This is a genomic window from Symbioplanes lichenis (assembly GCF_030709675.1).
Lineage (GTDB): Bacteria > Actinomycetota > Actinomycetes > Mycobacteriales > Micromonosporaceae > Actinoplanes > Actinoplanes lichenis.
Genome location: NZ_JAUZQD010000030.1, coordinates 1 through 50,981 on the forward strand (window position 1 = coordinate 1; position 50,981 = coordinate 50,981).

General features: G+C 71.7%; 45 protein-coding genes. 22 read left to right on the top strand and 23 right to left on the bottom strand.

Features of this window, described 5'->3' with window-relative positions:
* The 3 genes from RAN62_RS40305 to RAN62_RS40315 form a co-directional block, all read right to left on the bottom strand.
* A partial coding sequence (locus RAN62_RS40305) for a DUF5990 family protein (protein WP_305790174.1) occupies positions 1–450 on the bottom strand: 450 nt, incomplete at its 3' end.
* Positions 451–628: 178 nt separating this feature from the next.
* Positions 629–1,582: a universal stress protein gene (locus RAN62_RS40310; RefSeq protein ID WP_305790175.1), complete on the bottom strand. Its 954-nt coding sequence runs from the start codon at positions 1,580–1,582 to the stop codon at positions 629–631.
* Positions 1,583–1,776: 194 nt separating this feature from the next.
* A complete protein-coding gene (locus RAN62_RS40315; RefSeq protein WP_305790176.1) occupies positions 1,777–3,240 on the bottom strand; it encodes an amino acid permease in 1,464 nt (487 codons plus the stop codon).
* 238 nt (positions 3,241–3,478) lie between these two features.
* Here RAN62_RS40315 and RAN62_RS40320 point away from each other — a divergent pair, with 238 nt between their 5' ends.
* Genes RAN62_RS40320 through RAN62_RS40330 form a run of 3 tightly spaced genes read left to right on the top strand, consistent with a single transcriptional unit; the run spans position 3,479 to position 5,707 of the window.
* Positions 3,479–3,829: an STAS domain-containing protein gene (locus tag RAN62_RS40320; protein WP_305790177.1), complete on the top strand. Its 351-nt coding sequence runs from the start codon at positions 3,479–3,481 to the stop codon at positions 3,827–3,829.
* A complete protein-coding gene (locus RAN62_RS40325) occupies positions 3,826–4,470 on the top strand; it encodes an alpha/beta hydrolase (protein WP_305790178.1) in 645 nt (214 codons plus the stop codon). The genes RAN62_RS40320 and RAN62_RS40325 overlap by 4 nt, the downstream gene beginning before the upstream one ends.
* A gap of 1 nt (position 4,471) precedes the next feature.
* The gene (locus RAN62_RS40330) at positions 4,472–5,707 is read left to right on the top strand and encodes an ATP-grasp domain-containing protein (RefSeq protein WP_305790179.1); all 1,236 of its coding nucleotides are present in this window, start codon (positions 4,472–4,474) and stop codon (positions 5,705–5,707) included.
* Between the two features lie 52 nt (positions 5,708–5,759).
* Here the strand turns inward: RAN62_RS40330 and RAN62_RS40335 are convergent, their stop codons facing one another.
* Genes RAN62_RS40335 through RAN62_RS40345 form a run of 3 tightly spaced genes read right to left on the bottom strand, consistent with a single transcriptional unit; the run spans position 5,760 to position 7,129 of the window.
* Entirely contained in the window at positions 5,760–6,323 is a 564-nt protein-coding gene (locus RAN62_RS40335; protein WP_305790180.1) for a hypothetical protein, read from the bottom strand.
* A gap of 3 nt (positions 6,324–6,326) precedes the next feature.
* The gene (locus tag RAN62_RS40340; protein WP_305790181.1) at positions 6,327–6,527 is read right to left on the bottom strand and encodes a hypothetical protein; all 201 of its coding nucleotides are present in this window, start codon (positions 6,525–6,527) and stop codon (positions 6,327–6,329) included.
* On the bottom strand, positions 6,524–7,129 hold the full coding sequence (locus RAN62_RS40345; protein WP_305790182.1) for a hypothetical protein: 606 nt from the start codon (positions 7,127–7,129) through the stop codon (positions 6,524–6,526). The genes RAN62_RS40340 and RAN62_RS40345 overlap by 4 nt, the downstream gene beginning before the upstream one ends.
* A 182-nt stretch (positions 7,130–7,311) precedes the next feature.
* Here RAN62_RS40345 and RAN62_RS40350 point away from each other — a divergent pair, with 182 nt between their 5' ends.
* Positions 7,312–7,773 carry a hypothetical protein gene (locus tag RAN62_RS40350; protein WP_305790183.1) on the top strand — a complete coding sequence of 154 codons (462 nt, stop codon included), beginning with the start codon at positions 7,312–7,314 and terminating at the stop codon, positions 7,771–7,773.
* A 32-nt stretch (positions 7,774–7,805) separates the two neighbouring features.
* Positions 7,806–8,231, top strand: a complete 426-nt coding sequence (locus tag RAN62_RS40355) for a hypothetical protein (RefSeq protein WP_305790184.1) — start codon at positions 7,806–7,808, stop codon at positions 8,229–8,231.
* A gap of 593 nt (positions 8,232–8,824) precedes the next feature.
* On the opposite strand, the gene RAN62_RS40360 is transcribed toward RAN62_RS40355, so the two are convergent.
* The 3 genes from RAN62_RS40360 to RAN62_RS40370 all read right to left on the bottom strand — a co-directional run bounded on the left by RAN62_RS40360 (position 8,825) and on the right by RAN62_RS40370 (position 12,217).
* Positions 8,825–9,811, bottom strand: a complete 987-nt coding sequence (locus tag RAN62_RS40360; RefSeq protein WP_305790185.1) for a serine/threonine-protein kinase — start codon at positions 9,809–9,811, stop codon at positions 8,825–8,827.
* Positions 9,812–10,132: 321 nt separating this feature from the next.
* Entirely contained in the window at positions 10,133–11,044 is a 912-nt protein-coding gene (locus tag RAN62_RS40365; RefSeq protein ID WP_305790186.1) for a hypothetical protein, read from the bottom strand.
* 237 nt (positions 11,045–11,281) lie between these two features.
* Positions 11,282–12,217: a sulfotransferase domain-containing protein gene (locus tag RAN62_RS40370; protein ID WP_305790187.1), complete on the bottom strand. Its 936-nt coding sequence runs from the start codon at positions 12,215–12,217 to the stop codon at positions 11,282–11,284.
* Positions 12,218–12,590: 373 nt separating this feature from the next.
* Between RAN62_RS40370 and RAN62_RS40375 the strand changes: the two genes are divergently transcribed.
* Positions 12,591–15,644, top strand: a complete 3,054-nt coding sequence (locus tag RAN62_RS40375; RefSeq protein ID WP_305790188.1) for a COR domain-containing protein — start codon at positions 12,591–12,593, stop codon at positions 15,642–15,644.
* Positions 15,645–15,762: 118 nt separating this feature from the next.
* On the opposite strand, the gene RAN62_RS40380 is transcribed toward RAN62_RS40375, so the two are convergent.
* A complete protein-coding gene (locus RAN62_RS40380) occupies positions 15,763–15,921 on the bottom strand; it encodes a hypothetical protein (protein ID WP_305790189.1) in 159 nt (52 codons plus the stop codon).
* A 549-nt stretch (positions 15,922–16,470) separates the two neighbouring features.
* Between RAN62_RS40380 and RAN62_RS40385 the strand changes: the two genes are divergently transcribed.
* The 7 genes from RAN62_RS40385 to RAN62_RS40415 all read left to right on the top strand — a co-directional run bounded on the left by RAN62_RS40385 (position 16,471) and on the right by RAN62_RS40415 (position 25,432).
* Positions 16,471–17,403, top strand: coding sequence for a glycosyltransferase family 2 protein (locus RAN62_RS40385; protein ID WP_369077251.1), 933 nt, complete (start codon positions 16,471–16,473; stop codon positions 17,401–17,403).
* Between the two features lie 153 nt (positions 17,404–17,556).
* Entirely contained in the window at positions 17,557–18,522 is a 966-nt protein-coding gene (locus tag RAN62_RS40390; RefSeq protein WP_305790191.1) for a glycosyltransferase family 2 protein, read from the top strand.
* 82 nt (positions 18,523–18,604) lie between these two features.
* Positions 18,605–19,930, top strand: coding sequence for a glycosyltransferase family 2 protein (locus RAN62_RS40395; RefSeq protein ID WP_305790192.1), 1,326 nt, complete (start codon positions 18,605–18,607; stop codon positions 19,928–19,930).
* Positions 19,931–20,037: 107 nt separating this feature from the next.
* Entirely contained in the window at positions 20,038–22,593 is a 2,556-nt protein-coding gene (locus tag RAN62_RS40400; RefSeq protein ID WP_305790193.1) for a hypothetical protein, read from the top strand.
* The gene (locus RAN62_RS40405; RefSeq protein WP_305790194.1) at positions 22,590–23,480 is read left to right on the top strand and encodes a hypothetical protein; all 891 of its coding nucleotides are present in this window, start codon (positions 22,590–22,592) and stop codon (positions 23,478–23,480) included. Before RAN62_RS40400 ends, RAN62_RS40405 begins: the two co-directional genes overlap by 4 nt.
* A 61-nt stretch (positions 23,481–23,541) precedes the next feature.
* Positions 23,542–24,417 carry a phosphotransferase gene (locus RAN62_RS40410; RefSeq protein ID WP_305790195.1) on the top strand — a complete coding sequence of 292 codons (876 nt, stop codon included), beginning with the start codon at positions 23,542–23,544 and terminating at the stop codon, positions 24,415–24,417.
* A 127-nt stretch (positions 24,418–24,544) separates the two neighbouring features.
* Complete coding sequence (locus RAN62_RS40415; RefSeq protein WP_305790196.1) at positions 24,545–25,432, top strand: bifunctional 5,10-methylenetetrahydrofolate dehydrogenase/5,10-methenyltetrahydrofolate cyclohydrolase; 888 nt, start codon at positions 24,545–24,547, stop codon at positions 25,430–25,432.
* Here RAN62_RS40415 and RAN62_RS40420 read toward each other — a convergent pair.
* Both RAN62_RS40420 and RAN62_RS40425 read right to left on the bottom strand, forming a co-directional pair.
* Positions 25,422–26,462 (bottom strand): glycoside hydrolase family 26 protein, encoded by a 1,041-nt coding sequence (locus RAN62_RS40420; RefSeq protein ID WP_305790197.1) that lies wholly within the window; start codon positions 26,460–26,462, stop codon positions 25,422–25,424. The genes RAN62_RS40415 and RAN62_RS40420 overlap by 11 nt on opposite strands.
* A complete protein-coding gene (locus RAN62_RS40425; protein ID WP_305790198.1) occupies positions 26,459–27,253 on the bottom strand; it encodes a polysaccharide deacetylase family protein in 795 nt (264 codons plus the stop codon). The genes RAN62_RS40420 and RAN62_RS40425 overlap by 4 nt, the downstream gene beginning before the upstream one ends.
* 325 nt (positions 27,254–27,578) lie before the next feature.
* Here RAN62_RS40425 and RAN62_RS40430 point away from each other — a divergent pair, with 325 nt between their 5' ends.
* Positions 27,579–27,839 (top strand): hypothetical protein, encoded by a 261-nt coding sequence (locus RAN62_RS40430; protein WP_305790199.1) that lies wholly within the window; start codon positions 27,579–27,581, stop codon positions 27,837–27,839.
* Positions 27,840–27,904: 65 nt separating this feature from the next.
* On the top strand, positions 27,905–28,561 hold the full coding sequence (locus RAN62_RS40435) for a hypothetical protein (RefSeq protein ID WP_305790200.1): 657 nt from the start codon (positions 27,905–27,907) through the stop codon (positions 28,559–28,561).
* A gap of 246 nt (positions 28,562–28,807) precedes the next feature.
* Here the strand turns inward: RAN62_RS40435 and RAN62_RS40440 are convergent, their stop codons facing one another.
* Complete coding sequence (locus RAN62_RS40440) at positions 28,808–29,944, bottom strand: ScyD/ScyE family protein (protein ID WP_305790201.1); 1,137 nt, start codon at positions 29,942–29,944, stop codon at positions 28,808–28,810.
* A 187-nt stretch (positions 29,945–30,131) separates the two neighbouring features.
* On the opposite strand from RAN62_RS40440, the gene RAN62_RS40445 reads away from it, so the two are divergent.
* Positions 30,132–30,791: a nucleoside/nucleotide kinase family protein gene (locus RAN62_RS40445; protein ID WP_305790202.1), complete on the top strand. Its 660-nt coding sequence runs from the start codon at positions 30,132–30,134 to the stop codon at positions 30,789–30,791.
* Between the two features lie 23 nt (positions 30,792–30,814).
* On the opposite strand, the gene RAN62_RS40450 is transcribed toward RAN62_RS40445, so the two are convergent.
* Positions 30,815–31,435: a hypothetical protein gene (locus RAN62_RS40450; RefSeq protein ID WP_305790203.1), complete on the bottom strand. Its 621-nt coding sequence runs from the start codon at positions 31,433–31,435 to the stop codon at positions 30,815–30,817.
* A 94-nt stretch (positions 31,436–31,529) separates the two neighbouring features.
* Here RAN62_RS40450 and RAN62_RS40455 point away from each other — a divergent pair, with 94 nt between their 5' ends.
* Entirely contained in the window at positions 31,530–32,717 is a 1,188-nt protein-coding gene (locus RAN62_RS40455; protein WP_305790204.1) for a metallophosphoesterase, read from the top strand.
* A 204-nt stretch (positions 32,718–32,921) separates the two neighbouring features.
* Entirely contained in the window at positions 32,922–33,683 is a 762-nt protein-coding gene (locus RAN62_RS40460) for a class I SAM-dependent methyltransferase (RefSeq protein WP_305790205.1), read from the top strand.
* Positions 33,684–33,943: 260 nt separating this feature from the next.
* Here RAN62_RS40460 and RAN62_RS40465 read toward each other — a convergent pair whose 3' ends face one another.
* The 7 genes from RAN62_RS40465 to RAN62_RS40495 all read right to left on the bottom strand — a co-directional run bounded on the left by RAN62_RS40465 (position 33,944) and on the right by RAN62_RS40495 (position 41,068).
* Positions 33,944–34,234 (bottom strand): DUF1905 domain-containing protein, encoded by a 291-nt coding sequence (locus tag RAN62_RS40465; RefSeq protein WP_305790206.1) that lies wholly within the window; start codon positions 34,232–34,234, stop codon positions 33,944–33,946.
* Entirely contained in the window at positions 34,212–34,826 is a 615-nt protein-coding gene (locus tag RAN62_RS40470) for an acetoacetate decarboxylase family protein (protein ID WP_305790207.1), read from the bottom strand. The genes RAN62_RS40465 and RAN62_RS40470 overlap by 23 nt, the downstream gene beginning before the upstream one ends.
* Before the next feature lie 164 nt (positions 34,827–34,990).
* On the bottom strand, positions 34,991–35,968 hold the full coding sequence (locus RAN62_RS40475) for an ABC transporter ATP-binding protein (RefSeq protein WP_305790218.1): 978 nt from the start codon (positions 35,966–35,968) through the stop codon (positions 34,991–34,993).
* 47 nt (positions 35,969–36,015) lie between these two features.
* Positions 36,016–37,080 carry an ABC transporter ATP-binding protein gene (locus tag RAN62_RS40480; RefSeq protein WP_305790208.1) on the bottom strand — a complete coding sequence of 355 codons (1,065 nt, stop codon included), beginning with the start codon at positions 37,078–37,080 and terminating at the stop codon, positions 36,016–36,018.
* Positions 37,081–37,091: 11 nt separating this feature from the next.
* On the bottom strand, positions 37,092–38,069 hold the full coding sequence (locus RAN62_RS40485; protein WP_305790209.1) for an ABC transporter permease: 978 nt from the start codon (positions 38,067–38,069) through the stop codon (positions 37,092–37,094).
* A gap of 76 nt (positions 38,070–38,145) precedes the next feature.
* Complete coding sequence (locus RAN62_RS40490) at positions 38,146–39,885, bottom strand: ABC transporter substrate-binding protein (RefSeq protein ID WP_305790210.1); 1,740 nt, start codon at positions 39,883–39,885, stop codon at positions 38,146–38,148.
* Positions 39,886–40,036: 151 nt separating this feature from the next.
* On the bottom strand, positions 40,037–41,068 hold the full coding sequence (locus RAN62_RS40495; protein ID WP_305790211.1) for an ABC transporter permease: 1,032 nt from the start codon (positions 41,066–41,068) through the stop codon (positions 40,037–40,039).
* 570 nt (positions 41,069–41,638) lie between these two features.
* Here RAN62_RS40495 and RAN62_RS40500 point away from each other — a divergent pair.
* Positions 41,639–45,127, top strand: coding sequence for an ATP-binding cassette domain-containing protein (locus RAN62_RS40500; RefSeq protein ID WP_305790212.1), 3,489 nt, complete (start codon positions 41,639–41,641; stop codon positions 45,125–45,127).
* 206 nt (positions 45,128–45,333) lie between these two features.
* Here RAN62_RS40500 and RAN62_RS40505 read toward each other — a convergent pair whose 3' ends face one another.
* A complete protein-coding gene (locus RAN62_RS40505; protein WP_305790213.1) occupies positions 45,334–46,233 on the bottom strand; it encodes a S1C family serine protease in 900 nt (299 codons plus the stop codon).
* 113 nt (positions 46,234–46,346) lie between these two features.
* Here RAN62_RS40505 and RAN62_RS40510 point away from each other — a divergent pair, with 113 nt between their 5' ends.
* Positions 46,347–46,886: a DUF732 domain-containing protein gene (locus tag RAN62_RS40510; protein ID WP_305790214.1), complete on the top strand. Its 540-nt coding sequence runs from the start codon at positions 46,347–46,349 to the stop codon at positions 46,884–46,886.
* A gap of 6 nt (positions 46,887–46,892) precedes the next feature.
* On the opposite strand, the gene RAN62_RS40515 is transcribed toward RAN62_RS40510, so the two are convergent.
* Positions 46,893–48,923 carry a serine/threonine-protein kinase gene (locus tag RAN62_RS40515; protein WP_305790215.1) on the bottom strand — a complete coding sequence of 677 codons (2,031 nt, stop codon included), beginning with the start codon at positions 48,921–48,923 and terminating at the stop codon, positions 46,893–46,895.
* A gap of 58 nt (positions 48,924–48,981) precedes the next feature.
* Between RAN62_RS40515 and RAN62_RS40520 the strand changes: the two genes are divergently transcribed.
* Together RAN62_RS40520 and RAN62_RS40525 are read left to right on the top strand one after the other, a co-directional pair.
* On the top strand, positions 48,982–49,941 hold the full coding sequence (locus tag RAN62_RS40520; RefSeq protein WP_305790216.1) for a DUF1152 domain-containing protein: 960 nt from the start codon (positions 48,982–48,984) through the stop codon (positions 49,939–49,941).
* A 229-nt stretch (positions 49,942–50,170) separates the two neighbouring features.
* On the top strand, positions 50,171–50,611 hold the full coding sequence (locus RAN62_RS40525; RefSeq protein ID WP_305790217.1) for a hypothetical protein: 441 nt from the start codon (positions 50,171–50,173) through the stop codon (positions 50,609–50,611).
* The last annotated feature ends 370 nt before the right edge of the window (positions 50,612–50,981 follow it).

Here is a 50,981-nt window from a genome sequence, read left to right on the forward strand (position 1 = left end):
GCCACCGCCAAATGCACCGTCGCCAGCAGCACCCTCCGCGGACGCACCGGAAGGGCTGACAGAGCCGGCAGGCAAGGCAGGACCAGCAGGACCGGCAGGACCGCCGAGACCAGCAGGACCGCCAGGACCAGCAGGACCAGCAGAACCAGCAGGACCAGCAGGACCAGGCGAGTCTCCGGGCACGCCCCAGCTCAGATAGAGAAACCGCGCGCCCGGGCGGCCGTGGACCCAGGGGCCGCCCACGTCGAGGAGGCCGTCGATCTCGCGGCTGGTGACCTCGATCGCCCAGACCGCCGCCTCGGCGTCGACCGGGATCAGGCCGGCGATGGCGACCTGGCGGCCCGGGCCGGTGCGCTGCACGCCGACGTGCACGCCTCGGAGGCGCAGGGTGTGGGCCTCGCCACCGCTGCGCCGCCCGGGCAGGTCGCTGCCCTCGATCCGGATCCGCACGTCCCGAACTCTAGGCCGACCCTCCGACAGAAACGCGACCAGGCGACGGCCAGACCGACACGGAGGCCGCCGCAAAGGACCGTCACGACGGGCCACCGAGAAGGACCATCACGACGGGCCACCGAGAAGGAGCCGTCACGAAGGCCCGCCACGGAGGCCCGCCACGAAGACCGCGCGATCATCCGCTGCGCGGCACCACCACCACGGGACGGCGGGCGCGCCGGACCAACCGGGCCGACACGCCGCCGAGCAGGACGCGGCGGGCGGGTCCATAACCCCTCGACCCGCAGACCAGGACGTCCACGTCGTCGAGCTCGGCCAGCTGGTCGACCACGTCCCCCGTACGGATCTCCCAGTCGGCCGGGGCGGCCGTGACGGTGGCCGCCGCCTGGGTGAGGGCCTGTTCGTAGGTTTCCCTCGCCGTCTCCAGGAACGCTCGCTCGGCGTCCTGGCCGACCAGGAACGGCAGTGTCGAGTCGGCGTCGGCGACCACCGTGACCAGGCGGACGGGGGTCTTGGTGCGGGCGGCGAGCGCGTGGGCGGTGGCGAGGGCGGCGCGGCCATCGAGCGTGTCGACGTAGGCGACGCCGATGCGGCTGAGGGTGCCGGGCGGGCGTTCCATGCCGGTGGGGGCGACGGCTACCGGGCACACACTGCCCGCCAGCAGGCGATCCGCCGTGCTGCCGGCGAAGAGGCGGCTGCGCGGGCCGGAGCGGCCCGAGCCCACCACGATGAGGGCGGCGGCGAGCTCTTCGGCGAGGTCGTGCAGGCCGTGGGCGGCCGAGCTGGAGGCGACGGTACGGTACTCCGCCGCACCCTCGACCACGGCGCGAGCCCCGTCGAGCACCTGCCGTGCCGCCTCGTGCCGGGCGGCCACCCATTCGGCGTCGACGCGGCCCGACCCGAGCGCCGCGGGCGCCGGGTGGACGACGGCCACGACGAGGGGCGCCCCGAGCACCTCGGCCGCCCAGGTGCCGAGGGCGAGGGCGTCGCGGGCCGAGTCGCCCCCGTCGACCCCGACGATGACCGGCCCCCGGCCCACGCCCGGCGACGAAGAAGCCGACGAAGCCACGCCCGGCGACGAAGAAGCCGACGAAGCCACGCCCGGCGACGAAGAGACGGACGAAGCCACGCCCGGCGACGAAGAGACGGACGAAGCCACGCCCGGCGACGAAGAAGCCGACGAAGCCACGCCCGGCGACGAAGAAGCCGACGAAGCCACGCCCGGCGAGGAAGAGGCCGACGAAGCCACGCCCGACGAGGAAGAGGCCGACGAGGACGGGGAGGAAGACGGTGACGAGGAACCGCCACCCGGGGACAAGGCTGTCATGACTGGTGCCCTTCGTCACGGGCCCACCCCGGCGTCCCCGAGCCGGCCTCGGTCCGCAGGCGCGAGTTCTTGTACCCGTACAGGAGATAGATGGCCAGACCCAGCACGAGCCAGACGCCGAACCGGATCCACGTGTCCAGCGGGAGGTCGCTCATCAGATAGACCGCGAACGCCACGCCGAGGATGGGCAGCACCGGCGACCACGGCACGCGGTAGGGCCGGGGCATGTCGGGGCGGGTCCGGCGCAGCACGATCACGCCGATGTTGACCAGCACGAAGGCGAAGAGCGTGCCGATGTTGACCAGTTTGACGATCTCCGACAGCGGGACCAGGGCGGCGAGGATCGCGATGAGCACGCCGAGGCCGATGGTGAGCCGGGCGGGCGTACCGTAGCGCTGGTTGACCGTGGCGAGGCGCTGCGGGAGCAGGCCGTCGCGGCACATGGCGAAGAAGATGCGCGTCTGGCCGTACATGATGACCAGGACGACGCTCGTGATGGCGACCACCGCGCCGAAGGACAGGATGCCCGCCGCCCAGGTGATGCCCGCGCCCTCGTCGAGGGCCGCGGCGAGCGGGGCGTCGCTGTCCTTCATCTGGTCGGGGCTGGCGATGCCCAGGGCGCCCACGGCGGTGAGCACGTAGAAGAGCGTGCAGATCAGCAGCGAGCCGATGATAGCGAGCGGCAGGTCCTTGGCCGGGTTGCGCGCCTCCTCGCTGCCGGTGGAGACCGCGTCGAAGCCGATGTACGCGAAGAAGATGATCGCCGCGGCCGAGGTCACCCCGTCGACGCCGCTCGGGGCGAACGGCTGGAAGTTGCCGGTGCCGAAGTTGAACAGGGCCACCACGATGAAGAACGTCAGCACGAGCAGCTTGACGGCGACCATGATCAGGTTGACCCGGGCACTCTCGGACACGCCACGGACGAGCAGGGCCGTGATCGCGAGCACGATGAACACGGCGGGCAGGTTGAAGATGCCGCCGTCCTCGGGCGACGTGGCGATCGCGTCGGGCAGCGAGACCCCGAACGCGGCGTCGAGGAACGCGTTGAGGTTGCCACCCCAGCCGACCGCGATGCCGGCGACGCTGACGCCGTACTCGAGGATGAGGTCCCACCCGATGATCCAGGCGACCAGTTCGCCGAGCGTGGCGTAGGTGTAGGTGTAGGCGCTGCCCGACACCGGGATGCTGGAGGCCAGCTCGGCGTAGGACAGCGCGGAGAAGGCGCAGGCCACCGCGGCCAGCACGAAGGACAGGATCACCGCGGGACCGGCCACGCCGGCGCCCTCGCCGATGACCACGAAGATGCCGGTGCCGATGATCGCACCGACGCCCATCGCGGTCAGGTGCAGCGAGCCGACGGCCTTCTTGAGGCCGTGCCCCTCCTCGGCGGTCTCGGTGATCAACGAGCGGACGTCACGGACGGCGAAGATCCCCGGCCGGCGGCCGGAACTTGTGGTCATGCCACCACCCCCCTCGGCTGACACCGTGACCGGCGTCGATCTGTACGGGCATCCCCCGCGGGCGAGATCGGCAGCATGGTGCAACTTCGGGCGCCGGAGTTGCCGCCCCGGGTGACACCGGATAGAGCGGTGCCCTGCGAGCCCGCCGGGGCACGTTGTACGGTGAGGGCACGGGTCGAGCGGACCGGGGGGCGCCGCGGGACCCGCCGCATCGAGCGCGACGGATGGGCGGAATGCCATGGGCGAGGCCGTGATGACGACCCGGCGCCAGGCCGACGGCACCATCGTCGTCGATGTGCGCGGCATGCTCGACGCCGCGACGGTCGACGCCCTGCGCACGGCCCTGATCACCACCCTGCACGGCGAGCGGCCGGCGATGATGGTGGTCGACCTGACCTTCGTCACGTTCATGGATTCGATGGGCGTCGGCGCCCTGGTCGCGGGCTACAACGCCGCCCGCGAGACCGGCACCCGCTTCGTGCTGCGCAACCCCAGCGAGTTCGTGCACCACCAGCTGCGCATCACCGGCCTCGCGGAGATGTTCGGCCTGCCGCCGGCGCCGACCGGCCCCCAGTCCTACCTCCCGTGACCTGGCACGACCTGGACCTGCCGCGGGGCATCACCGGGCGGGCCTGGTCGCCCCGCTCACCCGCCGGGGTGGTCCTGCTGGTGCACGACGGCGCCGAGTACGAACACCGCACGCGCCTCACGTCGGCGGCGCCCGGCTGCCACGTGGTCCTCCTCGACGCGCGGGACCGTCTCACGCAATATTCGGCCGATCCCGCGTACGCCCGGCAGTTGTCCCGCATCGTGCGCGACCTGGGCCGGGGCGCGCCCGTCGTCGGGGTGGGCGCCAGCCTCGGCGCGCTGGCCCTGCTTCACGCGCAGTGCCGGTTCCCGGTCTTCGACGGGCTGTTCCTCCAGTCGGGCAGCTTCTTCCGCCCGGCGCTGGATCGGCAGGAGTCGGACTTCCGACACTGGCTCCGCATCGTCCGGTTCACCGGTCGCGTCGCCCGGGGAAGTCTGGGCCCCGGCGTGCCGATCACGCTCACATGCGGCACCGTGGAGGAGAACCTCGCCAACAATCGCGACATGGCGCGCGCGTTGCTGGCCCAGGGCTGCCCGGTCACCTTCGCGGAGGTGCCCGGCGGCCACGACTGGGACTCGTGGCGTGCGGCTCTCGACCCGCACCTGACCGCCCTGCTGCGGAGGGTGCACCAGGAGGACTGAGATGGCGGACGTCGGGCACACCATCGGGCTGCTGCTGGGCACGGAGGAGGACTGGCCGCGCGCGTACGAGGCGTTGCTGCGCCGGGTCGGGGCGATCACCGACCCCGCCGGGCGTACCCATCGGCTGCGCAGTGTCCGCGTCACCATCGAGCCCTTCCACCTGCGGGACCGGCCCCGGCACGACCTGGTCATCGACCGGCTGGCCCACTGGTACTACCACCCGCGCGAGTGGCTCAAGAAGATCGCGCTGATGGACGACGTCTACCTGCTCAACAGCCCCTTCACCTTCCAGTCGATGGAGAAGCACGCCGCCTACTGCGCGATGCTGCGGCTGGGGCTGAAGGTGCCCGAGACGGTGCTGGTCCCGTACAAGAACCCGCTCGACAACGCCCGCTGGGCCTACACCTCCGCGCGCTACAACCAGCCCTTCGACCTGTCCGCGGTGGCGGCCTCGATCGGCTACCCGCTCTACATGAAGCCCTACGACGGCGGCGCCTGGGTCGGCGTCTCCCGCATCCGCGACGAGCAGGAGCTGCACGCCGCCTACGACGCCTCCGGCGAGCGCCTCATGCACCTGCAGGCCGCCGTCGAGGACTACGACGTCTTCGCCCGCTCGCTGACCATCGGCCCCGAGACGATGGTCATGAAGTTCCGCCCCGAGCTCCCGATGCACGAGCGCTACGCGGTCGACCACGGCTTCCTCTCCCCCGCCGTCGGCGACGAGGTCGTGACGATCTCCCGGGTGGTCAACGCCTTCTTCCGCTGGGAGTTCAACAGCTGCGAAAGCCTGATCAAGGGTACGGACGTCCACCCCATCGACTACGCCAACGCCTGCCCCGACGTGGCCGTCACCTCCCTCCACTACTACTTCCCGTGGGCCATGACCGCCCTCCTCCGCTGGACCGTCTACTGCGTCGTCACCGGCCGGCGCGCCCGCATGGACACCGACTCGTCCGCCTGGTTCGCCGTCGCGGACGACCCCGATCTGCCGTACGAGGAGAAGCTGGCCCTCTACCGCAAGCTCGCCGACGATTATCTGGACACCGAGCGCTACACCGAGTTCTGCGAGAAGCACCTGTCACATGTCCCGGAGATGGTCCACAAATGGGTCTCCTCCCCGGAGTTCCGCTCTTTGCTCACCGAGACGGTCCGCGCGATGTACCCGCCGCACGAGCACGAACGCTTCCTCGGCCACTTCGGCGGCCTGATCGACGCCTGGCTCCGCGACAACGCCTGAGAACACGGTGCCCGGGATCTTCCCCGAAACCGGGCACCGGCGTGCTCCCGTCTCATCCTGCGAGCGGCCCCAGCAACCCGTTCTTCTCGACGTGGCGTTGGCCGGCGAACGTGATCGTCGCCTTACCGTCCCGGACATGGACGAGCGCCTTCTCGTCGAGCCCGTTCAGCGTCCGGGCCAGATTGGCCTTCATCGGGGTCGGCACCCAGACTCGCAGCTCCGAAAGGGCGACAGCGGCCGGCGCCCGCGAATAGAGCAGCACGAGAACGTGATTGCTGGCCCGCAGGTCGCTGCGGAGCACCTTGGGGATGCCGTCGAATTCCTGGATCGCCGGCACGGCCCGGGTGACCAGTCCGTCGATGAGCGCCTGCCCTTCCTCCACGGTGACGCGCCCGCTGAGCCGGACGAACTCCGCGACGACCCAGTCGAGCACACCGACGACCAACGCGGCGTCCTGCAGGCTCGGATCGATACCGTCCGCCAGATGGGCGACGTCACGATTGTTCCGGATGTCGTAGACGACGCGCAGCGCTCGCGGCAGGTACATCCGGACCGACGGCGGGAAGTCGCTTCGGGAAAGGCCTTCCATGGCGTGTTCGGTCTTCTTGGTGTCCAAGGTTCAGCCGATCGGCGTGAATGATCCCTGGGCGAATTGCTGCAGCATCCGATAGGCGGCCTCGCAGAAGCGGCCTCCCTCGATCTCACTCAAGCGGTGGCCGCCGAGGTAGAAATTGCGCTTGGCCTCGGAATAGGCGCCCAGCAGCTCCTTCACCAAACCTGCGTCCCAGGTTCCGGTCAGCACCTCGTCGACGTTCTTCACGACTCGTCCTCGTCCGTGCGCGTACCGCGTCGCGATCCCGAGGTCGATTTCCTCGCCTTGAAGGGATTCTGCTTGCGTGCCGCCTCGACGGCGTCTCGGTCGGGCAAGGCGTCGACTACCGCCTCACCACGGCTCGTGAGCTGCTTCGCGCCGTTGGAGGCCGCGACGATGTAGCCGTTCGAGCGCTCGGTGTTGTCGACATCCCGGGGCATGTTCCCGAACTTGGGTTGAGCAGCCTCGGTGTTGAGAGCGGTGAGGTCCGCGCTCTTGAAGAACTTGGACCCCCGGTAGGTCGTCAGGTAGTAGCCGAGGCAAGCGATCTTCTCCGCTTGATTCTGCGGGCGCTTCTGAGTCATGAAATCCCTCGGATCAGCCGGAGGAACAACGGGATCGCCGGCCCCCGGAGCTGCGACCTCGGACTGGGCCGGTGCCTGTTCCACCTCGAGCGCCTCGCAGAGCCACCTGATCGCGCTGCGGCGACTTTCTTGACCGAGCTTCTCCAAGACGTCGTAGAAGACCTGCATAGCTTGGAGCTCTTGCAACCTGTCGGTCGGCCGGGTCGTGGGCTCCTCGGCGGGCTCCTCGATGAGTTCCGTGGTCAACTCAACCTCCTTGCAAAGATGATCTTCACTGCTTGACGGTTTGCCGAGCAGCGGTTCAACTTCACTGGAGGCATGTCGCGCATCTGTCGCGCTCATCGTGTGAGCTGGTCGCCAGCGCCCGATTCAAGGGATACACGCACCTGACCGTCTCGCGAGCGACCGCTCGAAGCTAGGAGTTGGCAATGGCCAGAGAGTGCACCCATCAAGCACAGGCTGCCGGAGCTTACCTCTTGCAACTCCTCAGGGATGACGTCCGATACAGAGCACGGTGGCGCTGCGGCACCGACCGTCATGGCCACGGCGACGTCAACCAGGCCGCCGTGGCCGGAGTGATCCAGGAGTATCTGTGGGATGCGGGCGAACGATCGGAGACGGATACCGCGCTGCGCAGACGACTCAAAGACCGGGTCTCCCGAGCCCTCACGGGAGCTTCCCTTTCGGCCGAGACACTGCGCTGGTTCGTCAAGGCCTTCACTATGACTGATCACGACGCGGCGGCACTCTGGGCATTGCTGGAAGGCCGGGAAGCCGCCACAGAGGGCGTCTCTCACACGTTGTCACGTCACAGGGAAATGGTGTCGAGGCAGCGCCATCGCACGGTCACCTCGTCGAACGGTATCTGGTCGACCCCGACGGCTCCTTGAGGGAGAGACGTACACATCACACGATTCGGGCGGTGGAGGACGGGGTCGACGTATACATCTTCAATCATGAGCCGTATGCCGTGGAGATCGATGTCGAATACGGCGGCAACGTGGGCAGAACCCATCGGTACGGCGGCGGACTCACCGCGGTGGAGATTGAACTGACTGCCCCGTTGCGTAGTGGTGAGATCACGTCCTTCGAATACCGGACTGTCTTCCAGGAAGACACGACCACCGACGAAGTACGGAGGGCGGCGTTCGCGAGAGCCGAGCATGTCGACCTCGCGGTGCAGTTTGCGGGTTCCCGGCGGCCGCGCAAAGCCCGGTGGTGCGTCTGGGACGACCACTTGGCCGAACGGACACTCCGCGAATTCCCGATCAGTGTCCAGGGTTCTTACATCAGGCGGCACCTGCCCTTCATCGAGCAGACGGTCGTCGGATTCCGCTGGATCTGGTGATGTGCGGAAGCTTCGCGGCGAAAACGCGTTGCCGCCCAGTGGGCGGGCGGGGTCGGGCCTCAGGGGTGAGTGGCGCCGGCTTACGATCACCCTCGATGGCTAGCGGTTGTCGATATCGTGTTGCCGGCTCCGACCTCGATGCAGGGTCCGGAAATGGCACTCAAGCGGATGGACCATGTCGTCATCCTGGTCGAGGACCTGGACGCGGTCGTCGAGCTGGGCCTGGAACTCGAAGGCCGCTTACCGGCCGAGGGCACCTGGGTGGAGAGCGTCATCGGCGTGCGCGGCGTCCGGCAGGAGGCGCCATGCTGCGCACATCCGACAGGCACGGCCGGCTCGAGCTGGTGGAGTTCCATGCGCCGGAGCCCGTACGCCCGGAGCCCGCCCCGCCAACACCCTGGGCATCCGCCGCATCATGTCGCCGTCGACGACGTGCTTTCCCGCCTGCGTTCCCACGGGGCCGAGCTGGTCGGCGAGGTCGCCCGCTACGAGAACGTCTACCGCCTCTGCTGCTTCCGCAGCCCCGAAGGGATCATCACCAACCTCGCTGAGGAGCTGACCGCCCCGGCGCGTGAGGGCGGGCCGGAGCACGCTCAGGAGGCGCGGTGGCGGCCGCGCGGGGCGGGCTGCCACGAGGCGTCCGTGCGGGGCTCCGGCATCGCGACGCTGGTGGCGGCGTCGGCGGCTTGTTCGTCCCAGGGGGAGACGGTGGACGGGCGGGGCATGCGGGGGCCCAGGTCGGTCAGCGGCACGTAGACGCGGGCGTCGACCGCCTCGGCCAGGAGGAGGGCGGCGACCAGGGCGGTCGGGCGTTCGGCGGGGTCCTTGTCGAGGCAGCGGGAGACCAGGTCGAGGACCTCGGGGGCCAGGCCGTCGATGGCCGGGAGGGGGTCCGGGTTGCCGTAGCGCTGGGCCTTGACCAGGGCGGTGTGCGTGGCGACGGTCCAGGGGATGCGGCCGGAGAGGCAGTGGTAGAGCAGGACGCCCAGGGCGTACATGTCGGCGGCCGGGGTGGCGGGGGCGCCCTCGAAGCGTTCCGGGGCGACGTAGGCGGGGGTGCCCATGACCGGGCCGTCCGGGTCGGGGTCGACGCTGCCCGCGGCGGCGGCGATGCCGAAGTCGAGGACCTTGGCGCCGGACGGGGTGAGCATGATGTTGGACGGCTTGATGTCGCGGTGGACGACGTGCTGGGCGTGGGCGGCGGCGAGGGCCGCGGCGACCTCGGCGCAGACGCGGACGGCGATGCGCCAGTCGAGGGCGCCCGTCCGCAGGTGGGCGCTCAGGGTCTGCCCGTCGACGAGCTCCATGACGATGTACGGGACGTCGCGCCCCGGCTCGGGCGAGGTGCCGAAGTCGTGGACGCCGGCCACGTTGGGGTGGGCGAGCCGGGCGGCGGAGCGGGCCTCGGCCCGGACCAGGTCGACGCCCTCGGTCGCGCCGAGGGTGCCCTCGACGGCCGGCGCCATGATCTTGACGGCGACGGGGCGGTCGAGGACGCGGTCGTGGCCGCGCCAGACCTCGGCCATGCCGCCGATGCCGATGCGCTGCTCGAGCTGGTAACGCCCGCCCAGCATCCGCATCGGTGCTCCCCCGCTGATCGTCCGTCCCTGGTAACCGGCTTGCTACCCGGCCTCCGGGCAGCACAAACGCGGGGCACTCCGGCGGGTGGCGGGCCCGGATCGAACGTCACAGTCAGTGATGCCGCCGTGGCAACATGCCGGAAACACGCGGACGGAACAAACATGGCGGAACCCGTCCTTGTGGGAGGGTTCCGCCATGGCGGGCCGCGCCGCACGGCCGCCGGTTGATGCCGGCGACCGCCCGCGACCGGGCGTTATGGGCAAGACGCTAGGCGCCGTTGATCACCGTACGTCATCCGGGGCCGGGCCGGGTGACCCGGCTCATAGGACCTCGGTGCGCAGATCGTGGGCCCCGTCCGCCCGCGTGGCCTCGTAGTAGAGCCGCGTCCCGCCCGACGGCAGCGGCAGCACGCACAGGTAGCGCAGACCGTTCGGGGCGTGCGGGCTGCCGAGCGGCTCGCCCTCCTCCGCGGTCAGCTCGCCGAAGCTGCCGTCGGCCAGGCGGGCGCCCCGGGCCGTGCCCGTGCGCTCCTCCCAGTTCTCCCCGGCGGTCGCGCGGCCGTCGTACGACACGAGGATGGTGTCGCCGGTCACGGACACCGACGAGACGCGTACGCCGCGCGCGTCCCACTGCCCCGGACGGCCCGCGAGCGCCGTGCCGCGCCAGGTCCAGTGGATGCCGTCGGGGCTGGTCGCGTACTCGGTGGTCATGCGGTCCGCGTCGTCCCACGACTCGAGGGGGTGCACCGACGCCCAGAGGTGCCAGCCGTACTCGTCGTGGTGCAGCACGGGGTCCTTGACCCCGACCGTGTCGTCGCCCGCGAGCACGGTGACGGCGGGCGCCGTGGCGAGCTCCGCCGGGGTGGCCGCGTCGAGCATGTCGACGCGCCAGTGCTTGGTGCCCGGCGTGGCGGCGCTCACGTAGAGCCGCCACCGGCCCTCCGGCGTGCGGACGAGCGCCGGCCGCTCGAGGGACTCGGCGCCGAAGCGCTCCTTGTCGACCTCGGCGACGGTCTCGAAGGTCACCCCGTCGGCGGACCGGGCGATCACGTTGGCGATGCCGCGCCCCTCCCCGATCGGCAGGCGCAGCCGGTAGGCGAGGTAGAAGTGACCGTCCGCGACGACCGCCGACGGCGCGCCGGCCCAGGCTCCCGGCTCGTCACCGGGCGGCTCCACCACCACCGTCGACTCGTCCCAGCGGGGCAACGACAGCGTCTGAGTTCCGATGGACAAGGCGGCTCCATTCCGTGGCTACGGCGACACGACGAAGGGTAGCTTCCAACATCTATGGGGATGATAGGAATTCGCCCCCGCCGGCACCAGAAGACAACCACAAAGCAGATGTCGTAGCGGGGTGGTGGGTACAGACCGCCGCTCCCGCCGAGGTGCCCGGAGCGACTCCGCTGGCCGCTGGCGCGGCCAGAGCGCGGAGCCCCACCGGGCCACGTGCGTGATCCAAGCTCCCGAAGATCAAACCCGTTTGGCGTGCCGGTCCACGGAGAGCCAGTCGTCGTAGGTCTCCCCGGTCACGTCCTGCAGCAGGGCGATGTCGTCGGCGAAGAGCGGCAGCAGCGCCTCCCGCTCGGCCGGCGTGGTGACCGGGCGCGTGCCGTTCTTGCGGTGCAGGAGCGTGAGGAGCGGACCCCGGGCGGCGAGCCGCAACGGTACGGGGAACCGGTGCCCGAAGGTGCCGCCCGCCCGCAGCAGCCCCCGCAGCACCCGGTTGAGCCCGTTGTCCTCGACGACGTGCCGGTTGACGTTCTCCTTGGGGATCTCGCGGAGCACGCCGGTCTCCACGCCCAGGAAGTCGCACACCCGGTCCAGCGTGGCGGCGGGGGCGTCCTTCAGCTCGCGGTAGCGCAGCAGCAGCACCTGCTCGCGCGGGAAGACCTTGTAGAGATGCTGGACCTGCCGGCCGTAGAGCCCGAGGCTCACGTAGTGCCAGAAGTCGGCCCACCCCGCCGCCTTGCGCTGCTCCTCGGCCCGGCAGGCGGTGAGGAAGTCGGCCTCCGGCTCGAGCCCGGCGTTCCACAGGTGCGTCCAGTTGGAGTGAGCGCGGTCGACCGGGTCCCGGAGCAGGAGGATCAGCTTGGCGTCCGGGACGAGGGCGCGGATCCGGTCGTGGGAGCCGTGGTCGTACAGATAGAAGGGCGTCGCCTCGCCCCGCAGCGTGCCCACCGGCGCCGGATCGAAGAGGGCCTCGTAGTCGGCGCGCCGCCACACGTGCTCCTGATAGGTCTGCACGTCACCGGGCCCACCCGTCGCCGGCGGCCGGCCGTCGGTGAGGAAGAACTTCGGCTCCTTCACCGCCGGCAGGAACAGCCCGGGATGCCGGACCAGGGCGGCGTGCAGGGCGGTGGTCCCGGCCTTGGGCACACCGGCGATCAGGAAATCGGGAAGCGGCATGGTCTCTCCTCGATGTGCGGGCGGCACCCCATGAAGTGACACTTACCCTACAGATCAAGTAGGCAATCCCGCCTCGGGGCCGACACGGGGGCCGGCCACGAAACCGTGCGGCCCGGACCACCGGGCGCACTGGGTCCACCAGCACGCGCGCGGACCGCTACACCGGCACGGGATGTCTCGCTCCTCCCAAGAACTACGTGCACGAACTCGGAACAGACGAACGCCGAGACCGCTTATTCGACCGAGAAGCATCACGCGTCCTGTCATCGATCCGACAGGCGATGGCTCGCCATAGATTGGATCAACGCGGTACGCATACGGTTTCGGCATGGGAGGACCCAGCCGGAGGCCGAGGTTCAGAAGATTCATCATCATGCGGAAGCCGACCGGCGGGAGAACCAGCGGGGACGACAGGGACTGGCAACGGATACCTGACGGCTCGACGGTCCTGCCGGGAGCCGCGCAATGGTCGCCTGTCCGGCCGCCCGGAGTATTCAGCCTGGATGACATAGAGCGAGCCCGCCGCGACGGGTACCTGCGCTTCTCAGGGTCAGGACTCACATCGCTCCCGGCTGAGATCAGCCAGCTCGGTGACCTCGGGCGACTCTACCTCGTACACAACGAGCTCGTGGTGCTACCGCCCGGCATAGGTCACCTGGTGAACCTGACCGAGCTGGATGTCAGGAGCAACCGACTGAATACTTTGCCCGCTGAGATCGGAAGGCTGAGTTCGCTCGAGGAACTGTATCTGGACGACAATGCGATAACCACCCTCCCCGTCGAGATAGGGGACCTCGGCGAGCTGCGCAACCTCGACCTCGAAGGTAATAAACTCAGGAAGCTGCCGCCCGCTCTCTTCAAGTTGCGCAAGCTCGAACAGCTGGATCTCCGCAACAACGGTCTCACCGAACTGCCCGGCGAGATCGGCCGTCTCACCAATCTCCGACGGCTCTATCTGAGCCACAACGCCCTCAGCGAGATCCCGCCGGAGATCGGCCAGCTGACCAGGCTGGAGAAGCTGGAACTGGACCACAACCACATCTCCGCCCTGCCTCGCGAAATTATTCAGATTCTCACTCGGCCGATCACGTTCACGATGGAGAACAACCCTCTGCAGGAGCCCTATCCCGATCTCATAGCTCGCGGGTGGACAGCCGTGTCCGCGTACCTGAAAAGCCTGGAGGACGCGATCCCCCAGTACGAGGCCAAGGTCCTGGTCGTCGGCGAGGGCAACGTCGGCAAGACGTCACTCATCGCGTCTCTTCGCTCCGAGTCGTTCGTCGCGAATCGCGACACCACACACGGTCTGGAGATCCAGCCGCTCACCCTCCAGCATCCCGACCTCGAGGTGAAGATCACCGTTCGCACCTGGGATTTCGGTGGCCAGGAGGTCTATCGGATCACCCACCCCTTCTTCTTCAGCCGCCGCGCTCTCTACATCGTCGTGTGGAATCCCCGGGACGGGCAGGAGCAGAACGAGGTCGAGGCGTGGCTGCAGCGCATCCGCCTTCGCGTCGGGCTGGAAGCCCGAGCCGTCATCGTCTCGACACACGGCGACGAGCGCCATGCCGAGATCGACTACGAGCACCTCAAGCGGACCTTCCCCGGCATGCTCGCCGGCCATTTCACGATAGATAATCGGTCGGGTCGCGGCATTGATTCGCTTCGAGAGGCCATGGCCCGGGAGTCGGCAGCACTCCCGCAGATGGGCAGGATGCTCAGCCCGCGCTGGATATCGGCGCGTGACGAAATCCTGTCCCAGTACCGCGAGCGTCCCCAGATATCCTTCGACCAGTTCGTCGAGACCTGCAGGTACCACGGCCTGGACACCGACGAGATCTCGACCCTGAGCGAGCTCATGCACGATCTCGGCCACATCATCCACTACGGGGACTACGAGGGACTACGCGACATCGTGGTCCTCAATCCCGAGTGGCTGACCAAAGCCATCGGCTTCGTCCTGGAGGACGGACCGACCCGATCCTCGGCAGGCGTCCTGGCTCATCGGCGGCTGTACGAAATATGGAACGAAAAGATGCCTGAGGGCTACGAGACGCGGCACTACCCGTACTTCCTGAGACTCATGGAGCAGTTCGACATCTGCTACCGGCTGAGCGAGGGGCCGGATCCGCTCAGCTTGGTGGCGCAATTGGTGCCGCATGCACGACCGCGCCTGCCATGGTCATTCGACACTCCGTTGTTTCCCGGCCTGCGACGCATCCGCGTGGTTTGCAAGCTGAACGAGCCCGCGCTGGGACTGGTCTCCTGGCTCACCGTGCGACACCACCCCTCCTCCGTGGGCATGCACTGGCGCCGTGGAGTCTTCCTCCGGAATCCCATCTCCGCCTACGCTTCCGAGGCCCTCATCGAGCTGGACTCCGATCGCCGGCTGCTGATCGAGGTCAGGGCCCCGTCGCCCGACATGTTCTTCAATGTCATCATCGACAGCGTTCAACTTCTTCTTCATCTACGCTGGCCGGGACTCCACTACAGCCTGGTGATTCCGTGCCCCACTGCCGGGTGCACGGGTGAGTTCCCGCTCGACAATCTCCTGCGGAGACGACGGAACCAGCGCAGCAGGCGCGACTGCATGGAGTGTGACGGCGAATTCGACATCGCGGAGCTGCTCACCGGCTTCTCAGCAGTCGAGCCTGAACTTCACAGTGCCATCAACCGTCTTGTCTACCGCATCGACGACATGTCCCAAGCGGTAGAGAAGATCGAGGCCGGCGTTGACCGCATCGAGGTGCTCGCCACCGAAAGCACGCATTTCTTGCGCAGGGTGATCAAAACACTCTCCACGGAGGTCACCGACTGCCCCAGGATTTTCACGCTCGCTCCCCCGCCGCGCGCCTCGGTGCTCGACCGGCTACGCCTCACCACCGACCTCGTCCTTCTCACGCTCTGGTGCGAGCACCCGGGCGAGTGGCACCCGTGGCACGAGGCGTCCTACGAGTTACGGCAGGAGAAGGAGTGGCTGGGACACATCTCTCCCTACATCGACTTCCTCCTCAAGGCCCTGCGGCTCGTCGTACCGGTGACGGCGGCCGTTGCAGGCGTGGTGCTGCCCAAGCCGGACCTCGATGACATCAACGCGGAACTTCAACTCATGAAAGTCGTGGCCGAGCGGTTGCCCGCGCAAGTCGACCGGCCGGAACGCGAAAGCGAGGTCACCGAGAACAACTTGACCATGGCGGAGGGTGCCGCCTTACGGGCGTTTCGCGCTCTGCTGTTCCGGCAGGACCCGAGCCAGCACTTCGGGGGCCTCCGAAGGGTGCAGGCACCTTCCGGCGAATTCCTGTGGGTCTGCCCACGCCACTACCAAGAGTATGACCCCGGCTTACCGACGGTCTTGGATCTTCGGCCGATGAGCGGAAACCACGATCTTCACGGCCCACCCGAACTGAGCCCCGGCTCGTCGCACTGATCGAGCTTCGTCGCCGGCCGCCGCCCTGCGCACCAGCAGCCCGGCGCCGTCGAAACATTTGCCGGCCGAGCCGAAGACCTCCCAGCGCCGGACCGGGCAATGACGGTAGATGCGTCCGTCAGCCGAGGAGGCGGCGCCACCAGGTGCGGCGGCGGAAGCGGGGGCAGCCGGCCGCGCCGCAGAAGGTGCACTCGCTGCCGGCGCGGTAGTGGTCGTGGGCCTGGCGCTCGTGGCCGCAGACACAGAGGGCTTCCGGGGCGGTCACGGGATCACGCACCGTGCCGATGCGGACGCGGGGCGGGCCGGGCGCCGGGGGCTGTCATGCCCACAGCCTAGGCACAGGCGGCGACCAGGCCCGGCAACGCGCCGATACAACCGTCCTGCAACCAAGCGTTATACGCACGGTTACGTCACGGCAGGTGAGCGGGAACACTCGGGAAAATCGGAAATCGGTATTTCCCGGAATTGCGTGCCCGTCGTCGCCCGCCTTTCCGGAAAGCGCGGGAACGGGCGTTTCACGCCTCGCCGTGCCTGGATGTCCATTACTGGCTGTGATTGGTGGGGCGGATGGTCAACAAGATCACCCGTGAGCATAAGTGCTGCTCATCCGTCTGGTCAGGAGCGACCGTGGGGTGACGAGCACCTCGGTCCTTTGGTTAGTTGACGCTACGTAGCGTGTAGCTACAGTTGTCGGCAGAGCCCGGCAATTCGATGATTCCGCTCCCGGAAATCGATGGAAGCAGCCACCGAAGGGAACGACATGCAGCTCCCCCCGTCCTCTGGTAACACAGCGAGTAATCACAGTTTGTCACCGACTGTGAGCGTGGTGATCCCGACCCTGAACGAGGAGCGCAATCTCCCGCACGTGTTCGCGAAGCTCCCGGCCGGCATCGACGAGGTGATCCTCGTGGACGGCGGCTCGACCGACCGGACCGTCGCGGTCGCCCGCGAGCTGCGCCCCGACGTCGTGGTCGTGCACCAGACCCGCACGGGCAAGGGCAATGCCCTGGCCTGCGGCTTCGCCGCCTGCACGAGCGACATCATCGTGATGATCGACGCCGACGGGTCCACCGACCCGGGCGAGATCCCGCTCTTCGTGGCCCAGCTGACCGACGGCGCCGACTTCGTCAAGGGCTCGCGCTTCTCGCACGGCGGGCACAGCCACGACATCACCAAGCTGCGCAAGCTCGGCAACGACGGGCTCAACCTGGTCGTCAACGTGCTCTTCGGAACCCGGTTCACCGACCTCTGCTACGGCTACAACGCCTTCTGGGCGCGGGTCGTGCCGACGCTGGACCTGCCGGACGTCGCGCTGCCGCGCCCGACCGACGGCTCCAAGCTCTGGGGCGACGGCTTCGAGATCGAGACGATGATCAACATCCGGGCCGCCGCCGACGGCATGCGGGTCGGCGAGGTCGGCAGCGTCGAGCACGCCCGCATCCACGGGCAGAGCAACCTCAACACCTTCCGGGACGGCTTCCGCGTGCTGCGGACGATCTTCAGCGAGTACGGCCGGATGCGCCGGATGCGCCGCACCGGCGCCAACCGCGGCGGCGTGATCGTGCACCAGCGCCCCGGCGCGGGCAACACCCCGCCCGCGCACGCCCTCAACCGGGTCGTCAACCGCGCCCCGGCCGCGGGCAGCGCCGCCGACACCGACCCGCGCATGCACATCGCCAACGTCAACCGCGGCAGCCTCCGCCGCGACGACCAGCGCTCGGCCCGCCCCCGTCACTCGCGCGTGACCAGCGAGGACTGAGCCACCCGGCCGGCTCTGCCACCGGAGGCGCCTGCGCCGGCGGGACGACCGCCGCGACCGCCCGCGCCACCGCGGGGCCCGACAGCCCCGCCGACCAGGTCCGCCCCTCCCGCTCCCCGCGGACCGCACCGCACGCCCGCCCGAGAGGTACCCGTGGAATCCACCCCCCGCCCCGCCGTCAGCATCGTCATCCCGTGCCACACCGAGCGCCGCTGGGCGTCGATCGTCCGGACCGTCGCCGCGGCCAAGTCGCAGACCGTCGCCCCGGCCGAGATCGTGCTCGTCGTCGATCACAACCCGGCCCTGTTCCGCCGGGCCCGCCGCGACCTGGCCGGCGTGACGGTCCTGGAGAACCTGTACGCCCAGGGCGTCTCCGGCAACCGCAACACCGGCGCCTTCCACACGTCGACGTCGCTGATCGCGTTTCTCGACGACGACGTGACGATGGGCCCGGAGTGGCTGGCGACGATGCTGACCGCCTTCGCCGATCCGCGGGTGGTGGGCGCCGGCAACGCGATCGACCCCGAGTGGGAACGCGGGGCGCCCCGCTGGATGCCCGAGGAGTTCCTCTGGGCGGTCGGCGGCTCCTACCGCGGCATGCCCACGACCATGGCGCCGGTCCGCAACGTGTGGTCGGCCGGCATGGTGGTGCGGCGCAAGCCGTTCCTGGCGGTCGGCGGCTTCCGGACCGGGTTCGGCAAGCTCGGCAAGCAGAACCGCCCCGAAGACACCGAGCTGTGCCTGCGGATGAGCGCCCACGACGGCGGCCACTGGATGTACGTGCCCGAGGCCCGCCTGCGCCACGACGTGCCCGCCGCGAGCTCGACCTTCCCGTGGTTCGTGCGCCGCTGCTACGCCGAGGGCCGGGGCAAGGTCGCCATGGCCGGGCTGCTCGACGGCTCGAAGAGTCTCGGCTCGGAGCAGAGCTACCTGAAGTCGCTGCCCCGCGCGGTCGCCCGCAATCTCGGTCTCGCCGCCCGGGGCCGCGGCGTGGACCACGTACTCAAAGCGGGGGGTGTGCTTGTGGGGGTTGCCGCCGCCGGCTGGGGTGGCGCCGTCGAGACCGTCGCCGCCCGCCGCGCCCCCCGTCCCGTGATCAGCGCGGAGGTGGCCCGATGACCGCCGGAGAAATCCGTCCCGCCGTCAGCGCGGACGTGGCCTGCCGCACTCTGCGCCCGATCGCAAACGTGGAGGTGGCCCGATGACCGCCGTCGACGAACCGCTGACCGCGCCCGCGCTCGAGCAGAGCCGCCCGGCCGTCGTCCTCGACCTCGACCTGGCCCAGCCGCTTCCCGCGGTGCCCGCCATCGGCACGGACGGCCGGCGGATCGAGCGCGCGTGGGCCCTGGTCCGCCTGTTCACCGAGCCGCTGGGCACGGTGCTGGTGCCCGTACCCGAGCATGGTCTTGCCCCCGCTGACCTGCGGCGCGCGATCGAGAGCGAGCTGGCGGACGAGCTGGCGTCGCGCGGCCTCGCCGGCGTGCCCGAAACCGGCGTCACGCCCGCGACCGAGCCCGCGTTCCTGGCCCGGCGCCGCGAGGTGCTCGCCGACGCGCCGCCGATCACCGTCGTGGTCTGCACCCGTGAGCGGCCCGGCGCCCTCGCGCGGTGCCTCGACAGCCTGCTCGCGCAGGAGTACCCCGACTTCCGGGTGCTGGTCGTGGACAACGCGCCGGCCACCGACGCGACCGCCGAGGTGGTGCGCTCGGCCGCCCGCCGGGGCCCGGTGGACTACCTGGTGGAGCGCAAGGCCGGGCTGTCCTTCGCCCGCAACGCCGCGCAGGCCGCCGCGCCGGGCGAGATCCTCGCCTGGATCGACGACGACGAGTACGCGGACCCGCACTGGCTGGCCGAGATCGCCCGCGCCTTCGCCGACCACCCCGAGGCGGACGTCGTCTCCGGCGTCATCGTCCCGGCGGAGCTGGAGACGCAGGCGCAGCTGTGGTTCGAGCAGTTCGGCGGGCACAGCAAGGGCCGCGGCTTCCGCCCGGACACGTTCAGCCCGGCGACCGCCCACGTGCAGAGCCCGCTCTACCCGCTGCCGCCCTTCGGCACCGGGGCCAACATGACCTTCCGCCCGGGCGTCATCGAGCGCATCGGCGGCTGGGACAACGCGCTCGGCGCCGGCACCCCGGCCATGGGCTCGGAGGACACGCTCGCGTTCACCAAGGTGCTCGTCGACGGCGGCACGATCGTCTACCAGCCGACCGCGGTCACGCACCACTACCACCGGCGCGACCTCGCGGGCCTGCGCAAGCAGATGATCGGGTACGGGGCCGGGCTGACCGCCGCGTACACGAGCCTGCTGCTCGGCCGGCCCGCGCTGCTCTGGCCGCTGCTCAAGCTCGTGCCCGGCGCGTTGCGGGATCTCACCGGCCAGGACAGCCTGCGCGTGTCGACGCTGCAGGACGACTTCCCGCGTGAGCTGCTCGGCGCCAACAAGCGGGGCATGCTGGCCGGACCCCGGCTCTACCTCAAGGGTCGCCGCGCCGCCCGGGCCAAGCTTCGCGCCGAGGCGCGCCGCTGATCGTGCGGTTCACCGGACAATCACCCGAGAAGCGGGGCATTCTCGGAGCATATGGTGCAGACGACGGGCATCCGGGCGGCCGCGGCGACGAGCGGGGCGGCGGCCGCATGCTGAACTCGTCCGACCCGTCCGCGACCCCGGGCGGCCAGTCAGCGACGCCGGGCGGCCAGTCAGCGACGCCGGGCGGCCGGTCCGCGACGCCGGACGACCCGGAGAAGACCGCGGTCATCCCGGCGCCCGACGCGACCGCCGTCCTGCGCCCGGCCGTCGAAGACCCGGACAAAACGGTCGCGCTCCCGGAGCCGGCCGCCGCCGAGCCGACCACCGTCGCCGCAGCAGCGAAGCCGCCCGCCGCCGTCGGGCCGACGGCCGCGAAGCCGCCCGCCGCCGTGAAGCCGACGGCCGCGGAGCCGCCCGCCGCCACCGCGAAGCCGGCCGCCGCCGAGCCGACCGCCGAGGAGACCCAGGTCATCCGCCTCCCCACCGGCACCACGAGCCGCATGGACACATCCACCAAGGCGGACGAGACGCAGGTCATCCGCCCGTCCGTGCCCGCCGCCGACGAGACCCAGATCATCCCGGCACCGAAGCCGAAGCCACAGCCCGCCGCCGACGAGACGCAAGTCCTGCCCGCGCCGGCGGCGAAGCCCAAGCCCAAGCCGAAGCCGTCCGCCGACGAGACCCAGATCATCACCGCGCCGGCGACGAGCCCCGCGGTCACCGCGATCATCCCGGTCGTCCCCGGCGCCCAGGAACCCACGGCCACCCCGGCGGAAACCACCCCGGCCCCGGTCAAGGACCCCGCCCGCCCCCCGCGCCCGGCCCGCCGCCGCCCGCCGCTCGAGTTCGGCCACGCCCCCGTCGTCCTGGTCATGTCGGCGCTCGGCGTGCTCATGGTGGCGCTGGCCTACGCCGGGGGACGCATCGGCACCGGCAACGCGACCATCGCGTACTGGATCGGTCAGGTCGTGGTCTTCACCCCGGTCGTCGTCCGGCTGCTCAGCCGGCGCATGGCCGGGGCCGCGGAGTCGTTCCTGCTGGTCATGGGGCTGGGCCTGAACCAGTATCTGCTCAAGTGGTTCTACAGCCCGGAGCAGTTCCGCTTCCCCGACGAGCTGCAGCACTGGCTGGGCACGACGATCATCCTGGAGAGCGGGAAGCTCTTCCAGCCCAACCCGGCCCTGCCGCCGGCCGTGCACTTCCCCGGCCTGGCCGAGATGGGCGCGGCCGTCGCCGCGCTGACCGGGCTGCCGGTGGAGGCGGCGGGCATCGTCGTCGCCGGGGTGGCCCGGCTGGTCTTCGTGGCGACGCTCTTCGCTGTCGTGCTGCGGGCCAGCCGCTCGCCCGCGGTCGCCGGCGTCTGCTGCGCGATCTATGCCACCGCGCTGCACTATCTCTTCTTCAACTCGAGCTATCTCTACCAGACGGCCGCCCTGCCGTTCCTCATCCTCACCGTCTGGTCGACCCGGCGCTGGCGCAGCGGCGGCGGCCCGCAGTTCCTCGCCGTCGCCGTGGCCTCGATCATGGTGACGACGGTCAGCCACCACGTGACGGCGTTCGCGCTGGTGCTGACGCTGTTCCTCCTCGCCGCCGTGGAGCTCTTCCTGCAGAAGCCGCGCCGCTGGAGCGCCCTGGTCGTACCGGGAATCGCCGTGGCCGTGGTCGCCCTCTGGATCGGCACCGTGGCGACCGACGTGGTCAGCTATCTCGAGGCGCCGATCGACCAGGTCGCCGAGACCGTCCGCAACCTCGTCGCCGGCACCTCGGAGGCCTCCTCCACGACCGCGTCGGTGAGCATCGGGCAGCTGGCGTTGCAGGGCATCGGACTCATCGGGCTGTTCGTGCTCTATCTGGCACTGCTGCGGGACATGCTGCAACGCTCCGACCGGGACCCGTGGCGCTGGGCGGCGATCGCCGGCGGCGCGCTGTTCTTCGCGGGCAACGGCGTGCGCTTCCTCGGCCAGAACGGCCCGGAGATCGCCGGGCGCCTGTCCACCTTCACGTACGTGCCGATCTCCATCGTCGCGGCGATCGCGCTGGTCCGGGGCGTGCAGCTGATCCCGGCCAGGGACGCCGACGGCAAGCGGCACTGGCGGGCGGCGGCGCCGGCGATCGACTACGTGGCGCCGGGCAACTGGAACCTCTACAGCCGCGTCGCCGCCGGCTCGCTCATGATCACGATCCTGATGATCGGCGCGCGGGCGGGCGGCTGGCCCCCGATCGGGTCGATCCTGCCGGGCCCCTATCTGGCGGGTGCCTTCGAGCGCTCGGTCGACGTGTACGGAGTCAGCGCCGCCTACTGGGAGCGCGACACGCTCGGCCACGGCAACCGGGTGGGCGGCGACATCACGTCGGTCTCGCTGGCCTCCACGTACGGGCGGCAGGACCCCGTCCGCGAGGTCGGCACCCTCTACTACGCCACCACGTGGAGCCTCGAGGACGAGCAGCTCGTCAGCGACCTGCAGATCCAGTACCTGGTCGTGGACAAGCGCCTCGGCGAGCTCCTCCCTCAGGACGAGGCGTACTTCGAGAACGACCCGCACGCCGGCTCGATCACGTCGCCGCTGACCAGCACGCAGCTCGGCAAGTTCGACACGCTGCCCGAGGTGGACCGGCTCTACGACAACGGCACCGTCCGCGTCTACCGGATGGGGAACCTGTGAACCGCCTCCTGACCCGGGCCGTCGCCGGGGCCACGCTCGTGTCGGCGCTGCTCGTGCTCTTCACCCCGCGCCCGTTCGCGGCGGCGGGCGGCCTGCTGCTGGGCTTCCTGCTGCCGGGTGCGGCGCTGACCCAGGCCCTTTTCCCCGTACGCGTCCTGACCCGCATCGAGCGTCTCGTGCTCGCCCCGGCGCTCAGCCTGGCCACCCTGGTCCTCGGCGGCCTGCTCCTCTACGTGTGCCGCGCCCCGCTGGGCCGGGTCAGCTGGACCGCCCTGACCGCCGGGGTGACCGTGCTCGCGCTGATCGCCACGACGATTCCCCGGCTGCGCTCGACAGGCGGCGCCGCGGAGGACGTCACGACGACGGGCGACATCCGCCCGGCGCGCGTGGTCGCGGCGCCGCAGGAGGTGCCCGGCATGGCCGAGGCGCACACGATCCTCATGCAGGTCGTGCCGGCGGAGAACGAGGCCACGGTCGCCGCGCGGGACAAGGCCCAGCGCCGGAAGCTGATCCGCCAGCTGCTGCCGCTGGTGCTGGTCGTCGCCATCCTCGGGGGCGCCGGCTGGCTGTCGCTGAGCACCTCGCAGTCGACCTACGACACGACGGTCACCACGCTGTCCGCCTCGCCGCCCGCGCCCGCGGACGCCGACGGTAACCGCACAGTCGTGCTGAAAGCCACCGGGCTGCTCGACCAGGACGCCCCGTACAAGGTGACGGTCAGCCCGGTCGCCGCCGGCACGAAGGCCTCCCGCCGCATCACGATCGACGCCAACGGCGAGTGGACCGAGACGGTCACGGTCCCCGCGGACAGCCGGGTCACCGTGGGCCTCTACCGCTCCGGCGACGACTCCGCCTATCGAACTGTCTCGATCGCGGCGACGGAGTGACGCACAATGTGGCGTGCGCTCCCCCACGCAACGCGTTCTTGACGCCCGTACCGTCGACAAGTTGATCTCCCCTGCCCTCGGCAGCGAGGTCGCCGAAGCGGCCGAGCTGTCCGGGGGTGGGTTCGCCGCCGTGTGGCGCGCGACGCTCGCGGACGGCCGCGAGGTGGTGGTCAAGGTGGGACCACCGCCGTCGGCCCGCCTGCTCCGGTACGAGGCCGGCATGATCGCCTCGGAAGCCGTCTACTTCCGGGCCGTCGCCGGCCGCGCGCCGGTCCCGGCGGTGCTCGCCGCGACGGACGACTGGATCGTCACGTCCCTCCTGCCCGGCCGGCCGCTGACCGGCGGGCCGTCGCCCCGGGCCCGCCACGAGCTGGGCGCCGTCATGGCCCGCGTGCACGAGCTGACCGGCCCGCACTTCGGCTACACCGGCGCCCGGGCCGCGGGTCCCGACTGGCCGTCCGCCTACGCCGCGATCATGGACGCCCTGCTGGCCGACGCCGCCGACTGGGACGTCCCGCTGCCGCCCGGCATCCGGGCGACGATCGACCGCCACCGCGCCGCCCTCGCCGTCGTCACCCGCCCGGCCCTGCTGCACTTCGACCTCTGGGACGGCAACGTCCTCGTCCACGACGACCACCTTTCGGGCCTGGTCGACGGCGAACGCTTCCTCTACGGCGACCCGCTGCTCGACCTCGTCTCCCCCGCCCTCTTCCACCGCATCGAGGACGACCCGGACCACCCCTTCCTCCGCGGCTACGCGGAGGCCACGGGCCTGGTCGTGGACGACGCCGCGCGCGTCCGGCTGGGCCTCTACCGCCTGCACCTCTACACCCTGATGCTGGCCGAGGCCCCCAGCCGCGGCATCCCCCTCGACAGCGACCGCCACCACCACGTGACGGCGCTGCTCGAGGCGGAGCTGACCGAAGTGCTGCGCTAGTAGTGGCCGGGTGACGCCCGGGGGACGCCGTGACCGGGCGTGGCCCAGCCGGGTGACGCAGTCGGCGGGCGGCGGCGGCGCACGGCATACTGGGTCGCGGAAAGTGCCCATCAGGCGAAGGGACCGCATGTCCGAGACCTCGGGAACGCAGGCGCCGCACGAGGCGCGGCTGCTGCCCGGCAAGCCCGTGGCCGACGCCGTGCTCGCCGATGTGGCGCAGCGGGTCGCCAAGCTCCGGGAGGGCGGCGTGCAGCCGTCGCTGGCCACGATTCTGGTCGGGGACGACGACGCCAGCGCCGGTTACATCCGGATCAAGCAGCGGCAGGCCACCGAGCTCGGCTTCGTGTCGCCCCACGAGCACCTGCCCGCCGGCGCGACGCAGGACGACCTGCACCGGGTGATCGACCGGCTCAACGCCGACCGGTCCGTGCACGCGCTGCTCATCCAGTACCCGCCGCCCGCGCACATCGACTACGACGCGGCGCTCATGACCGTCGACCCGGACAAGGACGTCGACGGCATGCACCCGCTCAACCTCGGGCGGCTGTCCGTGGGCCTGCCGGGCCCGCGCCCGTGCACCCCGGCGGGCATCGAGGCGCTGCTGGCGCACTACGAGATCCCGGTGGCCGGGCACGAGGTCGTCATCCTGGGCCGGGGCGCCACGATCGGCCGCCCCCTCGCCATGCTCCTCGCCCAGAAGCGCCCGACCGCCAACGCCGCCGTGACCGTCGTCCACACGGGCGTCCCGGACTGGCAGCGTTACACCCGGCGGGCCGAGATCCTGATCGCCGCGGCGGGCGTTCCCGGCATCATCCAGCCCGGGCACGTACGCCCGGGCGCCACCGTGATCGGCGCGGGCGTCCGCTACGAAGGTCGCCGCCTCCTCCCCGACGTCGCCGAGGAAGTCGCCTCCGTGGCCGGCGCCCTCACCCCTCGCGTCGGCGGCGTCGGCCCCACCACCGTGGCGATGCTCTTCCGCAACGCGATCGAGGCGGCGGAGAAGGCTACCCGCTGAACCGGGCGCGCTTGGCGAGCGCCACGTAAGCCGCGAGGCTGTCGGGGTTCGTGTCGATGCGCCACTTCTCGTCGTACCCGGGATGGGTGTCGGTGTCGAAGAAGACGACCGCGCCCACCGCGGGGTGTTTCTCCACCCAGTCGGCGAGGAGGGTGATCCATTCGCCCTTGGTGCTGCCGCCGCGGTCGACCGCGCCGACCTCGCAGATCATGATGGGCTTGCGGGCGCCGAACGCCTCGTAGATCGGGTCGAACAGGGTCTCGGGCTTCTCCTTGTGCAGGTTGTAGCCCGAGACGCCGACCCAGTCGACGTACTTGTCGCCCGGATAGAGCGCCTCGTACGTGTTCCACTCGCGCACGGGCACGGAGTTCCAGTTGGGGCTCCACACCCAGGAGACGTTGTCGGCGCCCTCGTCGGCGAAGATGCCGTGGATGCGCCGCCACGACTGGACGAAGCCCTTGTTGTCGTTGCCGTTGCGGTAGGCGCCCCACTTGTACCAGTCGCCGTTCATCTCCCAGGCCCAGCGCAGCAGCACCGGACGGCCCTGGGCCTTGAGGCGGCGGGCGGCCTTGGCGATCAGGTCGTCGCTCTTCCCGCTCGTGATCTCCGAGTAGGCCGTGCCCCGCCACGACACCATCGGGAACGCGTGCTCCGGCAGACCGGCGACCTGCGTCGGCAGGGTGTCGTAGAAGTCGAAGAAGACCTGCAGAATCCGCTCGTCGCGGCCCGTCTGCCGCTTGCGCAGGGCGACGGCTTGCGCCTGGGTCAGACCCGACAGATCCAGGTACGCCCCCAGCAGCGCCTTCCCGCTGCGGAACGGCACTGTCCCCCCGCTCGTCGCGACCGCCTTCGGGACGACCGACGCCGACGCCGCCGGGGCCGCCGCCTCGGTGTGCGCCTCGGCCGGCTTCTGGTCGTCGCGGAGCCGCTGGATCCCGTACGCCCCGGCCGCCGGCACCGCCACCACGGCCGCGAGCCCGAACAAGTGGCGCCGGGTCAGCCGGCTGCGCGCCCGGTGGGCACCCTTCACGTCAGGCTCCGGCCGGTGGCGCGGGCGACGCGGCGGACCACCCGCCAGCCGGGCTGGGCGAGCTGCTTGAGCCGCGGGGCGAGCGTCGGGCCGCCCCCGCCGACGATCGTGACGAGGTCGGCGCCGGTCATGTCCGGGGTCGGCTGGAACCGCGGGACGGCGAAGCGCCGCTCGGCCGGGGTGTGCATGCGCCGCCCGACCTCGGTGGCGTTGTCGTGGCCCGCGGCGAGCACGGCCGCGCGCACCTTGGCGCCGTTGTACCCATGGGGGTACGCGAACCCGCGCACCCGCCGCCCGAGCCGCTGCTCGAGCTCGTCCTTGCTCCGGGTGACCTCCTCGCGCAGCTGCGCGGCGGGCAGCACGTCGAGCGGGTGGTGGACGAGGCTGTGGTTGGCGATCTCGATGCCGGCGTCGGCCACCTCGGTCAGCTCGTCCCAGGTGAGCAGCTTGCCGAAGGCCGGGGCGTGCGGCCCGAGCCAGCCGGCGTGGTCGCCCAGGTGGCCCACGGAGACGTAGAGCGTCGCGCCGGCGCCGGCCGCGCTCAGCACCGGGACCGCCTGGGTCAGGAAGTCGCGATAGCCGTCGTCGAAGGTGACGGCGACGAGCTTGTCGGTGCAGCCCTGCTCGAGCAGGTCGAGCGCCTCGGTGAGCCCGGTCGGCCGGTAGCCGGCGGCGGTGAGCGCGGTGAGGTGCTCGGCGAGACGCTTCGGCGGGACGGCGAGGTCGCGGAGCGGGCCGGCGACCTCGGACACCGAGTGGTACATCAACGCCGGCAGGTGCCAGACGGTCACCGCGCTCCCCCTCCACGCTCGGCGGCATGACCATTTTCGGTCACGTCCCGGCGATCGGCGCCGTGGTCCGGGTTCCGCTCGGCGGCACGTTTGCGCCGCTCAGTCCACGTTACGGCGCGTTTTTCGGCGTGTCCACCATCCGCTTCCGAGGCATCGGCGGCGGTCACTGGCCCGGCACCCGCCCGGCGCCCGCCCGCCGCCCGGGCCCGGCCGCACCCCGGACGCCGGCGGTGCGGCCCCGGCCCGGCCTCCACCGAAAGGCATAGGCCGGATTCCGGCTCGGGAGGGAGGTGCGGCGGACGCCCCGGTCGGCAGAGTGACCGCCATGACCGTGATGACCGCGCCCAGTGGTGGAACCGCCCGTCGTCTGGTGGAGTCCGGCACCGAGGCCACCGCCGTCCTCGGTGCCACGGCCCTGCCCGCCGCCTGGCCCGCGCTCGACGGCGGGCTCGTGGCCGTGCTCGCCGGGATGCTCGTCGTGATCACCGGCGCCATCTACGCACTACACACAGTCACTTTTGATCTGCTGCGGCTCGTTCCCGACCGGGCGCGCGGAAAAATTTCCTTCACTCACGGTGAGGAGTGAACCTTGGAGGGCCCGCCGCCCGTATCCCGGGGCGCAGCGTTCCCTCACCCCCGGGAGTGACCAGGATGTTTCGTCTCATCCACCTCCACGCGCAGCACGGCGTCCCGCGGATCGGCGTGGACCCCGACGGCTACGGCAGCGAGCGGGCGGCCCTGGCCCGCTATCGCGAGACCCCTGACCCCTTCTTCGGCATCGGCCGCTTCGACGAGTCCGGGCGGCTCGCCGAGATCGTCATGGACACCGACTGCCGCTCCGGCGAAGGCTGTCCGAGCGAGGCCGTCAACGTGCACGCCGACACGTACCAGCGGATGTGCGACACCTGCGCCTTCGGCCTGGAGACGCTGACGCTGCCCGAGCTGTCGCTGCGGCTGGGCGTCGCCGTCCGGCCCGTGCCCGCCTTCGCCGCCTCCTCCGCGGGCCGCCACGCCGCGCCCGAGGAGAGCTGCGCCGCCACCAACCGCATCGCCCGCGAGCTGGCCGCCAACGTCGAGGACCCGGTGTGGCGCATGGAGCTGTGCGCGGAGCTGGCCCGGACGCCGTCGGCGGTCAACGGGCTGATGATCGGCGTCGGCGCGCTGAGCCACCGCGACGTGCTCGACCTGTGGCCGGCCCTGTGCGCGCTCGGCACCCAGCTGCCCGGCTCGGTGCACTCGGACCTGATCCGGGGCATCGCCCGGCCGCACTCGCCGGCCGGCGTCACCGCCCTGCGGCTGGGGATGTGAGCAACGCCGCGGGTGACCGCGGCTCGGCGTGCGAGCCGGGCCGCGGGTGGCCGCGGCTGACGAGAAACTCGCGTCCCGCTGCCCGGTGCCCGGACCGGGAGGTGCGGGACGGGCCGGTCGTGCGCGGCAACGCCGATCGGCCGGGGCGCGTCACCGCCGCGGTGACGCGCCCTTCGTGCCCGCCGACCACCCTCCACGCCGGCCTGGCCGTCCCTCGTGCCCGCCCGGCGGCCCGGAAGACAGCCGTCAGAGACGGATCTTGACGACCGTGCCGGTGCGCGGGGACGTGCCGTGGTTGGTCACGTACGCGTCGCGGCCGCGGATGGCGACGCCGCCCGGGGCGTGCAGCCCCTCCGACGCGACGACCGTGGTGCCGTGCCGGTTCACGCGGACCAGGGCGCCCGTGTCGTCACCGGACAGCAGGCCCTTGTGCGAGATCTCCAGGGCGTAGAGGCCGCCCGGGCCCCAGGCCAGGTCGATCACGTTGGTCAGCCCGGTGGCGTACACCCGGGGCTTCTGGCCGGGCTCGACGCGGTAGACGCGCGCCTGACCGGCCGGGAACGGGAAGCCGGTGAGCTCGGACACGTACCAGGCGCCGTCCGGGCCCCGCACCGCCGCCGTCGGCACCGACTGCATCGGAACGATCTTGCCCGCCGGCACGCCCGGGACACCCGCCGGCGCCTTGACGAAACGCTGCGGGAAGACCGCGACGGTACGGATCTTGCCGCGCTGGTCGACGCGCAGCAGGCTGTTGCCCCCGGCGTCGACGACGTAGCGGCCGTCGCGGGCCACGGCGAGCCCGTTCGGGTTGGTGTCCGCGGGCTTGACGCCGTCCGGGTTGACCCTCCGCTCGTACGCGCCGAGGTCGGCGACCGCCTGCGGGCCCCGGCGGCCGCGCTCGTAGAGCTGGGCCATGCCGCGCAGGGCGGGTTGCTTGTCGCGCAGGGCCGGGTCGCCGCCGAGCCCGACGACCCAGGACAGCGTGCCGCGGCGGTCGGTGCCCACGTCGGCCGGTCCGCCCGCCTGGCTGCCGTCGGGGGCGGCGAGCGACGGGAGGTTGCTGATCACGCGCGTGCTCCGGCCGTACCGGATCTTGGTGATCGCGCCGGACCGGCCGAAGCAGACCTTGTCCCCCTCCGGGCCGGTCTGGCACGGGCCCCGCCCGCCCCGGCCGGCCTCCGCGACGTAGAGGCTGCCGTCCGGCGCGAACGCCAGCCCACGCGGGTTGTCCAGACCCTCGGCCACGGTGAGCAGCGGTGGCCGGGGCTTGCGGGCGTCGGGCTTCGCCGTCGTGTCCGCCGACGCGGTGAGCGCCGGGACGAGTGAGACGGTGAGCGCGCCGGCCGCGGCAACGGCGGCGAGGACGGAACGCTTGACGTGCATGTCTTCCCCCCAGAATGAGTCGGTCCTGACCTGGACCTTCCGGGAAGTCGCGGGGTGGGGCACATGGCCCGAACGGCCGTACCACCCCGGACGTCGCGTTTCCGACCCGATGGGGTGGATCGGACCACCCGGGCGGGGTCGGACGATCGCCTCGGTGGTCCGTCCGATCGGCGGGCAGGATGGGCGGATGACGTTCGATGATCTCGTCCGGCGGGCCCGGGCGCTGGTGGTTGACGGGCAGCGGGCGGTCCTGGGCATCGCCGGACCGCCGGCCGCGGGCAAGACCACGCTGGCCGGGGAGCTGGTCACGGCGATCGCCCGGGAGCGCCCGGGCTGGGTGGCCCACGTGCCGATGGACGGCTTCCACCTGGCCGACGTGGAGCTCTCGCGGCTCGGCCGGCGCGACCGCAAGGGCGCCCCGGACACCTTCGACCCCTGGGGGTACGCGAACCTGCTGCGCCGCCTCCGCGAGGACGCCGACGACATGATCTACGCGCCGGGCTTCGAGCGCGTCCTGGAGCAGCCCATCGCCGGGGCGATCCCGGTGCCCCGGGAGGCGCGCCTGATCGTCTCGGAGGGCAACTACCTGCTGCTCGACGATCCGCGCTGGGCCGGCGTCCGGCCCCTGGTGGCCGAGGTCTGGTACGCCGGGCTCGACCGGGAGACCCGCCTCGAGCGGCTGATCGCCCGGCACGTCCGCTTCGGCAAGGAGCCCGGCGCCGCCCGCGCGTGGGCCCTGGGCACCGACGAGCGCAACGCGGCGCTGATCGAGGCCACCCGCGACCGCGCCGATCTGGTCATCCCGGCGTCACTCATCCGCACGCTCGGTGAGGCGCCGCCGACCTGAAGCGGCCTTGTGCCGCTGCCGAGTCAGAGCGGCTTCTTGCTGCTGCCGGTCTTGGTGTAGGCGGAGCCGTCCCACTCGTACGTCTCCGACACGCGCAGGTCGGCGCAGCAAAGCGGGGCCTCGTCGCTCAGGGCCGTGGCGTTGACGGTCAGCGTGCTGCCCTTGACGGCCACCGACACCTCGCGCAGGGAGAGGCCCTTGCCCGTGTTGAGCAGCAGCTCGGACTCCGGGCCGCCGGCGTGGACGCGGACGAACACCGGGTTGGTGGAGGTCGTCGTCGGACAGCTCGACGCGGTGACCACCTGGCTCTCGCCGCCGACGGTGATCGCCTTGAGCAGCTGGATCTCCGCGAAGCTGGGGACGTCGTCGTTCTTCTTGCAGCCGAGGGCCTCGAAGAGCGGCTTCGCCCAGTCCGCCTTCTTGACCGACGGCGCCTCCGCGGCCGGCTCGGTCGTGGTGTCCCCCGCGGACTCCGCGGTGGCGCCGGATGTCGGCGTGGCGTCGTCCGCCGGCGCGGTGGTGGCGGCCGAGGCTACCGGGGCGGAGGGCGCGGGCGGCGCCGTGACGGGGGTGGCGGCCGAGTCCGTGCAGGCGGCGAGCGCGACCGCGGCGAGGGCGGCGACGGGCAGGGCGGCGAGCTTCATGGTGGGTCCTTCCCCGGTTGGTGTGACCTCCACGCTAGAAAAGGTCAGACGTCGGGAAATCACGGTTTCGTGCCAGGCGTGACAGACTGGCGTCGTGTCCGTAGGGGAAACCGTGGAGGCCGAGCCCCGGCGCCGGCCCGGGCGAGCGGCGCGCTTCGCCCTCGTCGTCGCCACCGTGCTGCTCCTGTTGTTCGGCGTGCCGTGGTGGACCCTCATCTGGTCCGGCAACGACTGGCCCACCGGGGTCTTCGTGACCGGCACCGTGCTCTTCGCCGGGGTGGCCCTGGCGTTCCCGCTGCTGATGTTCTCGGGCCACGGCGCCCGCCACCACGACGGCGCCGCGCGGATCGCCGACACGCTGCTGGGCGTGGTCTGGGTGCTCTTCGTGTGGTCGATCCTCGGCAACGTGCTGTCCCTGGTGCTCCGCGTCGCCGGGGTCGATGACCCGGCCCGCTCCCGGATCGTGACGGCGGCGGTCGCGGGGATCTCCCTGGTCCTGCTCCTGTGGGGACACTACGAGGCGATGCGCGTCTCCCGGGTGCGGCGCGTCGACGTGACGATCCCCCGGCTGGGCGCGGGGCTCGACGGCCTGCGGGTGGTGCTGCTGACCGACACGCACTACGGGCCGATCGACCGCGAGCGCTGGTCGCGAGGCGTGACCGCGGTGGTCAACCGCCTCGAGCCGGACATCGTGGCGCACACCGGCGACATCGCGGACGGCGAGGTGGCCGAGCGCCGGGCGATGGCGGCGCCGCTGGGGGACGTACGCGCCGCTCTGGCCCGGGTCTATGTCACCGGCAACCACGAGTACTTCTCCGGGGCGCAGCGCTGGGTCGAGCACATGGCCTCGCTCGGCTGGGAGGCCCTGCACAACCGGCACGTGATCGTCACCCGGGGCGGCGACAGCCTCGTCGTGGCCGGCGTCGACGACCGGACGGCCGCCGGCTCGGGCGTCCCGGGCCACCACATGGATCACGAGGCGGCCCTCGGCGGCGCCGACCCGGCCCTGCCCATCCTCCTCCTGGCCCACCAGCCCCAGCAGATCACGGGCGCCGTCGCCCACGGCGTCGACCTGCAGCTCTCCGGCCACACCCACGGCGGCCAGATGTGGCCCTTCCACTACCTCGTCCGCCTCGACCAGCCCGTCCTGCAGGGCCTGAGCCGCCACGGCGAGCGCACCCAGCTCTACACCTCCCGCGGCACCGGCTTCTGGGGACCGCCGTTCCGCGTCTTCGCCCCGAGCGAAATCACGCTGCTCACCCTCCACGCCTCCCGCCCCTGAGCCCGCCCGCCGCGGGTGCGGCTCTGCTTCTCCACCGCCCGCCGCACGCACGCCCGCCTCTCCACCCGCCCCCGCGCGCACGCCCCCGCCTCTCCACCCGCCCGCCGAACGCACGCCCCCGCCTCTCCACCGCCCGCGCACGCACGCCTCTCTTCCCGCCCGCCGCGCGCACGCCCCGCGGTCGCGGCCCGGCACAATGCGCGGATGACTTCTTCGCGGGACGCCGCCTACTTCGACCAGTGGTACGCCGACATGGCCGCCTCGCCCGTGCGGGACGCGATCGTCGCGCGGACGCTGGGGTTGCCGCCGGAGCTCCGGTTCGCCAGCGTGCTGCCGTGGCCGGGCGTCGCGGAGCTCACGTCGCTGCTGCGCTTGCCCGCGGACGGCCTGCTGCTCGACATCGCCTGCGGCCGCGGCGGGTACGGCATCGAGGTCGCGTCGCGTACGGACGCCCGGGTCGTCGGGGTCGACTTCGCCGCCGTGGCCCTGGAGCACGCCCGCGAGATCGCCGCCGCCCGCCTCCCCGCCGGTCGCGCCTCCTTCCACGTCGGCACGCTCACCGCCACCGGCCTCCCCGACAACAGCGCGGACGCCGTGATGTGCGTCGACGGCGTGCAGTTCGCGGACCCGCCCGTCGCCGCGCTGACCGAGTTCCGCCGCGTGCTCCGCCCCGGCGGCCGCCTCGCCCTGACCTGCTGGGCGCCCGCCGACCTGGCGAACGACCGCGTCCCGGCCCGCATCCGCGCCCTCGACCTCGGCCGTGACCTCGTGGAGGCCGGCTTCACCGACGTCGAGGTGCACGACCGGCCGGAGTGGCTCGCCGCCGAGCGAACCATGTACGAAGAAGCGATCGCCGTCCCCGACCCCGACCCGGCCGTCCTGTCCCTGGCCGACGAGGGCCGCCGCGCCCTCGCCACCTGGGGCTCGATGCGCCGAGTCCTCGCCGCCGCCACCCGGCCGGCCTGACCGAGCGAGTGTCGATGCGCCACATACTCGGCGCTGCGACCCGGCCTGACCGGGCGAGGCTCGATGCGCCGCGTTCTCGGCGCTGCGACCCGGCCTGACCGAGCGTGGCTCGATGCGCCGCATTCTCGGCGCTGCGACCCGGCCTGACCGGGCGAGGCTCGATGCGCCACATACTCGGCGCTGCGACCCGGCCTGACCGAGCGAGGCTCGATGCGCCGCATTCTCGGCGCTGCGACCCGGCCTGACCGAGCGCGCCCTCGCTAGCCCGCGGCGACCGTCAGATGCACGGTGACCGGGTCGCCGAGCTCGATCTCCTCGGCCCGGCGCACCTTGTCCTTGAGCGGCACGATGTAGCCGCCGTTCCTGGGCCACAGCGAGGTCGTGAAGCTCGTCTCCCCGATCCGGACGGTCACGGGGATCATGCCCCAGCCGTAGCTGACCTCGCCCGCGACGTCGCTCAGGGCGGCGCACTCCGGCTCGGGGACGGTGACGAAGTGGAACGGGGCCGGGCCGCGCCAGTACCAGACCTCACCGCTGAACCGCATCTCCATGGGCAGGCAATCTACCGAAGCGCAGGCGGAAGTCGGCCAGGGTCAGCGAGAGCAGCGGCCTGCGTCCGGTCAGCCACGCGAGCGGTCCCGCCGGTGCGACCGACCAATCCGTCCGGAGCAGGGCGAGCGCCGCGGTGCCCCGGACCGGCGTCACCTGGAGGCCGGCGCCGCGGTCCTGGGCCAGCGACATCGGGGTGGGCCAGCGGCCGGGCAGCCGCCATCCCGGGCGGAGCGTGGCCGTGGCGATGCCGGTGGCCGCGGCGGCGGGCGGGGCGATCCGCAGCCGGGCCAGGTGTTTCGGGATGGCCCAGAGCTCGCGGCCGCCGTCGCGGGAGGCCACGCTGTCGACCCAGATGTGCGTGATCGTGGCCCGGGGGCGCCGGCCGTCGCGGACCAGGACCGCGGTCAGCAGCTCCCGGTAGGTCAGATCGCCGCCCGGCTCGTAGGTGACCCAGGCGGCGCCGACCGGGATCCGTCCGGCGACACCGAGCGGGCGCACTCCGGCGGGCAGTTCGGGCAGCCGGGCCCGGGGCACCAGGAAAAGCGACAGGTGCAGCTGACCACGCAGGTGCCAGGGCGACGGCGGGTACATCCCCTCAGCATGACCCGCCGCGCCCGCCTCAAACAGCCCCGCCGGCGCGGGGAGCCACCCGGCTCGGACAGTCCCGGAGGTGCGGGGAGCCACCGGCTCGGACAGCCCCGGCGACCGGCGGCACGGCGAGCCGTCCGGCGCCGGTCAACCCCGGCGGCGCGTACTCAGACGGCCTCGGCGACCAGCGACGCGGCCGGCGGCGCGGCGAAGTGGCAGGCCACCTGCTGGGCCGGCGCCCGCTCGATCAGCGCGGGATCCTGCGTGGCGCAGATGTCCTGGGCCTTCCAGCAGCGGGTGCGGAAGCGGCAGCCCGACGGCGGGTCGATCGGGCTGGGCGGGTCGCCGGCGAGCCGGATGCGCTGCCGGGGCGGGACCCCGCGGACCACGCCGACATCGGGTACGGCCGACAGCAGCGCCTGCGTGTACGGGTGCTGCGGCGCGTCGTACAGTCCGTCGCGGGGTCCTTCCTCGACGACGCGGCCGAGGTACATGACGGCGATGCGGTCGCAGAAGTGGCGCACGACGCCCAGGTCGTGGGCGATGAAGACGAACGCGATGCCGAGCTCGGACCGCAGGCTCTCCAGCAGGTTCATGACCTGGGCCTGGATGGAGACGTCGAGCGCGCTGACCGGCTCGTCCGCGACGATGATCTTCGGGCGGGCGGCCAGGGCGCGGGCGATGCCGATGCGCTGGCGCTGACCGCCGGAGAACTCGTGCGGATAGCGTTTGTAGTGCTCCGGGTTGAGACCGACCAGCTCCAGCAGCTCCTGGACCCGGCGCAGTTCGCCGCCCTTCTCCACCAGATTGTGGGTGCGCAGGGCGGTGCCGACGATCGCGCCGACGGTGTGGCGCGGGTTCAGCGACGAGTACGGGTCCTGGAAGATCAGCTGGATCTCCTTGCGGTACGGCCGGAGCCGCCGCTCGTCGAGGTGCGCGATGTCGTCGCCCTCGACGAGGATCCGGCCGGCCGTGGGTTCGAGCAGCCGGGTGATCAGCCGGGCGGTCGTCGACTTCCCGCAGCCGGACTCGCCGACCAGCCCGAGCGTCTCCCCCGCCGCCAGGGTGAGGTCGACGCCGTCGACGGCCTGGACAGTCTGGTTCCGGCGGGCCAAGAAGCCGTCGCCCTTGGTCCGGAAGTGCATCGCGACGTTGTCGAGCCGCAGCAGTGGTTCGGTCACAGCATCGTCCTTCAGGGCAGCCGGGGCAGGATCTCGGACGCGAACACCCGGTCCGGGGCCGGCAGGTGGCAGCGCGAGGTGTGCGCGGGGTCGGCGGTCCGGGCCACCAGGTCGGGGGCGACGGTGGTGCACATGGCGCCGGGCACCCGGTCGCGGAACTCGCAGCGCGGGTGGAACGGGCACCCGCCGGGCACCGCGAGCAGGCTCGGCGGGCTGCCGGGGATGGGATGCAGCGGCGCCGGCTCACCCGAGACGGCGGGCAGGCTTTCGAGCAGCCCCCACGCGTACGGGTGCAGGGGCGCACCGAGCACCTGGCGCACCGTGCCGTGCTCGACCGCGTTGCCGGCGTACATGACGAGGACGTCGTCCGCCACTTGGGCCACGACGCCGAGGTCGTGCGTGATGAAGACGACGGCCGAGCCGAAGTCGCGCTGCAGGTCCTGGATGAGGTCGAGGATCTGGGCCTGCACGGTGACGTCGAGCGCCGTGGTGGGCTCGTCGGCGATCAGCAGCTTCGGATCGTTGACCAGGGCCATCGCGATCATCGCGCGCTGGCGCATGCCGCCGGAGAACTCGTGCGGATAGCTGTCGAGCCGGCGCCTCGGGTTCGGGATGCCGACCCGGTTGAGCATCTCGGCGGCGCGCTCGCGGGCGGCCCGCTTGGAGACGGCGTGGTGCGCCCGGTAGGACTCGACGATCTGGTTGCCGATCGTGAAGTACGGGTGCAGCGACGACTGCGGGTCCTGGAAGATCATCGCGGCGCCGGTGCCCCGGTGCTTGCGCAGCGCGGCGGGCGACATGCCGACGATCTCCTGACCGCCGACTTTGATCGAGCCGCTGATCCGGGTGCTCTTCGGGTCGTGCAGGCCCATGACGGCCATGCTGGAGACGCTCTTGCCCGAGCCGGACTCGCCGACGATGGCCAGCGTGCGGCCCAGCGGCAGCGAATAGTTGAGCCCGCGGACCGCGGTGACGGCGCCGTCGGGCGTCGGGAAGGTCACCCGCAGGTCGCTGACCTCCAGGTACGGCGTGGCGACCGGCGCCTGCCGCGGCTGGTTCGCGGTCTGGGAAGTCATGCTGCCGCCTTTCATCCGAGCCGGACCCGGGGGTCGAGGAACGTGTAGACGATGTCCACGACGAGGTTCATGACGACCAGCACGACGGCGCCGAGCAGGACGCAGCCCATCAGCACCGGGAGGTCGTACTGGTTGAAGGCGCGCAGCGTCAGCACGCCCAGCCCGGGCAGGCCGAAGATCGACTCGGTGAACAGGGCGCCGGTGAGCTGGCCGGCGAGGTCGATGCCGAAGATCGTGGCGAGCGGGGTCAGGGCGGCGCGCAGGCCGTGCCGGTAGACCACGCGACGCTCGCTGATGCCCTTGGAGCGGGCGGTGCGCACGAAGTCCTGGCCGAGCGACTCGATCATCGACGCCCGCGCGTACCGGGTGTAGGAAGCGGTGTTGGTGACGCCCAGCGTGAGCCAGGCGGCGACCAGGCCGCCCGCCCAGGCGATCGGGTTGCTGAGGAACGACGTGTACTGCGGGTGCGGCAGGACGGTCACGTAGAGGGCCACCAGCAAGGCGAACACGAAGTACGGGATCGAGTTGATCGTGATGGCCGAGCCCATGAGCAGCTTGTCCGACGGGCTGCCGCGGCGCTGGGCGGCCATCGTGCCGAGCAGGGCACCGAGGAAGAGGTAGACCACCGCCGCGCCGATGACGACCGAGATCGTGACCGGGACCGCCTGCGCCAGCAGCTTGGTGACGGGCTGACCCAGCGAGTACGAGTAGCCGAGGCACGGCGCGTCGCAGTGCTGGACCGTGCCGCCGTTGGTGAAGTCGCGGCCGGCGAAGATGCCCTTGATGTAGCCGGTGATCTGCTCGGCCGGGGGCTCGTCGAGACCGAGGCTGCTGCGGATGTCCGCCACGCGTTCGGGGGTGCAGCGGTTGCCGCAGATGACGCCGGCCGGGTCGGTCGGGGCCAGGAAGAACAACGCGAAGCTGGCCACCAGCGCCACGAAGACGACGGAGATCGCGCTGAGCACGCGTTTCAGGATGTAGAGCAGCACGGGAACTCCTGTGGCGCCGGAGCGGGACGAGGGGAACGGCGGGTGCGGCGGCCCGGGGCCGGGCCGCCGCCACCGATCAGCTCTTCAGGAACAGGTTGAAGAAGGCGGGCATGCCACCGGACGGGTCGACGGAGGCGCCGCCGACATTCGTGCCGATGACGTTCGCGGCCTTGGTGTAGTAGAAGGGGATGTAGAGGTACTGCTCGGTCATCTGCTTGTCGAGCTCGGCCCACTTCGCGGTGGCCTCCTCCGCGGGGAGGGCGGCCACGGCGTCGATCGCGGCGTCGACGGTCTTGTCCTGCCGCTGGCCCCAGCTGGTGCCGTCGGCGACGGAGTGCGACTGGAAGAGGACCGGCAGCCACGAGCCGCCGGACGGCCAGTCGGAGCACCAGCCCTGCGGGCCCTGGCCGAAGTTGACCGGTGCGGAGTAGTCCGAGATCTTGGTGCGCAGCTCGGCGGTGGTGACGCCGATCGCCTTGACCTTGAAGCCGGCCGCCTCGAGGGCGGTCTTCTTGACCTGGGTGGTCTGCTGCGAGACGGGCTTGGTGTTGTCGAAGTACCAGCTGACCTCGAAGCCGGTCTTGCCGGCCGCCTCGAGCAGCTTCTTGGCGCCCGCGGGGTCGCCGGTGCCCGAGCCGGTCAGGTCGGTCACGGGGGCGTACTTCTCGTAGCCGGGGACGCTCGGCGGCAGGACCGTGCTGGCGCGCTCGGCGGTCAGGTCCGAGTTACCGGCGGCCTTCCACAGCTGGTCGTAGGGCCACGCCTTGGCGATCGCCTTGCGGACCTCCAGCGGGATCTTGTTGACGTCCATCTGGAAGCTGTACGTGCAGGGGCTGTCGCCCTGGATCAGCTGAGCCTTCTTCTCCCCGGTCACCTGGGGCACGAAGGAGGCGTCGAGGTCGGTGTAGTCCAGCGCGTTGGCGTCGGGGCCGTTGCTCTGCAGCACCTGGGCCTGCGACTTGAGGAAGTCGGCGCCCCACTTGAAGTCGTAGCCGTCGAGGTACTGGTGGCGCACCGGGTCGGTGTTCGCGTCCCAGTTGGTGTTCTTGGTCAGCTTGAGCTCGACGCCCGGCGTGTAGCTCTCGAACTTGTACGGGCCGGAGGAGATCGGCTTGTTCTTGTACTCGCCCTTGGTGTCCTTGGCCTTCGGGATCGGCGAGAAGACCGGGAAGGTCAGGTAGTAGGGCAGGTCCGCGAACGGCTTGCTCAGATGGATGACCAGGGTGTCGGTGCCCTGCGTCTCCACGCCCGCGTAGGAGTCGCCGCCGGCGTAGGGGCCCTTGTACTTGTCGCCGTCCTTGAAGTAGGTCAGCTGGTACTTGGGGCCGTTGGCGAAGTCCTCGGCGAAGGAGCGCTTGATCGCGTACGCGAGATCCTCGACCTTGATCTCCGACCCGTCCTCGTACTTGAGGCCGGGCTGCAGCTTGAAGGTCCAGCTGAGCTTGTCGCCGGAGACCGTGCCGAGGTCGGTCAGGTCGGGCACGAGCACCGACTTGCCGTCGCGGATCGCGTTCTGGGTCGGCGTGCGGTAGAGCAGGCGGCCGATCGCGAGCGAGTCGCTGTAGTACGTGTCGGTCGGGTCGAACGTGTTCGGCGTGCTCTGCGAGTAGACCGTGGCGACGCCGCCGGTGCGGGCGCCCTCGATCGCCGGCGCCGGGCCCTTGGCGTCCGGGTCGACGGAGATCGTCTGCGTCTCGATCTTGCCGGTGTCGGTGTCGCTCTTCTCCGCGTTGTTGGACGACGGGCTGCCGCAGCCCGCGAGTCCGAGGACCACGGCGGCCGAGACCGCCACGGCCGCTTGCAAGCGCCTTGCCATATTTCCTCTTCTCATCGCCGGGGGTGCCGGTTTCTTCGGGGCCGGTCGTGCCGGGGGCAGGGTGGTCCCGCACCACGACTTGTTCGTCGCGGCGCGTGGGGTGGTGCGGACAGGTCGTTCAGGAATGCGGGTGCGGGCCGGGGGGCGCGTCTCAGCGGCGCGTTCTCGGGTCGAAGGCGTCCCGGACGGCGTCGCCGAGCAGGCTCAGCGCGAGCACCAGGATCGTGATGCCGGCGACCGGGAGCCACAGGTAGAGCGGGTCGGCGCTGTAGAAGTTCTGCGCGGAGGCGATCGTCACGCCCCACGACGGCGTGGGTTCGGTCAGGCCGACGCCGAGGAAGGTCAGGCCGGCCTCGGTGACGATGTAGCCGGGCAGCGCCATCGAGACCGAGATGACGATCGGCGCCACCAGGTTGGGGAGCAGCTCGCGGAAGAGCACCGTCCGGGTCGGGACGCCGAGCACCTTGGCCGCCGCGATGAACTCCCGCTCACGCAGTGACAGCACCTCGCCGCGGATCAGGCGGGCGAGACCGGCCCAGCCGAAGAGCGACAGCACCAGGATCAGCGAGAAGAAGCGGATCCGGGAGACGTCGTCCCCCGAGGCCTCCTCCGCGGTGCCCACGAAGACCGCGAGCAGCACGCTCGGCAGGGCGATCGCGAAGAGGAGGTACGGCAGGCTGAGCACGAAGTCGATGACCCAGCTCAGGATCCGGTCGATCCAGCCGCCGGCGAAGCCCGCGATCAGCCCGGCGACGACGCCGATGACCGTGGTGATCACCGTGACCGAGGTGGCCACGATCAGGGAGGGCCGGGCGCCGTAGACCCAGCGGGCGAACAGGTCCCGGCCCAGCCGGGGCTCGACGCCGAACCAGTGTTCCGCGGTCGGGCCGATCGTCGGGAAGCCGTAGTCGTCGGTGAGCTCCTGGTGCAGCGTGTAGGGGTCCTGGCCCTCGAGCTTGGCCAGCAGCGGCGCGAAGATCGCCACGAGCACGAAGAACAGGAAGACGCCGCCGCAGACGATCGCCACCCGGTCCTGGCGGAGCCGGCCGAGCGCGATCGCGGTCGGTGACTTGCCCCGCCGGCGGTCGCGGGGCGGGACGGCCACGTCGGCGGCGGCCGTCGCGAGAGTCGTCCCCGATCCCTGCCCGGCGAGCCGGGCCTCCTCGTCGATCAGCGGTTCCACGCGGTCGTTCACCTCCACCTGAGTGCGATTCGCGGTTGCGATCCGGGGAGCACGGTAGGCGCGAAGTTGGTCGTGAGAAAACTGCTCGATGCATCAAATTCATAACGCCCGCGACCAGGGCATGTTTCCATTCTTTTTCCGTCGCGTCACGGAATCGGGCCTTGCCCGGCGGGGCGTTCGCGACCGTCCGTGCGCCTTCGACACCTTTCCAAACAGGGAGGTGAGGCGCGTCCGAACCGCCGGGCGCCCGCATGATCAGCATCGACGCGGACGTGGGGATGCATCGTGCAGCGACGCGTACCCTTCCCTCCCCGGGGGCCGAGAGGTCACTGTCCGGCGTCAATGCGTGATCGCGGAAAGGAGAGTCGCGGAAACGCGAAGTCCACATGATGAGAAAGCCATTTGTGGTGGCCGTCACAGGTGCGTAAGGCGCAAACCGGACAGCGAGCCGCCGCTGGTCGCGCGCACGTGACACAGGTGACTCATCCCGGCCACGTAATTGCGTTGAGCTGCCCGGGCGGTTCGCCGCAGGATGAGAACACCGCCTTACCCATCGACCGAGGACGACGTATGCGCCTGCTACGCGACTTATGGGCGACTTCGCCCCGTCGCACCGCCCTGATCGCCCTCCTCATCGTGCTCGGTGCCGCCGGATCGGCCGCCGCGCTCGGTCTCGCCGGCCCCGTCCTCGTCGACCGGTCCGGGCCGCTGTTCGGCCTGCTCGCCGTCGCGCTGGTCGCCTCGGTGCTCAGCGATGTGTCGGTGGGCCTGATGGCCGCGCGCCTCACCGCCGACTGGGCCGCCTCGGCCCGCCGCGGCCTGTGCCGGGTCGCCTTCGGCCAGGACGTCCCCACGCTGGAGAACACCCCGGTCGGCGAGCTGCTCGACCGCATCGACAGCGACGTCTACCAGGTCGGCTCCGAGCTGCGCGGCAGCGGCGTGCGGCTGGCGCAGTCGCTCGCCGTGGCGGCGCTGTCGATCGTCACGGCCTTCTTCGCGTGGTGGCCCGCGGCGGTCGCCATGGTCGTCGTGTCGGTGCTGCTCGCGGTGACGATGAACAAGCCGATCCAGCGCATCGGCCCGATCCGCATCGCCGAGGAGGAGGCCTGGTCGGACCTCGCCGCGGTCATGGAGGAGGGCATCCACGGCCAGGACGACGTGCGGACCAGCCTCGCCGCGCCGTACGTGCGCCGCCTCTACGCCCAGCGCGCTCAAGAGGTGCTGCGCCGGGGACGGCGGGTGTGGCGGAACTCGTCGCGCATCACGATGGGCGCCGGCGCTCTCACCCGTACCCTGATCGCGGGGTTGGTCGTCGCGGGCGCGTGGGCCCTGCTGGCGGGACACATCGACGGCGCCCGGCTGACCGCGGTCTGGCTCCTCGCCCTCGGCTTCGGCGGCACGCTCGAGCACGTGACCCGCATGGTCCCCGAGCTGCAGAACGCGCTCGGCGCCTGGGGCCGCGTGCAGCTGCTGCGCGACGTGCCGCAGGAGCCCACCGGCGGCCTGGCCCCGGCCGACGGCGACCTCGTCGTGCGGGACCTGACCTTCCGGTACGGGGAAGCCGGCTCGGACCGCCCGGCGGCGCTGCGCGACATCAACCTGTCGTTCGCGCGCGGCCGCTCGTACGCGCTGGTGGGCCGGACCGGCTCCGGCAAGTCGACGCTGGCCAAGGTGCTGACCCGGGCGGTCGACGTCCCGGCCGGCACGGTGTTCCTGGGCGGCACCGACGTCACCGAGCTCGACATCGAGGGGCTGCGCCGGTGGACGGCGATCGTCCCGCAGCGCACCGAGATCCTCGCCGGCACCCTGGCCGAGAACATCGCCCTCTTCGACCCGGAGCTGCTGCCGCACGCCGGCGACGCGCTGGCCGAGCTGGGCCTCACCGCCTGGGTGGACACGCTGCCCGACGGCGTGCACACCCGGCTGGGCGACGGCGGCTACGTGCTGTCGGCCGGTCAGGAGCAGCTCGTCGCCTTCGCCCGGATCCTGGTCCGCGACCCCAGGGTGGTGATCCTCGACGAGGCGACCGCCCGGATGGACCCGGTCACCGAGGCGTGGGTCCAGCGCGCCACCGACCGGCTGCTCGCCGGTCGCATCGGCGTGATCGTGGCGCACCGGCTGTCGTCGGTGCAGCGCTGCGACGAGGTGATCGTCCTCGCCGACGGCACGGTCCTGGAGGCCGGCCCGATGGCCGAGTCCCGGCGCTTCGCCGAGCTGCTGGCGACCTCGCACGCGGTCGCCCCGGCGCGGACCGGCGGCGGCGTGGCCGTGCTGGAACGCTCCGAGGCGGGCGACCTGGAGGCTGGCGAACCCGGTGAACCGGCGCGTACCGAGCTGGGCAACAACCTCCCGAAGGCCGACCCGCCGCCGCTCCCCCCGGAGCCGGTGGCCCGCACCATGCGCGAGATCTTCCGCCTGACGACCAACGACGCCCGGTACGGCATCGGCGCGGTCGGCCTGTTCATCGTGCTCGTGGTGCTCGGCCTCGACGGCGCCGTGCTGCCGCTCTTCTGGTCGCACGTGGTCGACGGCGTGGGCAGCCCGCTGTGGCCGGCCGTCGGCATCGCCTCGGCGCTGCTGATCGCGACCCCGGCGCTCTACTTCACGGGCGCCTGGTTCCCGGAATGGTGGGTCCGGCAGATGCTGCGGATCAGCCTGCGCCTGACGCACGGGCAGATCGGGCCGCGCCGGATCAGCAAGCACACCCCGGCCGAGGTCGTCGCCCAGGGCGGCGACACCGAGCGGGTGGTCATGCTGGCCGACAACCTCATCGACAACGCGGTCGCCATCGTCACCATCGTGGTGATGACGGCGGCGTCGCAGTCGATCGTGCCGGCCCTGTTCTTCGTCGGGACGATGGTGGTGTCCGGCCTGGCCGCGACGCTGTTCGGCCCGCGGCTGGAAAAGGCCGCCCGGCGTACGGTCGCCGCCCGCGCCGCCTTCGCCACGGCGCTCGTGTCGTCGCTGTCCGCCGCGCGCACGGTGAAGCTGTCCGGTGCCACGAACCCGGTGCTGGAGCATCTCGCCGGTCTCGACACCACGCGCAGCGAGCTGCAGCGCCGCGAGATCGCCATCCAGGTGTGGGCCCGCTCCACGCCGGCGATCCTCAGCGGTCTGCTGCCGATCGCCGTGTGGGCGCTCTACCTCAACGGGAGCATGTCGTCGGCGGCGACGCTGATCGCGGTGGCGGTGCTCGGCTCGGCGCGCTGGTTCGCGTGGACCACCGCGTCGCTGGTGTCCAACTTCCCGTCGGCCCGGGTGTGGACGCGCCGGACGGTGTCCATGACGGGCGTCACCGCGTACTCGTCGTCGGTGCCCGGGGTGGACATCGACGCCGGCACCGCGGACGCGCCCCCGCTCGCGCCGCGCGAGCCGCTGCGGCAGCTCCGGCTGGGGGGCTTCAGCGCGGTCCACGAGAACGGCACGGTCGGCGCCCAGGACATCGACCTGACCGTGGACCGGGGCGAGCTGGTCCTGGTCGTCGGTCCCGTCGGCGCCGGCAAGTCGTCGCTGCTCCGGGCGCTGGCCGGCATCGTGCACCACACCGGCGACCTGCGCTGGAACGAGCGGCCCGTCGACGAGCCGCACACCTTCCTGCGCCCCAACCAGGTCGGCTACGTCGCCCAGCTCCCCCGCGTGCTCTCCGGCACGATCGCGGACAACATCGAGCTGGGCCACGAGGTCGACACCGCCGACGCCGTCACCACCGCCCAGCTGGAACACGACCTCGCCGTCGCCGGCGGCGGCCTCCAGCTGGTCATCGGGCACAAGGGCACCCGCCTCTCCGGCGGCCAGCTCCAGCGTCTCGCCCTGGCCCGGGCCCTCGCCCCGCGCACCGAGCTGCTGGTCGCGGACGACATCTCCTCGGCCCTGGACGTGACCACCGAGCTGTCCCTCTGGGAAGCCCTCCGCTCCCACGGCGTGACGGTGGTCGGCTCCACCTCCAAACGCGCGGCGCTCGACAAGGCCGACAAGGTGGTCGTCCTCATCGGCGGCCGCGCGGTCGCCCAGGGCCCCTGGCGCCGCCTGGAGGCCGAGTACGGCCACCTGGCCGGCTGACGCGTGTTACCCGGAAGCCCCGGCCCCGTCTCGGGCCGGGGCTTTCCGCTGCCGCCCGGCTGATCGGCGGGACGCGGCCCGGCGCCTGTTCCGGACCAGGATCGCCGGGCTCCGGCCCGCCCCGGGCGCCAGGCGGTGTCCACCGCGCCCGGCGCCTCGGCGCGCTTCACGACGTCGGTGGCGAGCCGCTCGCCGGCCCGCCCGCGTCAGTTGAGGCCGGCCTTCGCCTCGAGCTGCTCGACGACCTGGGTGACCGTGCCGGCGGGGATGGCGAAGCCGAGGCCCACGCTGCCGGTGCTCTGGTCGTCGGCGGTGGCGATGGCGACGTTGATGCCGATGACCTTGCCGTCGACGTCGACCAGGGCGCCGCCGGAGTTGCCCTCGTTGATCGCGGCGTCGGTCTGGAGGAGGCCGGTGAGCTTCTCGGTGCCGGTGTTCACCTCACGGTCGAAGGCCGACACGATGCCCGAGGTGACTGTCCCCTCGAGGCCGAGCGGCGAGCCGAAGGCCAGCACGGTGTCCCCGGCGGCCACCGAGTCGTCGGTGCCGAACGTCGCCGGGGTCAGCCCGGTGACGCCGGTGGCCTGCACCAGCGCCAGGTCGTGGGTGGTGTCCGTGGCGACGACCTCGGCCGGGACGGTACGCCCGTCGGCGAGCCGGATGCTGGCCGTGCCACCGGACTCGACCACGTGGTTGTTCGTCAGGACCAGCCCGTCGGCGCTGAGCACGACGCCGGAGCCGAGCGAGGAGGCCGTACGCCCGTCGATCATGACCGTGACGACGCTGGGCTGGACCTTCGCGACCACCGCGGCCAGATCGGTGTCCTCGGCCGTCGCGCTCGTGGCGGTCGCCGTCCGCGTGGTCGTGGCGCTCGCGGCCACGGCCGGGGTGCCCGCGTAGTGCTCGGCCACCACCGCGCCGGTCGCTCCCCCGCCGCCGATCAGGGCGAGCAGCGCCACGCCGCCCGCCAGGCGCCGGGGCCACCGGCGCGGGTTGCCGTCACCCCGGTGGCTGAGCACGTGCGGCGGCAGCGGGGGCACGGTGGGCGGCACCTCGTAGCCGTGCCGGCCGGAGTCGGTGTGGGGCCGGGTCAACAGATCCGTCATGACGCGCCTGCCTTCGTGAAGCGGTGATGACTTCACTGTTGCCCGGCCTCTTGTCAGCCTCCGGTGAGCACTCTGTGGGTTACCTGTACGCCCCGTGCTCCGTTGACCGTGACATGACAAAGCGGTGGCTCGTCGCGACGGCCCTGATCACGACCCTCGCGGGTTGCGCGGAACCGGCTCCCTCCCCCATGTCCGCCGGAGCCCCCGTCACCGCCGGCCCGCAGACCGGAGCACCCGGATCAGCCGACGCACAGGCCGGAGCCCCCGCGGCAGGCGAGCCGGCAGCACCCGGCTCGGCGGCGGGCGACCCGGCCGGCGGGGCGCCCGCTTTGGAGAGCACCGGCGACCTGGACGCCCGGCCCGGCAAGCACGCGCAGCAGGCCCGGGCGGCCGCGGCAGGCACGCCGGCGTTCGTCGCGGCCGTCCAGCGCGAGTTCCCGGCGCTCGCCGTGGACCGTCGCGACGACGAGCTCGCCGCGCTCGCTGACCAGACCTGCGCGGACCTGACCGCCGGCCGCGACAGCGCCACCGTGCTCGCCCAGGTCCGCACGCTCGACCCCGGGGCCGTCGACGACCGGACCGCCCGCCGCCTCGTCCACCTGGCCGTCGACACCGTCTGCCCCGATCAGGACCGCCGCATCGACGAGTTCTGACGCCCCTCAGTAGGACACGTCGAGCTTGGCCACCGCCGTCACTGCGCCGTTGCGGATCGTCACGAGCACGGGTGTCGGCGAGGGGCCGCCGTACGACGTGTTGAACTCGTCCGGGCTCACCTCGCAGGTGCCCGCCAGCGTCGCGAGGTCGACCGGCGGGCACTTCCGGCCTTCGCTGTCGACGGCGAAGAGCTCCGGCTTCGCCACGACGGGAAGATTCACCCGAACCGCACTGCGCACCGGTACGAAGTCAGCCGCGCACTTGGGCGACGACGCGTCCACCCCGAAGCGGCGGCAGTAGTCCGCCCCGGTCGGATAGTCCGCCGCCTCGACGAGAGCCATCCCCGCCGGGTTGGTGAACATCCACAGTCCGGCGGTGAACTGCGCGTCACCGCTCGCGTAGGCCGGGACGGCGGGCGTCGCGGGATCCGTGCCCGAGCGCAGTTGCGCATCGGTGAAGGTCACGTCGGCCCGGCCGTCCCCCTCGGCCACCGCCCCCAGAATGACGCGCCCGCTGATCAGGGCGGTCTCGGTGAGCAGGCCCCGGACGACCTCGGCGCCGTCGACGGACACCCTGGCCTCCTGGTCGTCCGCGACGAGCACGACGCGATGCGTGGCGCCGGTGCCGGAGGCGTGGTCCGCCGTCGCGATCGGCACTTCACCCTCGTCCGTCGTGTCGGCGATCAGGCTCACCTGGTCGGGGCACACGGCGACCCGGTACCCGTTGACGCTGGTGACGTCGTCGTTGCTCTTCGCCCGGAACCAGATCGCGGCACATGACCCCGAAGTGCTCAGCCGCACCGTGACGGCGACGTTCTGGCTCGCGGGGAACACGTCGTCCGGCGTCGGGCCGCACCGCACCACCTCGCTCGTCCGCACGCGGTAGCCGTCACGGTAGGTGCACGTACCGTTGTCGTCGTCCCACTTCTGGAAGTCGGCGTCGCGCCGCAACGAGTCGAAGATCGCCGGCCCGGCGACCACGGGCGAGCTCGCCGTGGCCTGGGGACCGCTCGCCGCGGACCCGGCCGGATCATCCCGGTTGAGCAGGCCCACGGCGGCGCCCACGACGGCAGCCGTGGTGACCGCGGCCGCCGTGACGGCGAGGATGCGCCGCCCCCGGCTCGTACGCCTGGTCTGACCGCCCGTGCTGTAACGGCCGGAGTGCTGGGCCGCTTCCGCCTCGCGCCGCAGCTCGACGGGCAGCGGCGGCGCGCTCGGCGCCCCGGAGACCAGCAGCCGGTCGAGCAGCTCGGGTGCCGTGGGCCGGTTCGCCGGGTCCTTCTCCAGCGCCGCGACGACCAGATCCGTCAGGTACGGCGGCAGGTCCCGCACCCGCGGCGGCTGGGTGAGGATCCGGGCCGCGGTGACGGCCGGGCTGTCGCCGCCGAAGGGACTGCACCCGGTTCCCGCGTACACGACGACCGCACCCCACGCGAACACGTCCACCGCCGGCGTGAGCAGCCGATCGGTCTCGGGATCGAGCCGCTCCGGCGCCATGTACGCCAGCGTGCCGACCACCTCCTCCGCCCGCGTGTGGAAGCTCGTCGTCTCCAGCGGGCGGGCGATGCCGAAGTCGATGACCTTCGGCGTGCCCAGGGCGAACAGCACGTTCCCGGGCTTGAGATCCCGGTGGATGACGCCCGCCCCGTGGATCGCGGCGAGCGCGGCGGCCACCCCGACCGCGACCCCGTGCAGGCTGCCCCCGGCCAGCGGCCCGTCGCGGCCGACGACCTGGCTCAGGCTGGGCCCGTCCACGTACTCGACGACCAGGTACGGCGTCGCGTGCTCCGGATCGGCGTCCAGCACCTCGGCCGTGCAGAACGGCGGCACCTGCCGGGCCCGGGTCACCTCGCTCCGGAACCGGGCGCGGTACTGCTCGTCGTGCGCGTACTCGGGCCGGATGACCTTGACCGCCACCCGCCGCCCGCCGGGCGCCTCGGCCAGGAACACCGACCCCATCCCGCCCTGCCCGAGCCGGGCCAGAATCCGGTACGGGCCGATGTCGCGCGGATCCGCCGGTCGCAAGGGTTCAGACACGGGATCACAACGTACCCGCCGCCCCCCGCAACCCGGAAGCGTGCTCGATCATGGTGCGGTGAATCCCTCCCTCGCCGTCCCGCCCCTGTTCGCCGCGCTCGCCGGCGCCCGCAGCATCCTCATCGCCGGCGCGGGCGGCGGCTTCGACGTGTACGCGGGCCTGCCGCTGGCCTTCGCCCTGCAGCGCACCGGAGCACAGGTCCACCTGGCGAACCTGTCCTTCTCCGAGCTCGTCCTGCTCGACCGGACCGACTGGGTCGCCGAGAACGTCGCGGCGGTGACTCCCGGCTCGGCGAGCACCGACTGGTACTTCCCCGAGCGCACCCTCGCCCGCTGGCTCGCGACCCAAGACCTTCCTTCGACGGTGTACGCCTTCCCGCCGCTCGGCGTCGACCGGCTGCGCGCCGCGTACCAGCACCTCGTGACGAGCCTCGACGTGGACGCGATCGTGCTCGTCGACGGCGGCACCGACATCCTCCTGCGGGGCGACGAGAGCAACCTCGGCACCCCCGTCGAGGACATCACCAGCCTCGGCGCCGTGGCCGCCCTCGACGTACCGGTGAAGCTGGTGACCTGCCTCGGTTTCGGCATCGACGCCCACGACGGCGTCACCAGCGTCGAAGTCCTGGAGAACCTGGCCGCCCTGGACCGCGAAGGCGGCTACCTGGGTGTGCTCTCCATCCCCGGTACGAGCCGCGAGGCCGAGCTCTACCGCGACGCCGTCGCCCACGCCCAGGCCGCCACCCCCGACCGCCCCAGCATCGTCCACGGCCAGATCGCCGCCGCCACCCGAGGCGACTTCGGCGACGTCCAGTTCACCCGCCGCACCACCGGCAGCAGCCTCTTCGTGAACCCCCTCATGGCCATGTACTTCACCGTCGACGCCGCCAAGCTGGCCGCCCGTTGCCTCTACCTGGACCGCCTCGAGAACACCTGGGGCCGCCGCCAGGTGACCAGCCGCATCACCGCCTTCCGCGAGGAGATCTCCCCCCGCATCCCCCGCGCCTACCCCCACTGAGCGTCCCGCCCAGTCCCGTCCGGCCGAGGTCCCTGGCTGCTCCATCCAGCTGTGGCCCCGGCTGCGTTGTCTGCCTGTGGCCCCTGGCTGCTCTGTCCAGCTGTGGCCCCCAGCTGCCCTGTCCAGCCGTGGTCCCCGGCTGCGTTGTCTGCCCGTGGCCCCCGGCTGCTTCGTGCGGACGAGGTCCCTGCCGCCTGGCGCGGATGAGCTCTCCGGCTATTTTGTCCGGATGAGCACCCTCCAGGACGTCGCCGAGCGCGACGGCTGGCGCTGCTGGGTCTGCGACGAGCCGGTCGACCCCGCCATGCCGGTCAATGACCCCCGCGGCCCCAGCGTCGACAGCCGCACCGCCGACCGCAAGTCCAAACTCCCCGAGCGCCTCGCCCACCGCGCCTGCAATACCCGCAAGGGCGCCGTCAAAGTGGTCATCCCGTGGCCCGACCGCCTCAACGTCCTCGAACCGGCCCCTTTGATCACCGTCGCCGACCGCCTCGACCGCAAGGGCGGCCGCGAACTGGTAGCCCGCTGCCCCGCCCGCAAGGACGCCCAAGAGGCAGCAGACTGGCTCGTCGACCGCTTCTCCCGCCTGACCCCCAACCTCCCCCTCACCGCCACAGTCGACACCGGCGGCGGCCAGTACCTCGTCACCCTCTCCACCACCCGCCGCTGACCAGCCCCGCCCCGCCGAGGCCCGCCAGCCCACGAACACGTGGAGCAACGACGCCGGCCCAAACGGCGGCAACGCGGCCCACAGACGGCCAACGCCGGCCAGCCGCGCCCCAAGCGAGAAGCGGCGGACGACGGACGGCAAGCTCGCGGGCGCGGGGTAAGCACGGGCACGAGCCGAGCACCGGCACGAGGCGCCACGGCGAAGGCGGCGAATACGAAGCGGCCGGCGGCGCGCGCAGGGCAGCGAACGCGTGGCTATGAACGGCCGGCACGGACATCGGGCGCGGGGCAGTGAGTAGCCGGCGTGGACAACGGCAATCGCGACAACCAGCCGCGGGCAGCGGGCAGCGGGCAGCGGGCAGCGGGCAGCG

Coding starts and splice junctions, on each gene's coding strand:
- RAN62_RS40315 (WP_305790176.1), bottom strand. CDS start 3,240: ATGACCACAAGTTCCGGCCGCCGGCCGGGGATCTTCGCCGTCCGTGAC.
- RAN62_RS40320 (WP_305790177.1), top strand. CDS start 3,479: ATGGGCGAGGCCGTGATGACGACCCGGCGCCAGGCCGACGGCACCATC.
- RAN62_RS40330 (WP_305790179.1), top strand. CDS start 4,472: ATGGCGGACGTCGGGCACACCATCGGGCTGCTGCTGGGCACGGAGGAG.
- RAN62_RS40350 (WP_305790183.1), top strand. CDS start 7,312: ATGGCCAGAGAGTGCACCCATCAAGCACAGGCTGCCGGAGCTTACCTC.
- RAN62_RS40360 (WP_305790185.1), bottom strand. CDS start 9,811: ATGCGGATGCTGGGCGGGCGTTACCAGCTCGAGCAGCGCATCGGCATC.
- RAN62_RS40370 (WP_305790187.1), bottom strand. CDS start 12,217: ATGCCGCTTCCCGATTTCCTGATCGCCGGTGTGCCCAAGGCCGGGACC.
- RAN62_RS40375 (WP_305790188.1), top strand. CDS start 12,591: ATGCGGAAGCCGACCGGCGGGAGAACCAGCGGGGACGACAGGGACTGG.
- RAN62_RS40395 (WP_305790192.1), top strand. CDS start 18,605: ATGACCGCCGTCGACGAACCGCTGACCGCGCCCGCGCTCGAGCAGAGC.
- RAN62_RS40400 (WP_305790193.1), top strand. CDS start 20,038: ATGCTGAACTCGTCCGACCCGTCCGCGACCCCGGGCGGCCAGTCAGCG.
- RAN62_RS40415 (WP_305790196.1), top strand. CDS start 24,545: ATGTCCGAGACCTCGGGAACGCAGGCGCCGCACGAGGCGCGGCTGCTG.
- RAN62_RS40430 (WP_305790199.1), top strand. CDS start 27,579: ATGACCGTGATGACCGCGCCCAGTGGTGGAACCGCCCGTCGTCTGGTG.
- RAN62_RS40435 (WP_305790200.1), top strand. CDS start 27,905: ATGTTTCGTCTCATCCACCTCCACGCGCAGCACGGCGTCCCGCGGATC.
- RAN62_RS40440 (WP_305790201.1), bottom strand. CDS start 29,944: ATGCACGTCAAGCGTTCCGTCCTCGCCGCCGTTGCCGCGGCCGGCGCG.
- RAN62_RS40445 (WP_305790202.1), top strand. CDS start 30,132: ATGACGTTCGATGATCTCGTCCGGCGGGCCCGGGCGCTGGTGGTTGAC.
- RAN62_RS40450 (WP_305790203.1), bottom strand. CDS start 31,435: ATGAAGCTCGCCGCCCTGCCCGTCGCCGCCCTCGCCGCGGTCGCGCTC.
- RAN62_RS40460 (WP_305790205.1), top strand. CDS start 32,922: ATGACTTCTTCGCGGGACGCCGCCTACTTCGACCAGTGGTACGCCGAC.
- RAN62_RS40465 (WP_305790206.1), bottom strand. CDS start 34,234: ATGGAGATGCGGTTCAGCGGTGAGGTCTGGTACTGGCGCGGCCCGGCC.
- RAN62_RS40470 (WP_305790207.1), bottom strand. CDS start 34,826: ATGTACCCGCCGTCGCCCTGGCACCTGCGTGGTCAGCTGCACCTGTCG.
- RAN62_RS40475 (WP_305790218.1), bottom strand. CDS start 35,968: ATGCACTTCCGGACCAAGGGCGACGGCTTCTTGGCCCGCCGGAACCAG.
- RAN62_RS40480 (WP_305790208.1), bottom strand. CDS start 37,080: ATGACTTCCCAGACCGCGAACCAGCCGCGGCAGGCGCCGGTCGCCACG.
- RAN62_RS40490 (WP_305790210.1), bottom strand. CDS start 39,885: ATGGCAAGGCGCTTGCAAGCGGCCGTGGCGGTCTCGGCCGCCGTGGTC.
- RAN62_RS40500 (WP_305790212.1), top strand. CDS start 41,639: ATGCGCCTGCTACGCGACTTATGGGCGACTTCGCCCCGTCGCACCGCC.
- RAN62_RS40505 (WP_305790213.1), bottom strand. CDS start 46,233: ATGACGGATCTGTTGACCCGGCCCCACACCGACTCCGGCCGGCACGGC.
- RAN62_RS40510 (WP_305790214.1), top strand. CDS start 46,347: ATGACAAAGCGGTGGCTCGTCGCGACGGCCCTGATCACGACCCTCGCG.
- RAN62_RS40525 (WP_305790217.1), top strand. CDS start 50,171: ATGAGCACCCTCCAGGACGTCGCCGAGCGCGACGGCTGGCGCTGCTGG.